The sequence below is a fragment of the Arthrobacter sp. M71 S08 genome, assembly GCF_059089725.1.
This window is the reverse complement of sequence record NZ_JBNHEY010000003.1, coordinates 396,033-452,728: the sequence shown is the minus strand read 5'-3', so window position 1 is coordinate 452,728 and position 56,696 is coordinate 396,033. Positions and strand designations below refer to the sequence as shown.

The 56,696-nt window shown below is 62.9% G+C and carries 52 protein-coding genes (1 of these 52 only partly in view); 26 read left to right on the top strand and 26 right to left on the bottom strand.

Translation table 11 applies throughout. The annotated features are described in order from the left end of the window. On the top strand, positions 1–526 hold the 3' portion of the coding sequence (locus AC5RTB_RS09505; RefSeq protein WP_494060817.1) for a heme-degrading domain-containing protein. It extends 29 nt beyond the left edge of the window; the window shows 526 of its 555 coding nt (coding positions 30–555); its start codon lies beyond the left edge, outside the window; the stop codon is at positions 524–526. Positions 527–553: 27 nt separating this feature from the next. Here the strand turns inward: AC5RTB_RS09505 and AC5RTB_RS09500 are convergent, their stop codons facing one another. Further along, entirely contained in the window at positions 554–976 is a 423-nt protein-coding gene (locus tag AC5RTB_RS09500) for an arsenate reductase ArsC (protein ID WP_494060816.1), read from the bottom strand. Between the two features lie 17 nt (positions 977–993). After that, positions 994–2,085: an ACR3 family arsenite efflux transporter gene (gene arsB, locus AC5RTB_RS09495; protein ID WP_494060857.1), complete on the bottom strand. Its 1,092-nt coding sequence runs from the start codon at positions 2,083–2,085 to the stop codon at positions 994–996. A gap of 94 nt (positions 2,086–2,179) precedes the next feature. On the opposite strand from arsB, the gene AC5RTB_RS09490 reads away from it, so the two are divergent. Then, positions 2,180–2,530 carry an ArsR/SmtB family transcription factor gene (locus AC5RTB_RS09490; protein ID WP_494060815.1) on the top strand — a complete coding sequence of 117 codons (351 nt, stop codon included), beginning with the start codon at positions 2,180–2,182 and terminating at the stop codon, positions 2,528–2,530. A gap of 52 nt (positions 2,531–2,582) precedes the next feature. Here the strand turns inward: AC5RTB_RS09490 and AC5RTB_RS09485 are convergent, their stop codons facing one another. Continuing rightward, positions 2,583–4,100, bottom strand: coding sequence for an L-lactate permease (locus AC5RTB_RS09485; protein WP_494060814.1), 1,518 nt, complete (start codon positions 4,098–4,100; stop codon positions 2,583–2,585). Between the two features lie 11 nt (positions 4,101–4,111). Further along, positions 4,112–5,116 (bottom strand): 2-hydroxyacid dehydrogenase, encoded by a 1,005-nt coding sequence (locus tag AC5RTB_RS09480; protein WP_494060813.1) that lies wholly within the window; start codon positions 5,114–5,116, stop codon positions 4,112–4,114. A gap of 779 nt (positions 5,117–5,895) precedes the next feature. Here AC5RTB_RS09480 and AC5RTB_RS09475 point away from each other — a divergent pair. Beyond that, positions 5,896–7,350, top strand: coding sequence for an MGDG synthase family glycosyltransferase (locus AC5RTB_RS09475; protein WP_494060812.1), 1,455 nt, complete (start codon positions 5,896–5,898; stop codon positions 7,348–7,350). 105 nt (positions 7,351–7,455) lie between these two features. On the opposite strand, the gene AC5RTB_RS09470 is transcribed toward AC5RTB_RS09475, so the two are convergent. Further along, a complete protein-coding gene (locus AC5RTB_RS09470; protein WP_494060811.1) occupies positions 7,456–7,683 on the bottom strand; it encodes a universal stress protein in 228 nt (75 codons plus the stop codon). Then, complete coding sequence (locus AC5RTB_RS09465) at positions 7,622–8,116, bottom strand: universal stress protein (RefSeq protein ID WP_494060810.1); 495 nt, start codon at positions 8,114–8,116, stop codon at positions 7,622–7,624. Before AC5RTB_RS09465 ends, AC5RTB_RS09470 begins: the two co-directional genes overlap by 62 nt. A gap of 995 nt (positions 8,117–9,111) precedes the next feature. Here AC5RTB_RS09465 and AC5RTB_RS09460 point away from each other — a divergent pair. The 3 genes from AC5RTB_RS09460 to AC5RTB_RS09450 all read left to right on the top strand — a co-directional run bounded on the left by AC5RTB_RS09460 (position 9,112) and on the right by AC5RTB_RS09450 (position 11,671). Continuing rightward, positions 9,112–9,414 carry a hypothetical protein gene (locus tag AC5RTB_RS09460; protein ID WP_494060809.1) on the top strand — a complete coding sequence of 101 codons (303 nt, stop codon included), beginning with the start codon at positions 9,112–9,114 and terminating at the stop codon, positions 9,412–9,414. Positions 9,415–10,632: 1,218 nt separating this feature from the next. Next, positions 10,633–11,124: a universal stress protein gene (locus AC5RTB_RS09455; RefSeq protein ID WP_494060808.1), complete on the top strand. Its 492-nt coding sequence runs from the start codon at positions 10,633–10,635 to the stop codon at positions 11,122–11,124. A gap of 79 nt (positions 11,125–11,203) precedes the next feature. Then, positions 11,204–11,671, top strand: coding sequence for a universal stress protein (locus tag AC5RTB_RS09450; protein ID WP_494060807.1), 468 nt, complete (start codon positions 11,204–11,206; stop codon positions 11,669–11,671). Positions 11,672–11,846: 175 nt separating this feature from the next. On the opposite strand, the gene AC5RTB_RS09445 is transcribed toward AC5RTB_RS09450, so the two are convergent. Beyond that, positions 11,847–13,535, bottom strand: coding sequence for a sensor histidine kinase (locus tag AC5RTB_RS09445; RefSeq protein WP_494060806.1), 1,689 nt, complete (start codon positions 13,533–13,535; stop codon positions 11,847–11,849). Between the two features lie 839 nt (positions 13,536–14,374). Between AC5RTB_RS09445 and AC5RTB_RS09440 the strand changes: the two genes are divergently transcribed. Then, the gene (locus AC5RTB_RS09440) at positions 14,375–14,830 is read left to right on the top strand and encodes a flavodoxin family protein (RefSeq protein ID WP_494060805.1); all 456 of its coding nucleotides are present in this window, start codon (positions 14,375–14,377) and stop codon (positions 14,828–14,830) included. A gap of 683 nt (positions 14,831–15,513) precedes the next feature. Here AC5RTB_RS09440 and AC5RTB_RS09435 read toward each other — a convergent pair. After that, on the bottom strand, positions 15,514–16,389 hold the full coding sequence (locus tag AC5RTB_RS09435; RefSeq protein WP_494060804.1) for a universal stress protein: 876 nt from the start codon (positions 16,387–16,389) through the stop codon (positions 15,514–15,516). Next, positions 16,389–17,456 carry an NAD(P)-dependent alcohol dehydrogenase gene (locus tag AC5RTB_RS09430; protein ID WP_494060856.1) on the bottom strand — a complete coding sequence of 356 codons (1,068 nt, stop codon included), beginning with the start codon at positions 17,454–17,456 and terminating at the stop codon, positions 16,389–16,391. The genes AC5RTB_RS09435 and AC5RTB_RS09430 overlap by 1 nt, the downstream gene beginning before the upstream one ends. A gap of 629 nt (positions 17,457–18,085) precedes the next feature. Between AC5RTB_RS09430 and AC5RTB_RS09425 the strand changes: the two genes are divergently transcribed. The 4 genes from AC5RTB_RS09425 (at position 18,086) to AC5RTB_RS09410 (ending at position 21,408) form a co-directional block, all read left to right on the top strand. Then, on the top strand, positions 18,086–18,274 hold the full coding sequence (locus AC5RTB_RS09425) for a PspC domain-containing protein (RefSeq protein WP_494060803.1): 189 nt from the start codon (positions 18,086–18,088) through the stop codon (positions 18,272–18,274). 233 nt (positions 18,275–18,507) lie between these two features. Then, positions 18,508–19,128, top strand: a complete 621-nt coding sequence (locus AC5RTB_RS09420; RefSeq protein ID WP_494060802.1) for a response regulator — start codon at positions 18,508–18,510, stop codon at positions 19,126–19,128. Positions 19,129–19,416: 288 nt separating this feature from the next. Then, on the top strand, positions 19,417–19,893 hold the full coding sequence (locus AC5RTB_RS09415) for a flavodoxin family protein (protein ID WP_494060801.1): 477 nt from the start codon (positions 19,417–19,419) through the stop codon (positions 19,891–19,893). A 3-nt stretch (positions 19,894–19,896) separates the two neighbouring features. After that, positions 19,897–21,408, top strand: coding sequence for a DUF4389 domain-containing protein (locus tag AC5RTB_RS09410; protein WP_494060800.1), 1,512 nt, complete (start codon positions 19,897–19,899; stop codon positions 21,406–21,408). Between the two features lie 475 nt (positions 21,409–21,883). Here AC5RTB_RS09410 and AC5RTB_RS09405 read toward each other — a convergent pair whose 3' ends face one another. Genes AC5RTB_RS09405 through AC5RTB_RS09390 form a run of 4 tightly spaced genes read right to left on the bottom strand, consistent with a single transcriptional unit; the run spans position 21,884 to position 27,101 of the window. Further along, the gene (locus tag AC5RTB_RS09405) at positions 21,884–22,846 is read right to left on the bottom strand and encodes a 1-phosphofructokinase family hexose kinase (protein WP_494060799.1); all 963 of its coding nucleotides are present in this window, start codon (positions 22,844–22,846) and stop codon (positions 21,884–21,886) included. Positions 22,847–22,906: 60 nt separating this feature from the next. After that, on the bottom strand, positions 22,907–24,607 hold the full coding sequence (locus tag AC5RTB_RS09400) for an amidase (protein ID WP_494060798.1): 1,701 nt from the start codon (positions 24,605–24,607) through the stop codon (positions 22,907–22,909). Next, on the bottom strand, positions 24,607–25,698 hold the full coding sequence (locus AC5RTB_RS09395; protein WP_494060797.1) for an agmatine deiminase family protein: 1,092 nt from the start codon (positions 25,696–25,698) through the stop codon (positions 24,607–24,609). Before AC5RTB_RS09395 ends, AC5RTB_RS09400 begins: the two co-directional genes overlap by 1 nt. An 11-nt stretch (positions 25,699–25,709) precedes the next feature. Next, positions 25,710–27,101, bottom strand: coding sequence for a flavin monoamine oxidase family protein (locus tag AC5RTB_RS09390; protein ID WP_494060796.1), 1,392 nt, complete (start codon positions 27,099–27,101; stop codon positions 25,710–25,712). 130 nt (positions 27,102–27,231) lie between these two features. Here AC5RTB_RS09390 and AC5RTB_RS09385 point away from each other — a divergent pair, with 130 nt between their 5' ends. The 8 genes from AC5RTB_RS09385 (at position 27,232) to AC5RTB_RS09350 (ending at position 36,288) form a co-directional block, all read left to right on the top strand. After that, positions 27,232–27,933, top strand: a complete 702-nt coding sequence (locus AC5RTB_RS09385) for a TetR/AcrR family transcriptional regulator C-terminal domain-containing protein (protein WP_494060795.1) — start codon at positions 27,232–27,234, stop codon at positions 27,931–27,933. 19 nt (positions 27,934–27,952) lie between these two features. Continuing rightward, positions 27,953–28,570 (top strand): TetR/AcrR family transcriptional regulator C-terminal domain-containing protein, encoded by a 618-nt coding sequence (locus AC5RTB_RS09380; RefSeq protein ID WP_494060794.1) that lies wholly within the window; start codon positions 27,953–27,955, stop codon positions 28,568–28,570. 106 nt (positions 28,571–28,676) lie between these two features. Beyond that, positions 28,677–29,912 carry an MFS transporter gene (locus AC5RTB_RS09375; RefSeq protein WP_494060793.1) on the top strand — a complete coding sequence of 412 codons (1,236 nt, stop codon included), beginning with the start codon at positions 28,677–28,679 and terminating at the stop codon, positions 29,910–29,912. 16 nt (positions 29,913–29,928) lie between these two features. Continuing rightward, complete coding sequence (locus AC5RTB_RS09370) at positions 29,929–31,584, top strand: amidohydrolase (RefSeq protein ID WP_494060792.1); 1,656 nt, start codon at positions 29,929–29,931, stop codon at positions 31,582–31,584. 110 nt (positions 31,585–31,694) lie between these two features. Continuing rightward, positions 31,695–33,155, top strand: a complete 1,461-nt coding sequence (locus AC5RTB_RS09365) for an APC family permease (protein ID WP_494060791.1) — start codon at positions 31,695–31,697, stop codon at positions 33,153–33,155. Between the two features lie 79 nt (positions 33,156–33,234). Beyond that, positions 33,235–34,812 (top strand): hypothetical protein, encoded by a 1,578-nt coding sequence (locus AC5RTB_RS09360; RefSeq protein ID WP_494060790.1) that lies wholly within the window; start codon positions 33,235–33,237, stop codon positions 34,810–34,812. A 189-nt stretch (positions 34,813–35,001) separates the two neighbouring features. After that, the gene (locus AC5RTB_RS09355; RefSeq protein ID WP_494060789.1) at positions 35,002–35,370 is read left to right on the top strand and encodes an Hpt domain-containing protein; all 369 of its coding nucleotides are present in this window, start codon (positions 35,002–35,004) and stop codon (positions 35,368–35,370) included. Positions 35,371–35,403: 33 nt separating this feature from the next. Further along, positions 35,404–36,288 carry an EamA family transporter gene (locus tag AC5RTB_RS09350; RefSeq protein WP_494060788.1) on the top strand — a complete coding sequence of 295 codons (885 nt, stop codon included), beginning with the start codon at positions 35,404–35,406 and terminating at the stop codon, positions 36,286–36,288. Between the two features lie 7 nt (positions 36,289–36,295). Here AC5RTB_RS09350 and AC5RTB_RS09345 read toward each other — a convergent pair whose 3' ends face one another. Then, complete coding sequence (locus AC5RTB_RS09345) at positions 36,296–37,462, bottom strand: ROK family transcriptional regulator (RefSeq protein ID WP_494060787.1); 1,167 nt, start codon at positions 37,460–37,462, stop codon at positions 36,296–36,298. Between the two features lie 145 nt (positions 37,463–37,607). On the opposite strand from AC5RTB_RS09345, the gene xylA reads away from it, so the two are divergent. Then, positions 37,608–38,798, top strand: coding sequence for a xylose isomerase (gene xylA, locus AC5RTB_RS09340; RefSeq protein WP_494060786.1), 1,191 nt, complete (start codon positions 37,608–37,610; stop codon positions 38,796–38,798). A gap of 39 nt (positions 38,799–38,837) precedes the next feature. Beyond that, a complete protein-coding gene (xylB, locus tag AC5RTB_RS09335; RefSeq protein WP_494060855.1) occupies positions 38,838–40,253 on the top strand; it encodes a xylulokinase in 1,416 nt (471 codons plus the stop codon). On the opposite strand, the gene AC5RTB_RS09330 is transcribed toward xylB, so the two are convergent. From AC5RTB_RS09330 to AC5RTB_RS09315, 4 genes are read right to left on the bottom strand one after another with little or no spacing between them, the layout of a single operon-like run. Continuing rightward, positions 40,234–41,505: a TRAP transporter large permease gene (locus AC5RTB_RS09330; RefSeq protein ID WP_494060785.1), complete on the bottom strand. Its 1,272-nt coding sequence runs from the start codon at positions 41,503–41,505 to the stop codon at positions 40,234–40,236. The two genes, xylB and AC5RTB_RS09330, sit on opposite strands and share 20 nt — an antisense overlap. Further along, a complete protein-coding gene (locus AC5RTB_RS09325; protein WP_494060784.1) occupies positions 41,498–42,085 on the bottom strand; it encodes a TRAP transporter small permease in 588 nt (195 codons plus the stop codon). The genes AC5RTB_RS09330 and AC5RTB_RS09325 overlap by 8 nt, the downstream gene beginning before the upstream one ends. After that, positions 42,085–43,143 (bottom strand): TRAP transporter substrate-binding protein, encoded by a 1,059-nt coding sequence (locus tag AC5RTB_RS09320; RefSeq protein WP_494060783.1) that lies wholly within the window; start codon positions 43,141–43,143, stop codon positions 42,085–42,087. The genes AC5RTB_RS09325 and AC5RTB_RS09320 overlap by 1 nt, the downstream gene beginning before the upstream one ends. Before the next feature lie 41 nt (positions 43,144–43,184). Beyond that, positions 43,185–43,958, bottom strand: a complete 774-nt coding sequence (locus AC5RTB_RS09315; protein WP_494060782.1) for an SDR family NAD(P)-dependent oxidoreductase — start codon at positions 43,956–43,958, stop codon at positions 43,185–43,187. 291 nt (positions 43,959–44,249) lie between these two features. Between AC5RTB_RS09315 and AC5RTB_RS09310 the strand changes: the two genes are divergently transcribed. Continuing rightward, the gene (locus AC5RTB_RS09310; protein ID WP_494060781.1) at positions 44,250–44,933 is read left to right on the top strand and encodes a GntR family transcriptional regulator; all 684 of its coding nucleotides are present in this window, start codon (positions 44,250–44,252) and stop codon (positions 44,931–44,933) included. Between the two features lie 88 nt (positions 44,934–45,021). Here the strand turns inward: AC5RTB_RS09310 and AC5RTB_RS09305 are convergent, their stop codons facing one another. The 3 genes from AC5RTB_RS09305 to AC5RTB_RS09295 all read right to left on the bottom strand — a co-directional run bounded on the left by AC5RTB_RS09305 (position 45,022) and on the right by AC5RTB_RS09295 (position 48,198). Further along, entirely contained in the window at positions 45,022–45,516 is a 495-nt protein-coding gene (locus AC5RTB_RS09305; RefSeq protein ID WP_494060780.1) for a ribose-5-phosphate isomerase, read from the bottom strand. Next, entirely contained in the window at positions 45,513–47,222 is a 1,710-nt protein-coding gene (locus AC5RTB_RS09300) for a dihydroxyacetone kinase family protein (RefSeq protein ID WP_494060779.1), read from the bottom strand. The genes AC5RTB_RS09305 and AC5RTB_RS09300 overlap by 4 nt, the downstream gene beginning before the upstream one ends. A gap of 115 nt (positions 47,223–47,337) precedes the next feature. Next, complete coding sequence (locus AC5RTB_RS09295; protein ID WP_494060778.1) at positions 47,338–48,198, bottom strand: sugar phosphate isomerase/epimerase family protein; 861 nt, start codon at positions 48,196–48,198, stop codon at positions 47,338–47,340. Positions 48,199–48,304: 106 nt separating this feature from the next. On the opposite strand from AC5RTB_RS09295, the gene AC5RTB_RS09290 reads away from it, so the two are divergent. Both AC5RTB_RS09290 and AC5RTB_RS09285 read left to right on the top strand, forming a co-directional pair. Continuing rightward, positions 48,305–48,796 (top strand): GntR family transcriptional regulator, encoded by a 492-nt coding sequence (locus AC5RTB_RS09290; protein WP_494060777.1) that lies wholly within the window; start codon positions 48,305–48,307, stop codon positions 48,794–48,796. 88 nt (positions 48,797–48,884) lie between these two features. Then, complete coding sequence (locus AC5RTB_RS09285) at positions 48,885–49,907, top strand: LLM class flavin-dependent oxidoreductase (RefSeq protein WP_494060776.1); 1,023 nt, start codon at positions 48,885–48,887, stop codon at positions 49,905–49,907. A gap of 26 nt (positions 49,908–49,933) precedes the next feature. Here AC5RTB_RS09285 and AC5RTB_RS09280 read toward each other — a convergent pair whose 3' ends face one another. Then, positions 49,934–50,245, bottom strand: a complete 312-nt coding sequence (locus AC5RTB_RS09280; RefSeq protein ID WP_494060775.1) for a putative quinol monooxygenase — start codon at positions 50,243–50,245, stop codon at positions 49,934–49,936. A 123-nt stretch (positions 50,246–50,368) separates the two neighbouring features. Here AC5RTB_RS09280 and AC5RTB_RS09275 point away from each other — a divergent pair, with 123 nt between their 5' ends. Both AC5RTB_RS09275 and AC5RTB_RS09270 read left to right on the top strand, forming a co-directional pair. Then, complete coding sequence (locus AC5RTB_RS09275; protein WP_494060774.1) at positions 50,369–51,070, top strand: DNA alkylation repair protein; 702 nt, start codon at positions 50,369–50,371, stop codon at positions 51,068–51,070. 8 nt (positions 51,071–51,078) lie between these two features. Beyond that, positions 51,079–51,507, top strand: coding sequence for a VOC family protein (locus AC5RTB_RS09270; protein WP_494060773.1), 429 nt, complete (start codon positions 51,079–51,081; stop codon positions 51,505–51,507). Between the two features lie 319 nt (positions 51,508–51,826). Here the strand turns inward: AC5RTB_RS09270 and AC5RTB_RS09265 are convergent, their stop codons facing one another. The 4 genes from AC5RTB_RS09265 to AC5RTB_RS09250 are packed head-to-tail and all read right to left on the bottom strand — an operon-like array spanning position 51,827 to position 56,687. After that, complete coding sequence (locus tag AC5RTB_RS09265) at positions 51,827–53,497, bottom strand: glycoside hydrolase family 13 protein (RefSeq protein ID WP_494060772.1); 1,671 nt, start codon at positions 53,495–53,497, stop codon at positions 51,827–51,829. Between the two features lie 37 nt (positions 53,498–53,534). Then, on the bottom strand, positions 53,535–54,419 hold the full coding sequence (locus AC5RTB_RS09260; protein ID WP_494060771.1) for a carbohydrate ABC transporter permease: 885 nt from the start codon (positions 54,417–54,419) through the stop codon (positions 53,535–53,537). Further along, entirely contained in the window at positions 54,419–55,354 is a 936-nt protein-coding gene (locus AC5RTB_RS09255; protein WP_494060770.1) for a carbohydrate ABC transporter permease, read from the bottom strand. Before AC5RTB_RS09255 ends, AC5RTB_RS09260 begins: the two co-directional genes overlap by 1 nt. 13 nt (positions 55,355–55,367) lie before the next feature. Then, positions 55,368–56,687, bottom strand: a complete 1,320-nt coding sequence (locus tag AC5RTB_RS09250; RefSeq protein ID WP_494060769.1) for an ABC transporter substrate-binding protein — start codon at positions 56,685–56,687, stop codon at positions 55,368–55,370. Positions 56,688–56,696 lie beyond the last annotated feature (9 nt).

Below are 56,696 nucleotides of genomic sequence, written 5' to 3'. Positions count from 1 at the left end.
GTTTGACCCGGATGCTTCCGGCGAACAGTCCCAGTCCGCCCTCGAGTCGTTCATCGGGCGCATCGAGGACGAAGTCGACAAACTTCAGCTGACGCGGTTCAGCCAGGAAGATGCCCTCGCGCTTGGACTGCTGCTCGTCGAACTTGCGACGGAACGGGAACTGCCGGTCGCCGTCGACATCCGCCGGGGAACGCACGTGCTGTTCCATGTGTCCCTGCCGGGCGCCACGCCGGATAACGACATCTGGGTGGAGAAGAAGTCCCGGACGGCTGAACGTTACGGCGTGCCGTCCCTCCTGGTTGGCCTGCGTGGACGCCTCGGAGGCGGCCGGATGGAGGACAACGCCTGGTTCGACGAGTCGGCCTACGCTGCACACGGGGGCGCCTTCCCGGTCTATGTGCGGGGAACGGGTCCTGTCGCAGTCGTCACGGTTTCCGGTCTTCCACAGGTAGCGGACCACGAGCTGGTGGTTGAGGCACTCACAAAGTTCAACCGGCGCAAGAAGAAGGCCGTTCCGGCGGCGTAGTCGCCGCCTCTGGTCCTGTGCGTGCCCCTAATTGGCCGCAGGCGTCAGGGAGGCGATAAGCCCTTCGATGCGCCCCCTGATCTCGTCACGGATCGGTCGGACCGACTCCACACCCTTACCCGCGGGGTCCTCGAGGACCCAATCCTCGTAGCGCTTTCCGGGGAAGTAGGGGCACTCGTCGCCGCAGCCCATGGTGATCACCACATCTGATTCCTGCACGGCCTCGGTGGTGAGGACTTTGGGTATTTCGTTGCTCATATCGATCCCGACCTCGGCCATGGCCTCGACGGCGGAAGGATTGATCTTCTCAGCCGGCTGGGACCCTGCCGAGCGCACCTCGATGGCGCCCTTCGAGAGGGTGGTGAGGAACGCTGCGGCCATCTGCGATCGGCCTGCGTTGTGGACGCAGACGAACAGGACGGAAGGCTTCTTGCTGGTTTCAGTAGTCATGGGAGCTCCTGCGGAAATCACGCGGTCAGAGTCGAAGGGGTGAAGAAGCGTTTCTGTGCCCAGAGGGCAACATAAACGAGTGCCACAAGGACCGGCACCTCGATCAGCGGTCCGACGACGCCGGCGAGCGCCTGCCCGGATGTGACACCGAAGGTGCCGATCGCCACCGCAATGGCAAGCTCGAAGTTGTTTCCGGCGGCGGTGAAGGCCAGCGTCGTCGTTCTCGCGTAACCGAGACCTAGCCACTTGCCGGTCAGCATACCGGCGGTGAAAACCACCAGGAAATAGACGAGCAGCGGCAGTGCGATGCGGGCGACGTCAAGGGGGCGGGCGGTGATGGTTTCGCCCTGGAGGGCGAAGAGCAGCGCGATCGTGAACAGCAGTCCATACAGTGCCCAGGGGCCGAGTTTGGGCAGGAGCGTGTTCTCATACCATTCCCTGCCCTTTGCCTTTTCGCCGATCGTCCGGGTCAGGAAACCTGCCAACAGTGGTATGCCCAGGAAGATCAGGACGGAGACCGTGATGGCCCAGAACGAGAAATCGGCGCTGGTTGTCGACAAACCGAGCCAGGACGGCAGGATCTGCAGGTAGAACCAGCCGAGTGCACCGAAGGCAAATACCTGGAACACGGAGTTGATGAAGACCAGCACTGCGGCTGCCTCGCGGTCGCCGCAGGCCAGGTCGTTCCAGATCATCACCATGGCAATGCAGCGGGCCAGTCCCACAATGATGAGACCGGTACGGTACTCAGGCAGGTCCGGCAGGAAGATCCACGCCAGAGCAAACATGAAAGCAGGAGCCAGGAGCCAGTTCAGTGCCAGCGACGCCGCCATGAGCTTGCGGTCGGCGATTACGCGGTGCGTTTGGTCGTAGCGGACCTTGGCCAGCACCGGATACATCATCACCAGAAGCCCGACCGCGATTGGCAGGGAGACCTCGCCGACCTTCACTGCCTCCAGTGCGGTATTGAGCCCTGGTATCAACGCACCGAGAAGGAGTCCCAGAACCATCGCGGCGATGATCCATACCGGGAGGAACCGGTCGAGGGTGGAGAGCTTGCCGACGACGGCGGCTTGCTCGCCTTCTGAGGGCAAGGGGGCAGTCTGGATGCTCACGCGGCTCCTGCGACATAGATTGATGGGAATCGATATAAATCCCACCAGCTATATCGATCGTTGTCAATCCACGGTGCATAATGGGTTCATGAACACTGCGCGAACCCTCGAGCCGACCCTGGACGTCTCCTGCTGTCTCCCGTCGGATCAGCCGGCGCTCAGTGTTGAGGATGCCCAGCAGCGAGCCGCCATGTTCAAGGCCCTCGCGGACCCCAACCGGCTCCGGTTGCTTTCCATTGTGAAGGCAGGTGAGTCAGGTGAGGCCTGTGTGTGCGACCTGACTGAGCCCCTGGACCTTGGCCAGCCGACCGTCTCCCACCACCTGAAAATCCTCGTGGAGGCCGGTCTGCTGCACCGTGAGAAGCGCGGCACCTGGGCCTACTACTCGCTTGTTCCCGGTGCGCTCGACAAGGTCGCGGGGCTCGTCACCACGCTCTGATCTCCGGGGATCAGCATCGGACGCGAGGAACATCTGTATATTTCCGGGTTGATCAGAGTGTGAAGGCAAACGCCAGAAGTCCCCCGAGTGCGACGTAGAGCGCAGCTACCGGGAACGTGGCGCGGAGCACCTTGCCCTCCTGCCCGGTGAGCCCTACCGTCGCAACCGCCGCGACAACGTTGTGCGGGCAGACGATATTGCCAACAGCGGCGCCGAACCCCTGCGCCCCAAGCAGGGGCAGCGCCGGGAGCCCGGCAGCCTGGGCGGTGGTGGCCTGCAGCTCGGTGAAGAGCACGTTGGAGGCAGTGGCGGAGCCGGTGACGAATGTCCCGAACGCTCCAACCGCAGGCGACACCAGCGGCCACGCCGCGCCGATTCCCGCAGCGGCGAAGGCGAGTTCGTTGGTCATCCCGGCATGGGACATGGTGCGCGCTATTGTGACCATGGCAATCAGCGCCACCATAACCGGCCCGAGCTGCCTGGTTGCGGTGAGGAATGAATCGCGGACCTCATGCCGTGAGGCCCCTTGCCCCACCGCCCCAGCCACAAACGCCACCGTCAGCAACATGGCCGGGTGGAACAGTGGCCGGACACTGCCGGAAAATCCTGTGCCTATTTCCCATTCCACCGTCACGTTTTCCAAAACCTCACGCAGCGGCGGAATGAGACGGGTGGCAAGAACCAGTGCCACCAGGACCAGGTAGGGGGTGGCCGCGCGCAACAGCGCCAGGCGCTCGTCCGGTCCCCCGGAGTTTACGCTGGATCCGCCGGCTTCCTGCCGCCGTCGTCGGACAAGCACGACGGCAAAAACGGCGACGCCCGCGAGGGCGCCACCGAGGGTGGGCAGTTCCGGTCCGAGGAATGTGGCTATCAGTGCGTAAGGCACAAAATACGAAACCGCTGCCAGGATGCCCCAGGTCCAGAGCCTGCGATCGCCTTTCACAGCGCGCTCGATGGTCAGCACCACCGCTGCCGTCAGAACCCCTCCCAGAATGAGGTGGTAAGGGGCTGTGGCCCTCGCAAGATCCGCCCCCGTAAACCCGACAAGAGCGGTCTGGGCCAACACCGGTGTGCCGATGGCACCGAAGGACACACCCGCGGCGTGGCCCACCAGGGCGGCAGCTACCGCAGCAATAGGCGGCATGCCTGCTGCCACCAGGAAAGGCGCAGCCAACGCCACCGGGGTGCCGAACCCGGCGGCACCTTCAAGGAACAGGGCAAAGAACCAGGCCACGACCAAGGCGCCCAGCCGTGGGTCCGGGTGAAGGCGGGTCAGGCCCACGCGCAACCGCTCGGCGGCCCCGGTCCGTTGCTGGAGATAGTGAATTCCCAAGGCCGGGCCGATGATGCCTGCCACTGTGAGTGCTATGAACGCGGCTTCGGCGACGACGCCGGCCGTTCCGGAGATGACGGTGAATTGAGCCGCCGGGCCGCCGAAGCCGAACGCCCAAACGGCGAGTACGAGGGTAATTCCCGCCGTCACCATCCCAGCCCGAGCCGCTGACCAGCCGGCGATGGTCATGAGCACCAACACCAGCAGTACCGGTGTGAGTGCTAGAAGGGTAAGCATGTCAGCCCTGGCTACCGCGCAACATCATCAGCGGTTACCTGGTTCACGGGTGTGCCTTGCTCCGCTGCCGTGAGATTGGTGATCGTCGTTGACGCGATGTTGGTCATTGCCTCATGAGTGAAGAACGCCTGATGGCCGGTAACCAATACGTTGGGGAAGGTGAGCAACCGCGAGAAGACGTCATCACGCAAGACCTGGTCGGAGAGGTCTTCGAAGAACAGGTCAGCTTCCTCCTCATAGACGTCCAGGCCCAGATAACCCAGCTTCCCCTGCTTGAGCGCGTTGATGACAGCGGCGGTATCGATCAGCATGCCCCGGCTTGTATTGATCAGCATGACGCCGTCGCGCATGGTGTCCAGCCGGGCGGAGTCTATGAAGTGGTAGGACTCCGGCGTCAGAGGCAGGTGCAGTGACACAATGTCGCTCTGCGCGAACAATTCATCAAGGGAGACATACTCCACGCCCATTGCCCGGCACTCCTCATTCGGGAAGGGATCGCTCGCGACCACCCGGCAACCGAAGCCCAGCATGATCCGCGCGAAGCAACTCCCGATCCGACCGGTCCCAACGATCCCCACTGTCTTGCCGAAGAGATCGAACCCCATCAGTCCTGCCAGCGCGAAGTTGCCTTCCCTGACCCGGTTGTAGGCCCGGTGGGTTCTGCGGTTGAGCGCCAGCACCAGGGCCGCGCAGTGCTCAGCCACCGCGTGCGGCGAGTAGCCGGGAACCCGGGTCACTGCGATACCGAGCCGTACTGCCGCCTGCAGATCCACGTGGTTGTACCCTGCCGAACGCAAGGCCGCCTGGCGGACGCCGAGGGCCGCAAGGCCCTCGAGCACGCCGGCGCTGAGATCGTCATTGACGAAAGCGCAGACCGCTTCGGCGCCCGCCGCGAGCGGAACCGTCTCCGGGGACAAACGGGGTTCGAGGAACGAGAGATGGTGCTGGTGGGCGAGATTTGCCGCTGTCAGAAACTGCTCGTCATACGGCTTTGTACTGTAAACGGCCACCCGCATGTTCTGCCTCCCCCTTCAGTCAGGATGCCCTTCACTCTAGAGTCGGGCCACCATGCGGTCCAGCGTCAGCCGGGCCGGGAGGCAAATGAGGAGTCGTGGTGTCTAAGACGTCGACGCAGACAACTCAGTCTCCAGACGTTCCACGTCAGCCCGGTGACACAACTCCGTCGGGTCGCTCTTCCTACCGAGGAGTGCACAATCGAGAAGGGCACGGCCGATGCGGCTTTCAGTGAAGCGCCAGGGACGGTTGGCGAGGTTGGAGTCGCCGAACGGGACCTGGAACAGCGCTAACAGACCGGATCGTCGACACCCTGCGCGAGCCCGGTCCGAGGTTCGCGCGTACCGCCAGGTGCATTTCGACGTCGGCGGTGATGACTTCTATATCGACCCACTAACCGACGCAAGTGAACAAACACCTCTGGCGTCGCAGATTGGCTGCTCGGGGTGTGCCCCAGAGCCCAACCCCACAAGATGAAGTATGCCCAATATCCAAGCAGGTGCATGCATGTTTATATTGCTGGATGGAAAGCGACCTGAAACCTGACTTTTATGGCTTGGGCAGACACTCTTTCGCGGTCACCCACTGCCAGGCGGAAATACAAGCTTTCGATTTGCCGACTGTCAAAATGAAACCACGCAGGCCGGAGCGAGGCTTCGTGCTTCACTGGCTCCTGCAAGAGATGTCTTCCTTCCCCTTGCGAATCGGCGCCATAAGAACGCTCTCGGGAGCACGGATAAGCCTTCGCCCTCAGTGTGATGCAACCCGCTAGCCGCTCTTCATGCGCAGGACGTCGGCACAAGGCATCGACATCGATGGAGGGGAGCGCCTACTGATCCTGTCCGCAGGGGTGGGATCGGGGCACAACAGCGCCGCGGCGGCGGTACAGCAGGCGTGCGCCGCGCGCGCCGACATCGCCGAGGTGCAGGTGCTGGATGTGCTGAAGGTCAGTAGCGTTCTTTACCGCGCATTGCTAGCGAAGGGTTACTTCGTCCTAGTCAAGGACTTGCCCTGGTTGGTCGATTGGGGTTACGACATAAGCGACCCGCCGTTCCGGCGCCGCGTACCAATCGACCCCTGGACACGGGCGAACGCCGTTCCGGTTATCGATGCGATCAAGCAATTCCGGCCGACCGCGATCGTGTGCACACACTTCCTGCCGGCCCAGCTGTTGGCATCGCTACTCCTTCGCGGCGTGACTGACGCCAGAACCGCTGTCGTGACGACGGATTACGACTTTCAGGGCCTGTGGCTTCCGGGTGCGTTCCACGCGCTCTTCGTGGCCAGGGAGGAGGGGAGGGTGGAGCTATTGGCGCACGGCCTTCCTCTTGACCGCGTCGCAGCCACGGGCATCCCGATCGCCAAACAGTTCAATGGCGCGCCGGTGCGCGATGCTAACCGGCCCCCGATGCTTTTGATCTCGGCAGGCGCGACCGGCAGTGATGATGCGGTCTCGGTGGTGCGGCAGACAATGCATATGCGCTCACCGTTCACGGCCACGGTCGTGTGCGGACGCAACGATGCGCTGCGGCATCGTATCGAGCAGCTAGTGGCGCCCGCCGGTGACCGCTACCGCGTGCTCGGCTTCACGTCGGAGATGCCTCAGCTGCTGCGCCGCGCGGACCTGTTTGTGGGTAAGCCGGGAGGACTGTCGTCGTCGGAGTGCATGGCTGCAGGGCTGCCTATGGTGCTAGTGAACCCCATCCCGGGGCAGGAGGTTCGCAACGGCGACTACCTGATGGAGCAGGGGGCGGCTGTCCGCTGCAACACCACTTCGACGATCGCCTGGAAGATCGACGAAGTGCTGCGCGAGCCGGGTCGCCTATGCCGGATGCGCGCGGCTGCACAGAGAACCGGCCGCCCTGATGCCGCGGCGCACGTGCTGACCGGGCTACTGGACGGCCCATCACGTCCGCTGGTCGTTACACGCGCGGCGCAAAAGACAATTCTTGCCGCGAGCGAGCAGCGCGTCGTCGCGACCGACCTGACGGGACACTCCTCCCTGGTCCGCCTGATTGATTCGGCTGCGGGTAGCACGGTAGCGCTGCTGCAAGCCCAGGAGCTGGGGGACCTGCAGAAGCGGTACTCGACCACGAACGGGGGTCTGGTGCTGCGGCGCGGCAATGCGCCCGTGTCGCTCCGGTGGGAGGCACGGCGGTTGCTACGCGCCATACTCCGGGGTGAGGAAGCCCTCCCTGTCCGCGTCGAGGGGCTCTCGGCACCCTTTCCCGCGTGACCGGCGAGGAACGACCCGCATATGAGCACCGCTGGAGGGGATCCGGACCCATGCCCGACCAAGCATGCCGACGCCGCCCGCTATCCTTGATGCCTGTGACCGGCTCTAATTTCTCGGTGGAGTAGGGCAGACCCAGCAGTGGACAACGATAAGCGGCAGTCTTGCTGCTGCCGCATAGTGGGCAGCCCAGAAGACGGCTGCCTTAGAGCCGTCCGAGCCGTCGACACCGACGAGGACAGGTTTACGCCGTTCGTTGGCTGCGTGTTGGAGGTCATGCTGATGCGCCTGTTGGCTGCGCGGCAGAAGCCTCGTCGTCAGGCAATTGCAGTGCACTGTGGGCGATTACAACCGGGCTCGTTGAGCGCTCGGCAACGGCGGAACTCACGGATCCGAGCAACAACCCCACGAAACCGCCGTGCCCGCGCGAGCCGACAACGACCATTGACACGTGCCGGCTTTCCTCGATGAGAACTTGGGCTGGCGACCCGTGCAGGACGCGACGTTCTATCGGGCACGGGGGATCGTCCCGGAAAGCTGTGAATAATGCTTGATCGAGAGCCAACCTTGCCTGTTCGACAGGGTTCCAGTCGACGGGGGTGAAGAAGCCGAGTGCGGCGGGGTGTTGCCATGCGGTCACTGCCCTGATGACGTCACCGGCGAGTGGGGTGAGCTGGGCCGCCAATTTGAGTGCGTCAATGGAGGGCTCAGAGCCGTCGACACCGACGACGATAACACGCGACTTATGGGTTGGGTGGGTCGTGTTCATGATGGCGTCCTACTCCTAGGCATCCGATGCATTCGTATATGTCCTAGCGTCCTCGGCGTTTGAGTTACAGAACAGGGCCGAAAGGCCCAGTTGAACTATGGGCCTTCCGACCGTGCCGCACGCAGGCTAAGTCGGATGGTGATGGTTCTCCCCCTCCGCGGAAGCACTCGGACAAGGCGAGTGGCCCGCCGAACTGAAACTACAGTCCAACGCTTGGCTACACGTAGAAAATGCTCGTCACCGGCACGGCCAACTCGTCGACATCACACTAAACGGCCGACACCTTCTGGAAGAGGGCAAATAACTCGAAGAGAGGCTCTAGCTAGCCGGCGCCTCCCGTGAAACCGCCTTCAGAGACCCCACCCAAACCTTCGACCAGATCGACTCACCACCCCGGTACTGGCAAGCGAAGAAACACCTGCAAGGCAATGGTCCTCGCCGGCGTCCGCACATCGTGAATAGCGGGAGCAGGAGGCGTGCGACCATGGCCCCGATGATCCCGAGGCGTAGGCGACTGATGGGACGGCTTGCCGCCGTTAGGACGCTGAGTGCAACAAGGGAAAGAGTGAGCACGGACGCTGTGCGGGTTGCTTCGATGCTGAAGTCTCCCACTGTTCGGGAGTGCAGCTGAACAACGAAGACCGCCGCTGCGATGATGATCCCAGCCGGGACCGCGGAAAGTGCTTTCACCGCAACGCCCTGCCGAAAGTACGTCAGGGTCCGCGTAGCGTCCGGACGCACTTTCTTGCAAAAAGTGAGCAGTGTGATGACAACAAGATCGGCCGGAGGTTGCCCGTCAGCGACATCGGTGCCAGCGCTCGGGTGGGCGCGAGTGTGCCAGAACCAGAGTTCGCAGACCTCTGGATGCAAGCCGGCGGCCACGGACTAGTGCCGGTCTACTCGGGTGTACGAGGATGGTCAGGCGTGGCAACACACACGCTTGATGGATGATCACTCGACGTATTGAAACTCTTGATTGGTCTTTGGAGGTCGGAATGTACCGAAAACGCAATCGGCGACGCAGTACCAACCGCAGAAAGTGGAATGACCTTGCCCCGCGGCAAAAGGCCGCACTGCTGACCTTGATTTCCGTCCAGCTCTCCCTGGCATGCACCGCCTGGGCGGACCTCGCCGCTCGGCCGGCCGAGCAGGTTAACGGACGCAAGAACCTATGGGCGCTGGTAATCGGAGTGAACTTCCTCGGACCGGTGCTTTACTTTCGTCGTGGTATCCGGCGCGAGCGTTCGGTAACATGCGGAGCGTTAGCGGACACCTCTCGCATTGAAGAGGAAAGCTAGGAGTGCCTGCGGCGATGGATCGGTAACCCGCTCGGCAGCGCTGAAGGAAAGTCGATCGACACGACGACTCAGCTACGGCATGCGAGTCGCTGGTATTCAGCTGTTTCACCACTAGGCCCCTTGTGAGGCCTTTGGCTCTCTATGCCGGTTGAAGCAGTCGCCGTCCTCTCCGCCGAGACAGCATCTGGGCTGGTAACGGATCGGACGGGTCTGCTATGGGGCGGCTTCTTGTGCCTGGCGTATCAAGGTGGCTAGGTTCCCGCGGTTCGCTTGGTGCTCAGGTATACGCGCGACGACCCCACCAAGACGGATTTCGTAGACCCTCTCGTCGGGTCCAACGAGATCAAATTTTGGTACTGCAGTCAGAGCGGCGATCCATTGGTCACAATTGGTGTCGGGGATGTCCGTCGACCACCGGCGGGTCAAGCCCGCGAAACCGCCGCTCTGAATGACTGTCAGATGCACGGGCAGTCCGTTCGTGCGGGGCTCTCCATTATCAGGTACACCTGAACCAACCCGGCGGGCGCCACGTTGCCGAAACAGTATGCTGCCGGCTCCGTCCACACCTTGTGCAGCAGTAGCTCGTACGAGCCAGCTTCGCGTGGCCGTTGGGCAGGACTACCTGCTCCGAGTATTCGAAATTCACCAGGTCATCGTCCCTACCGCAGCTCAGGCACATAGGAATGACTCCACCGGAGGGTTTGCCTTTAGTTGAGCGGTTGCGCAGCGTTGCAAAGTCCAACCGGGTCGCCAAGGCATTAGAAGCGGCGTCTTGCTCGAACACGAGTGTCTCCTGATTCCCTCGTGAGTGTACGAAAGCCTGTGCCCGCGCTCCAGCGTGGGATCCGAATCGGGGAAAGGGATATTCATTTCCGCGTCAACGGATGTCCGCAGATGACCATCCGCGCGGCCGGAAGTTATGTCCTCCCCTCCTTCACCCAAGGTACGCACCGCTGCATGGACAAGTTAGGGCCGAAAGACCCTGACACCGGATGAACGCACGACCCGTGGGCGGAAGACATGGCAATTGTCCGCCTCCTCCCGAGCAACGTTGAGGTAGGGAAGAACACCCCACTCAACACTGGCGACGCCTGCAAGCTCTACTCCTTCAGCGAGGGACCTTCGGGGTCAGGTCTTTGGGCCCTATTCTCACGGACGCGATACGGGCAACCATTGACACGTAACACGTCGCCGAACACCCAGAACCAGGACACCCTCATGGACACAACCGCTACAACCCGGAAGCCTCGAGCAATAGTCGTAGGGGTGGACGGCTCTGACGAGTCCATAGCCGCACTTGAGTTGGCGGCGCACCTCGTGCCTCTCGGTGGTGACTTCATACGGGCCGTGACGGCCTGGCAGTACCCCATCGGATTCGGCACGTACGCGCCCCTCGACTGGAATCCCGATGTGTTGGCCGAGACCGCCCTCGAAAGCGCGTTGGAGGCCGCCTTCCACGACGAGTATCCATGCACCGTCGAGCGCCGCGTTCTCAAAGGCCCCGCAGCCCAGGTTCTCATCGAGGAAAGCAAGCACGCATCGATGATTGTCGTCGGATCCCGCGGGCATGGCGGGTTCGCTGGCCTGTTGCTCGGATCCGTCAGCTCCGCTGTGGCGGAGCGTTCACTGTGTCCTGCAGTCATCGCCCATGGCGCGCTTCAGTTGGCCGATCAGCCGTCCACGACTCAGACCGAAGCTGGAGCTGTCTAGGAGCTTCCACGAAGCATCAACTTCCTCATCCGCAACATCATGCGTTGCGGAGCCCCCGACCCTTAGAAGGAGAATAGCAATGAGCCAGGATTCAGCCGCACGCATTGTTGTCGGTGTAGACGGTTCAGAACAATCGATCGAGGCATTGCAGTACGCCAGGAAGTTGGCTTCTGTCTTCGAATCCCCTATCCACGCAGTTAGCGCATGGGAATATCCTGCTCAGTATGCCGGGTACGTGCCCCTTGGAAGCGACAATTTCGCCGAGACAACGCGGGAGCGACTGGACGAAGCACTGAGCGCGGCGTATGGATCTGATGTGCCCAGCGACGTCGAAAGCACGGTCGTTTTCGCGCACCCGGCAAAGGCACTGATCGAGGCATCCCGGGGCGCGGCCTTGCTCGTCGTTGGAAGACGGGGCCATGGAACGTTCCGCGGCCTCCTGCTCGGTTCAGTCAGCGGGGCCTGCGTAGCGCATGCTCATTGCCCAGTCCTTGTCATTCCGAAATCAGCCCGGCCCACGGATGCTGCATCCGATGAGCACCGGTAAACGCTCTGCCCGAGATACAAGAACGGCATGGAGCCAAGGGCGGGCCCCTGAATCTGACCGATGTGCAGACCGGGGCTCCCCACCCAGCTGCCACTGAGCGTTCAATTCAGAGGAAACGGTCTAATAGGGCCCGAACTAAGCGGCCAGCTGTTGCAGGACTGTCCCGGGCTGCCGCTCATCCGATAGGGGCCGTCCAGCGGACCTGGGTTCCAACGCCCGGGGTGCTGTCCACCGAGCAATTCCCTCCAAGCACAGCAGCCCGATGGCGCATATTAGCTAAGCCACTGGCGCGTGTGGGCGTCGTGAACCCCCGCCCGTTGTCCGCGATGATCAGTACGACTCGTTCCTCCTGGGCCGAAACATTCACCTGGATCTCATCAGCACCGGAATGGCGGAGGGCGTTGCTCAAGCCCTCATTCAGGACGGGGAGCAAGTGATCGGCCACCTCCTCGGTAACTGCCTCATCTACGGGACCGAGGAAAACAACGGTCGGGGTGAGGCCAGCGTTGCTGGATCGGTCCTGGACAGTCTGCAGGATCCGTGCTGTGAGGAGTCCTCTTTCCTCCTCCCCTGTCCGCAAAGAGTAGATAGTATTCCTGAGCTCGCGGATCGTGTCATCAAGTTCAGAAGTGACCGCAGCAATCCGTTGATGGGCAACCGGGTCCGTCGCATACCGCCGAAGGCTCTGGATGCTCAAACCAGCGGCGAAAAGGCGCTGAATTACGAGGTCATGCAGGTCGCGTGCGATCCGGTCCCGGTCATTGAAAAGGAGGTACTCTTCTCTGGCCCTGGTGGCGCGGACCAGATCCAACGCCAGACCGATCCTGCTTCCAAACAACGCGCTTGTATCCAAGTCCGAATGGGAGTAATCGGACGATCCGGATAGACGGGCGAGCATAAGTACCCCATTATCCGTACCCTTATGGCCAAGCGGAACTACGAGGGCCGGACCCATCCCTTCCGTCATCGTTAGATCGAACAGGTGCTCTGACTTCAGGTTGAGGCATAAGGACTCCCCCGACTCGATGACCGTCTTCACGACTTCGGAGAAAGGCAGTTCCTGACCGACCACAAGGTTCTGCATTCCGATCGAAGCACGGCAGCGAAGGAGACCTCCCGAAGCAGGAGAGGCGATGACAACTCCGGATGAGTCCGACACTTCCATAGCTGCCTCGGCCACCATATCCAGTGCTTCTAGGCTCCGTGGATGCTGAGCAGTGATCAGCACGTTGCTGATTTCCATCCCCGCTTCCAACCAGCGTTGACGCCGGTGACTGTCTTCAAACAGCCGGGCATTCTGAATCGCAACCCCGGCTGCAGCGGCCAGCGCAACTGCGAGATCCTCATCCTCGGCAGTGAATTCCTTGCCGTCGGTTTTCTCGGTGAGATACAGGTTCCCGAACACCGCGTCTCGGACTCGCACGGGCACCCCAAGAAACGATGTCATCGGTGGATGATTAGGGGGAAACCCTGCGGCCATCGGGTGTTGGCCCAAGTCGTTCAGGCGCAGAGGTGTTGGCTCCCTGATCAGATGGCCCAGTACACCGTGTCCGGTTGGCAGATCACCGATGAGGCGGACCCCGTCTTCGTCGATGCCCACCGTAATGAAGTGGCTTAGCTTCTGATCATCTCCGATTACTCCTAGCGCCCCATATTGGGCGCCGACCAGTTCACAGGCAGATTGAACGACACGGTCCAACACCGTTTCCAGGCTCAGGTCCTCGGCGAGTGACATGACGGCCAACAGGAGACCATTCATCTGGTTCTGTGTATGCAGCAGGTCATCGGCACGTCCAACAAACTCCCGCAACAGGTCATCTATGCGCCGATTCAGCGGCGGAGTCCAAGCAGCCCCATCACTCATGAGAGCCTCCCTGCTCAACCATGTAAGGTCCGCGCGCACGGCCGCAACCACCGTGCAACTTGGTAGTGATGATAGACGCCTAGCACCTGTTCGAGCACCTAAAACCAAGATTTCATACCGCTGTCGTACGCAACGACAGGCCGGCAGGCTCCGAAAAAACCATGGCCTCTCTTCCTCACGCCACACCGTTATTTCCCGGAGAGATATCGAACCTGGGGCACAAGGCACCGGTGTGCGCATTCTCCCTTACTCGGGACTTTCGTCCCTTACATCGGACCGTGGAATGGCACATCCTATACAGGGCGAAGACCTCGAGAGGTTGGCGCCTTCTCCCCCACCCAAGTGCTCGACGGAGTGTGGAGGGGTATAAAGATAGTCAGGATGCAGCTCCGGTTAGTAATCCTGATCCTTCGAGGAACCCACAGGTGCGGAGATGATAGTGAATCAAACAAACTGCGTACAGCAGAAGACCACCCTTCGCATTGATGCAGATCTTCACTGGGCACGAATTATCGTTCTGGGATTGGTGACTCCAGAAAGACTCAAAGCCCTCTCAGTAATCACTACGCGAGCCGTTACGCTCCTTCCGGTGAAGGAAGTCATCGTCGACCTCTCCCGTGCTAACGCGACAGCAGCAACCATGGAGGCCTGTGAGCCCAACCGTTTTCTGGGCCTGACCGAGAACGGCGGGAAGAGGTTTTTCCCCTGTGTATTGCGCGTCCTGCGTCCCTTGCCAGTCACAACATTGCAGTACCAGGGGTGAAACCTGCCATTCTCACAACCGTTGCTGCGAAACGTTGTCGACTTACCGCAATGGCCTACAGAATCGAGTTGAATTGATGAAAGCACATATCCTCTACGACTCCGCATTCGCCAATACACGCCAGATCGCGGAAAAAATCGCCGACGCGATGAGGGGGGCACTCCACGCCAACGCCGTGTCCGTCGACGACTTCGACCCTGAATCCTTGAAAGCCGGAGATCTTCTTGTGGCTGGCAGCCCGATCAACGCCTGGCATCCCACCGACAAGATCACAAAACTCCTTGGAACCCTCAAGAAGCGCCGGCTCGACGGCATTCATGCGGCAGCCTTCGACACCCGGGTTAAAGTGCTAATCCACGGAGACGCTGCGAAGAAGATGACCTCGCTGCTCAGAGGGGCAGGCGCGAACATCATATCGAAACCAATGCCCTTCTACGTCGAAGGGATTGAAGGCCCCCTCCACAGCGGAGAACCTGAGAAAGCTGCAACATGGGCCCAGTCACTACTCAGGGCCATTGAGGAGGCGGACTAGGGAGCAGCAGACGAGGGCCATGAGCCTACACAATAAACGTGCGATCACACGCGCGTTCCTAAATCTAAGTGCAGGCAGCAACCTCACACCCAGGAATACGCCTGAAAATCTCGTTCTGGCTAGTCCGTGGTTGGCCCGCTTCAGCCCAGCGTCATCCTTCGTTTCGTCGAATCTCACCTTCCGAAGAGAAGCTACGAGTAGACAGTCCAGAGAGAGGACAAGCAGTTGAATTCTGATGCATCCAATACTGAGCGACGAGATCCATCCCACGGCTCAATATGAATCCACGCGGGCCTCAACATAGAGGCTCCGCGATCGGCCGTCTGGCCCTGGCTGGTACAGGTAGGAGGCGGGCGGGCAGGTTTCACAGTAACGACCTTCTCGATAACCTCGGCCGCTCAAGTGCGGTGTCGATCATGCCCGAACTTCAAGACCTGGAAATTGGCCAATGGATTCCGAAGACCAGGGCCGAGGCCCTGCACAAAACCGGAGATCGCTCACGCTAACTGCCGGACCGTCTTGCTCCAGCGTCACCGCGGGCCCAGTCAGCAGAGGCTGCTTACCGGGATCCGCGCACCACGCTGCCCGGTGCTACTGCTGCCAGTGATCCTGCCGGAACAGAAGCTGCTGCGCCCATCCGACTGAGAACGCGATTGGATGATTTTTCCCGCAGCTAGCAGGGCCTAGCTGACTACCGGATCAAGAGCACGCCGAGTGACGATCAGGATTGGGCAAGGCGGGTTCAATAGCAGGGTGTGCGTCACGGATCTTAGGAACATGCTGTCTCTGGCGCCCTTTCCGTGGCGGCCGATTACCAAGAGGCTTGCATCGGCGGCACGAAGTGTAAGCGCAGCAGTTGGGTGGTGGTCTTCGTCGATTACCGACTTGATGCTGAGGTCGGGATAGCGGCGTCGGACATCGGTCAGCATTCTCGAAGCGCTCTCCGTCGCGCTGTGGGAGTGTCCTGGTCCTGACGCAGTGACAACCAGAAGCTCACTCTTCAGCGCCTGTGCTTCGTCGGCGGCGCTAATCAGGGCAACGTTCGACATGTCGGATCCGTCTACGCCGACAACCACTCTCTTATGGTCGTTGGCGGTCGCTCCTTCCGCAGCGTTCAGCGGCACAACAACGACGGGCGCGACAGAGATTAGGGCGACCTGTATGCACACCGACCCCCTGAACTCCCCGCTGTCAGGGTCCCTCCGGTCTGCCCCGAGGACAAGGAGTGAGGATGTATCGGCCAGCCCTAGCAAGCCTTCAACAATGTCCCCGCAGTACAGGTAGGAGCGCACTCGGATGTTCGGAAAGCTGAGGGCGAGCGAGGTCGCTGCACGTTCCAACACTTCACGGGCCGCGATGACAATGGCACCGTATGAGATATTTGGTGGCATGAGTCCCGCATCCGGGATGGCATGGACCAGGGTTAGAGGTTGGCCGGAGGTGGTTGCCCGGGTGGCGGCCCAGAGCACGGCGGAACTATTGGTCGCGGCATCGGCCAAAGCAACCAGAATCGAATCTTCCTGGCGACGGTCTCCGATGTAGGTCGAAGTGGGCCTCATTATTGCTGCTGATCGGTCGTTAGGGCCGGCACTATTACTGCTCGGCCTCGAATAGTGCCCTGATGAAGCCTCTCATAAGCCTCAGGAGCCCTATCAAGGCTGAAAGTTTCCACTTCGACGGTGATTTTGCCTGAGCGTGCCAGTTCGAGCACTTCCATCAGCTCCGGGCGCGAACCCCAATAGGGCGCTCTCGCCGACGATTCCCAAGGCGTCGAAAAGAACCCGACATTTACCGTTCCAGGGCCTACCCCGACAATCACAATCTCGCCACCAACCGCTATCAAGCGTACGGCTAGGTCCGTCGTGGATTGAATGCCAACGAAATCGAACACTGCTGCAGCTCCAATGCCACCGGTAAGGGTTCGAACGTGCCCTATCAGGTCGTCAGTGTCACCACTGCTGACAAACGCGTGATCAGCACCGACGGCGCGTGCTAGTTCGACTTTGTCTTCACTGGTGTCGATGGCAACCACCACGCTGGCTGTGATCGCCCGCAGGATCTGAATGGCAACATGTCCCAGCCCGCCTGCCCCTATGACGACAGCCACTGAGCCGGGAACCAAACATGGCAGGCTGTTCTTGATCGCGTGATAAGGAGTTAGCCCTGCGTCGGTGAGCGGGACGCTCGTCACCGGATCCAGGCCGCCAAGCGGAACCAGGTGCCGGGCGTCGTCCACCAAAAGATACTCGGCCATGGCCCCCGGAGCACCAAGTCCAGGCGGACGAATGCCTCGGGAGGCAGCGTTACTGCAATAGTTCTCCTCGCCGCGTGCGCACGCATGACAGCGACCGCAACCCCATGGGCCGTATACCAGAACAGATTCTCCAACGCTCAACCCCTTGACGCCTTCGCCTAGAGCAGCAACTGTTCCTGCCCCTTCGTGGCCCAGCGTCAGCGGCAACCCATATATGTACTGGTCTTCAGGTAGTCCCATGATGAATTCGTCCGAGTGGCAAACGCCCGCTGCGGTCACCCGTAACAGCACTTCCCCCGGCCCGGGATCGGGTGTGGGAATATCTACGACCTCTGGGGCGGAACCTATGGACCGGTACTGTAGAGCCTTCATCTGCGTCCCTTCGGAAAGTGGCGGGTGGTCCTCCCTTAGAGGAAGGGAGGTGATATCCGGGGCACAACGGATATTGCTGTGACGGTCTTCCAAGAAGATCAAATGATGGGCCGCCGGATAAGGGCCTTTCGGCCCTGTTTCAGCAGTTGAAGCGGCCGGGTACCTGCGGTGGTTGACCGCCCAGTTAGTGGAATTGCGCTCCGGTGATCGTGGCGTGAAAGAACTCCCCTTCGCTCTGCCTTGGTGTGTTCCACCACCACCCCGCGCGCAGGACCGACGGCAGCATAACGCCGGAGATTCCTGGCGTACCCCACCGCATCATCTGGACTTCAGCCAAAGCGCCGTCGGCTGCGACCCGCAGGTGAACGTCCTGATCTCCGCGTTGATGGCTGTTCTCATCGTGACCGTGTCCACGGCCGCTAAAGGTGACCAGGCAGCGGACTGGAAGCCATATGCAGGTTCAGCAGGACCACCGGGGCGGAGATGATGACTCCGGCAAGGAGTAAGCGACCGCCACCCTGTCGGTGGACCCCTTCCCCGAATGGTACATCCGCGCACCCGGCTGGATGGGTGCTCTTTAGGGTCTTTGTGCCCAAGCGGATCGGCGGACGACCGCTAGAGAATTGCGTATGGAACAATTTTTCAACATCATCCGCACCACCGGGCTTCACCGCAGTTCGAACCGCCGGGTTGCTGGTGTGTGCGGCGGTTTAGCGGCGAAGCTGGGGGTAAGCCCTACCGCTGTCAGGGTGGTCACTTCAGCTTTGGGTCTGTTTCCCGGCCTTGCCCCAACCTTCTACGTTTGGGCATGGCTGTAGCTTCCCGATGAGTCAGGAAAAATTGTTCTCCAGTCATGGGTTCAGGGCTGAATCACCTCCATCTGCTTACCATCACTCACCCTGTTTCAGGCGCGGGCTTTCCTGGTGGGTAAGAATGGTCATCATCTCTTCCCTCAGCAAGGTGCTGGGTGGAATTCACGTTTACGGGAGCAGTTATGAGTCGCCAGTCATCGGACGCGAACAATGGAGCGTCCGGTCAAGCACCGATTCGGGTGTTCATCCTCGATGACCACGAGCTGGTCCGGCAAGGACTGAAGGATCTGTTGGAGGGCGAGGGATTTGAAATCGTTGGCGAAAGTGGGTCAGCGGCTGAAGCGACCCGCCGGATACCTGCGCTCCGACCAGACATTGCCATCTTGGATGGTCGGCTGCCCGACGGCACGGGCATTGAGGTGTGCCGTGATGTCCGCTCTCTCAACCCCGCGCTTCGCTGCCTGATCTTGACCAGCTATGACGACGAACTGGCCCTTCGCGGAGCCGTGCTGGCCGGTGCCGCCGGATATGTCCTGAAACAGATCCGTAGCGATGACCTGCTCCATGGTATCCGGCGCGCCGCCGCTGGGGAGTCACTTTTTGCCTCCGGCGTTGAGCAAAGGATCCTCGACGGCTTAAGCGAAGCGAGAACTGATCCCCGGCTTGACGCGCTCAGCCCTCAAGAGAGAAAGGTGCTCGACCTGATCGGTCAGGGTATGACGAACCGGCAGATCGGCGAAGAGCTATTCCTGGCTGAGAAGACCGTGAAAAACTACGTCTCTTCCATTCTCGCGAAGCTCGGCTTCGATAGGCGGACTCAAGCTGCGGTCTATGTCACGAAAAGCGCGGACGCCTCCTGAACCTGCCGGATTAGCAGGCCGGAGGTCTCGACCGGAACTTATTCGGGACCTTCGTCCCTATCAGCGTCCCGTGCCCTGCCGCATTCTTATGGCAGAACTCCACAAAGGTCCACGAACGTGGGAGGACCGACACGACCACACCGGTGCGCCCAAGTTCCTGACACAGGGCAAGCGCGGATCAGAACCCTTCGTCACCCACCACCCGCCTGGGGCCGGGACACATACGTAAACCCAGAAAATTGGCCGTCATCGTTGCATGACCGCCCGCACAGAATCGACGAATATGTCATGAGAGCGACCGTCCTCTACGACTCCGCGTACGGCAACACCCGTCAGATCGCGGAAGCAGTCACCTCCGAGTTGAAGTCACTGCATGCCAAGGCGGTGTCCGTCAGCGCCTTCAACCCCGAATCGTTGGTGGGTGGGGATCTCCTCATTGTCGGCAGTCCCATCAACGGCTGGCAGCCCACCCGTAGGATCAACAAACTCCTCAAGAGCTTTGAAGGCAACGGGCTGGAGGGTATCAAAGCGGCAGCGTTCTACACCCGGGTGAAGCTCTTCATCCACGGGGATGCGGCCAAGAAGATCACCTCGCTACTCAAGAGAGAAGGCGCGGTTATCGTCTCCAAACCGACGCCCTTCTACGTGCAGCGCAGCGAAGGCCCCCTACGCAGCGGAGAAACACAACGAGCTGCTATGTGGGCCCAGACGCTCTTGAAATCCATCGCACCTAACGGTCCGGAGCCGGCAAGGAAAGGACACTGAGCCATGAGCCCCGGACGGATTATTCTGCTCGTCGTCGGCACTATTCTTGCCCTAGTGGGTCTGGGTCTGCTTGCCGGCGCAGCAGGAACAGGCTGGGCCAATGCCCAGCAACGTGATGGTGGTTATGTCACCACGCCGACCGAACGCTATCAGAGCCCGTTCTATGCTTTGACGTCTTCAGGGCTGAACGTGATGGCGGATCGTTCGGTGCCTGACATCGTCACAGACGGGGACGGGCGACTGCTTGTTCAGGGGTCCGCAGCCTCAGGAGAAGAGCTGTTCATCGGCATCGGCCCCCAGAACGATGTCACCCAGTATCTGGAAGGGGTACCGCGCTCGGAGTTGAGGAAGGTCGAGTTCACGCCCTTCGACGTTGACTACCGCGAGATCCCGGGCAGCGCGACTCCCCAGCCACCTGGCGAGCAGGCGTTCTGGGCTGCTTCTACCCAGGGAAGCGGGATACAGCGACTCGAATGGGATGTCGAACCCGGGAACTGGGAACTGGTCATCATGAACGCTGACGGATCCGCGCTGGTGGCAGCCGACCTCCAAACTGGGTTCCGGTCGGGCCTGCTCTGGCCGATCTTCCTGACCTTATTGATCAGCGGGGTGGTGCTGGTTGCCGTGGGAACGGCGATGATCATCGCCGCAGCCGTCGGGCTAGGCCGGCGTGGAAGCCCACCGGGGCAGCCAGTCCCCTCCTCGGCTCAGGCGCATCCCGTGGTCGCTCCTTCTCATGCGGGACACCCCGGCGCACCCGGCCAACCGCCCTATCCTGCGCGCCTCACCGGCCATCTGGATCCAGAACTGTCCCGTGTGCTATGGATCGTTAAATGGCTACTGGCCATCCCCCACGTCGTCATCCTGATATTCCTATGGTTCGCACTGGTCGTCACGACCATCGTGGCTGCCTTCGCCATCCTCTTCACCGGCCGATACCCACGATCCCTGTTCAGCTTCAATGTTGGGGTTCTGCGCTGGAATTGGAGGGTCGGCTTCTACGCCTTCAACGCCCTTGGCACGGACAAGTACCCGCCATTCAGTCTGGAACGCGCCAATTACCCTGCGGACTTCGATGTTGATTACCCGGAGAAGCTCTCGCGCCCATTGGTCCTCATCAAGTCATGGCTGCTCGCGCTTCCCCACCTGCTCGTTATCGCCGCCCTGACCGGCAGCGGCCGGGTCTGGGACACCGACGGCGGCGAGGGCGGGTATGTCCAGACAGGGGGAATCTCCCTCCTCGGGCTTCTTGTCCTGGTCGCGGGCATCATCCTCCTCTTCAGCGGCCAGTATCGACAGGAACTTTTCAACCTGATCATGGGGTTGAACCGATGGATCTACCGGACCCTCACCTACGTGCTGTTGCTCCGGGATGAATACCCACCGTTCCGGCTGGACCAGGGGCCCGACGAATACCCCCAGCAGCCCGGGCCCGTTCCGCCCACTGCCGGCCCCACGGCAACGGAGCAACCCTTCTCCGAGCCCGCAACACCTGACCCATCTCGAACCACCTAGGAACGTTATACCCTCGGGAACTGTCCACCGCGAATCAACGAGGAACCAGAAAAGGCACGATTTGTGGAAGGACGATGTTCCTGGCCCGGGTTCGAACAGCGCGAGCCAACCCTCCCAAACATTGCGGAAGCGACCCTCGTCCGCGACCTTGGGCGAGGAACCGGAATCGGACTCCGCCGCCGCAGGAGCAGACGTCCTCTACGTCCACGTCGGCATCTTCGACTCCGCTTCCGATACAGGATCCAGTCTTCTACTCAGGCTCCTGTCCTTCGAGTTCGGCGGTACTCCAGCTACTACGAAGCGTCCGCACATAACTTGCTGCCGTCAAAAACCGCTCGTCATACGGCTTCTTGCTGTAACCGGCCACCCGCATGTTCTGCCTCCCCCTTCAGTCAGGATGCCCTTCACTCTAGAGTCGGGCCACCATGCGGTCCAGCGTCAGCCGGGCCGGGAGGCAAATGAGGAGTCGTGGTGTCTAAGACGTCGACGCAGACAACTCAGTCTCCAGACGTTCCACGTCAGCCCGGTGACACAACTCCGTCGCCGGCGTCATCACCGCGGCGCTCCCGGCGGCGACGGCTGCCCTGAAAGCGTCCTCAGCAGATCGGTCCTGCGCGAGCCGAAGCACAAATGCCGCGAGGAAACTGTCACCCGCGCCGACGGTGCTGGCTACAGGAACCGCGGGAACCCCCAGCCGGATGACGCAGGACTTTGAAGCGAGCACGGCGCCCGCCCCACCGAGCGTCAGGGCGACGTACTCCGCAGACCCATCAGCAACCAACGCCTCCGCCGCCTCGACCTGGCTCGCTTCACTGTCCAATGCTGCTCCGACATGCGCTCCCAGCTCGCGCTTGCTGGGTTTGACCAGGAAGACTCCCTCGGCGAGCGCCTCGCTGAGTGCGGGTCCGGACGTATCCACAATGCAGCGCGCGCCGCCCTCCCTTGCCAGGCGGACCACCCGGGCATAAAAGTCCTCGGGAACCCCCGGCGGAAGGCTGCCGCTGGCCACCACGTATCCTCCCGCCGGGACGGACTGGGCTACCAGGTCCAGGCAGGCGTGCCATTCGGAGTCGCTGAGCTCAGGACCTTCCAGTACAAACCGGTACTGCTTTCCGGTAGACGTCTCATCGACAGTGAAGTTTTGGCGGGTACTGCCCTGCACCGGCACCACAAGACTGGGGACACGTTCGGCTTCGATGAGCCGACGGTAGGCCTCACCGACCGGACCGCCCGCGGTATACACGGCAAGGCTGCGCCCGCCCAGCCGCTGGACAACCCTTGATACGTTAACTCCCCCGCCGCCGGGGTCCACGCGGCTCGCGCCGCACCGCAGCTTGTGAAAGCCGACTACCTGCTCCGTTGAGGTGCTGATATCAAGTGCCGGGTTCACCGTCAAAGTGAGGATCTGTTTGGTTCCAATGGGCTGCGAGGCTTCCATGCGCCCCAGCTTAGGGGACTCGACGGCAGCGGAGCGGGCTGTGGCACCGGCTGGCAGCAGCTACAGCGCCGGCGTCCGCGGCGGAGCCACCCGCCGGAACCCCGTCGCTTCGAACGCAGCAGCGAGGCGCAACAACTCATTGTCTGAATAGGCCTTGCCTGCGAACGTCAGGCCCACGGGCATGCCGGTGTCGGACATGACACCCATCGGTACGGTGACCGTCGGGATGCCGAGATGGCGCGGCACGAGGTTGCCGTTGGACACCCATACCCCGTTGCGCCAGGCGAGGTCCGCGGAGGCGACGTTCGTGTCACTGTCAGCAGGGCCGACGTCGGCCGCTGCCGGGAAGATGACGGCGTCCAGTCCGTTCTCGTCCATCCATTCGTGCAGATCCAGGCGACGGGTCTTCTCCAGGCCTCGAAGACCCTCCTCGAGGTGCGGGATGTCCGTCATCACGCCGGCTCCGTGCTCACGCATGAATCCGGGGTATTCGGCGATGTCGTCGTCGAACCCGGTATACCGGTCCGGCAACGCCCCGGCGGGCGCCGGGAAGATGGTGGCGCCGTCAACGTCGGCGAGGGAGGCCAGATGCGGGTCATTGTTTGCCTGCAGGAAGTCTTCCCATGCCCAGGCGGCCAGGTCCACGATCTCGTGCTTGAGGTACGCCGGGCTCACGAGGCCGCGGGTGCTGACCGTCGGTGCTCCCGGGCGGTCGCCCTCGTAGTTGGACACGACGGGGAAGTCCACCTCCACCACCTCGGCGCCCGCGTTCTCCAGGTCCCGCCGGGCTGCTTCCCAGAGCGCGATAACCGATGGGCGGGTCTCGATCCGCTGGCCCGTGGGACCGCCGATTCCAGGCGGGTCCGCAGTGCCGGCGTCGGGATCCTGGTTGATGTACATGCGCGGCACGCCGAAGCGCTTCCCCTTCAACGCGGCAGCGCCGGCTGCCAATGACCGGTACGACGACGGACGTACCTCCGACGCAGGCGGGATGGGAATCCACGGCTGGACGCGCCAGAAGTCACCGCGGGCCTCGGCGTCGTCCGCGACGATGATGTCGAGGACTTCCAGCAGGTCAGCCATCCTGCGGGTATGGGGAACGACGACGTCCATGGTCGGCACCAGCGGCCAGTTCCCGCGGACGGAGATCACCCCGCGCGAGGGCGTGTAGGCGCACAGCCCGTTGTTCGACGCCGGAGCACGCCCCGAAGACCACGTCTCCTCGGCCAGGCCGAAGGCAGCGAAGCTGGCCGCGGTCGCCGTTCCGGATCCGTTGGAGGAGCCGGAGGCGAACGCAGCGGGAAGGTAGTCAGCGTTGTAGGGGCTTTCCGCCCGCCCGTAGACGCCGCGCTGCATACCGCCGTTGGCCATGGGCGGCATGTTGGTGAGTCCGAGCAGGATGGCGCCAGCGCCGCGGAGCCGCTCGATAGTGAAAGCGTCCTGCTGCGCGATGAGCCCCTGGAAAGCCGGTGACCCCGCAGCAACGGTGAGGCCCTTGACCTGGTAGCTGTCCTTCGCCGTGTACGGGATACCGTCCAGCGGGCCCAGGGTTTCGCCACGGGACCTGCGAGCGTCCGAGGCACGGGCTTCCTCCAGCGCGTCGGGATTCATCACAATCACGGAGTTGAGCCGGATCCCCGCGTGGTCGTAGACCGCGATGCGGTTCAGGTAGGCCTCGACAAGCTCCTCACTGGTTGCCTGACCCGTCTCAAGCGCTTCGCGGAGGTCCGCAATGCCTGCTTCGACGACGTCGAAACCCATTACCGCTCCCCCTCACCGCTGTGGACGGAAGGCTCAGTGCGAGGCGCAGGCTGCTGCTGCGTGATGCAGTGGATGCCGCCGCCGAAGGAGAAGATGTCGCGGGCGTCGACCAGTTCGATGGTGCGTCCCGGGTAGGCGCGGCCAAGAATGTCCGCCGCGACGGCGTCGTTCGCGTCATTGAACGCACAGAGGATCACTGCGTCATTGGCTACATAGTGGTTGATGTAGGAGTAGTCGACGAAACCATCGTCATCGGTAATAACAGTGGGCGCCGGGACGTCGAGGATCTCCAGGGGCCGGCCGTCGGCGCCGACCGCTTTTTCGAGTTCCATCCGCAGGAAGCGGGTCACTTCATAGTCGGGGTGCCCCGGGTCGTCCTGACGGTGCAGAAGCACAGCGCCCGACGGCGTGAACGCGGCAACAATGTCCACGTGGCCGCGGGTGCCGAACTCCTCGTAGTCGCGGCTGAGGCCGCGCGGAAGCCAGACGGCGTGCCGGGTACCCAGCCGGGCGTGCAGTTCGGCCTCGACGGACTCCCTGGTTGCGCCCGGATTTCGTCCGGGATCGAGCTGGACAGTCTCGGTGAGCAAGACCGTTCCGCGGCCATCGATATGGAACCCGCCGCCCTCATTCACGAGCGGGCTGTCATCGACCGGAATGCCGGCGTGCGCGGCGACGGCCCTGCCGACGTGCTGGTCCTTCTCCCAGGCCGCCCAGTGCTGGGCGCCCCAGCCATTGAAGACCCAATTGACGGCGCCGACGGACCCGTCCGCCCGATGAATGAATGTGGGCCCCGAGTCGCGGAGCCAGGCGTCGTCGAGCTCGGTTTCCCGAACGGTGACGCCTTCACCGATCATGGCACGTGCGTGTTCGACGTCCGCAGGATCGGCGAGCACCGTTACCGGCTCGTAGCGGGCGATCGTCCGGGCGACGCGGCACCAAGCCTCCCGCGCCCAGCCGAGGCTCTCGCTGCCGGGTGCTCCGAACGTGTCATTGGCCGGCGGGAATGCCATCCAGGTGCGGTCATGTCGCTCCCATTCGGTGGGCATCATGGCGGTCGTTGTCGTGGTGGTCACGGTGGTTGTTTTCATTGTGCTTGCCTCTAGCCGATGAGAGCGCGCTGCTTGGAAAGCGCCGTCGCAATGTTTCGCGCGGTGAACCGGCCCATGCGGATGGCGCCGTCCACATGCTGGTAGCCCTCGGCCGCGAGGTCGGAGCTCGACCAGTGGATGGGCCCGACCGGCGTCAGCTGGTGCCTGCCGTAGCGGTACAGACCGCCGAGATCGTAGCTTGCGGCGTACGCGCCACGCGTCCACTCCTCCGACGCCCAGTCGGACTCGTAGTACACCTCCGGTTCCAGCGCCTGCGGCCCAAGGAAACCGGCGATCGATTCGAGGATGCGGCTGCGTCGCTCCTTGGGTTCAAGCTCGAACATCGCGTCGGCCTTCTCATCGGAGATGAAGGCGACGAGGGTGCCGCGGCTGTCCTGATGGTTGGTGTTGTCGTACACCTCCTGGACGATCGACCCGGCGCTGAACCCTGTGCCGGACAGTCCGTCTTTCCGCCAGAACGGCGTGGAGTAGACGGCGTGCACCTTGATGACGAGGCCGAGCGACTGGTGCTGGTGCATCTGGTGCTGCCTGCGCGGCAGCGGCGGCTCGTAAGAGACCCGCGAGTACAGGTTCGGCGGGACGGCCATGATGGCGTAATGGGCGTTGACGGTGACGTCCTCCGAGACGGCCGTCACACGCGTGGTTCCGTCCCTGCCCTCAGACCAGCGCAGGGTGCGCACGGGACTGTTGAGTACGACGTCGTCCCCCAGCTCCGCTGCCATGCGCTCCGATACCGACTGCATTCCGCCGACCACGCGCTTGTCGAGGATGAAATCCTCATCCACGAGGTGCGAGAAAGACCCTGCGGAGGCGGCCATGAGCACAGCCTGCAGAGTGGAGAAGGCGTGAGCGGGCTTGGTCAGCATGCCGCCGGCGATGAACAGGCCGATGTTGTTGCAGGCTTCCTCGTCATCGGACTGTTCCCGCAGCCAATGGTGGAAGGAAATGGTGTCCAGCTCGCGCGCCTGCGGGTGCTCCCACGGCGCTTTGGGATCCATCAGCGCCGCGAGGCGGTCCAGTTCCTCGATGAGCCGGGCCATTTCCGCGCTGGTCCGGCGTCCGACGGGAAACATCTCGCCGGTGTAGCGGACGAGCTTCCCATCGGTCCCGATGTAGACCGACTCGCCCTCCCGGTAGCGGGAGTAGGTCTGCAGCCCCAGTTCATCAAGAAGCACGATCAGCGCCTCCTGGTCCGGAGACACCCACTGTCCGCCGACCTCGAGCACAGCGCCGTCGATAACGTCGGTGTGAGTGCGGCCGCCCACGCGGTCCCTGGCCTCCAGAACGGTAACGGTGTGGCCGGCCTTGCACAGCTCCCTCGCTGCCATCAGTCCTGACGGTCCGGCCCCAACGACGACGACGTCGCTTTCGATGATCCTCATGGTGTCCTCTCTACGCGGTGAACGCCGCGGCATAAAATGAATCATATTCATTTATTTCCGATTACTGTAGAGGACAGGGCAAAGTTTGAAAAGCCGGGCTCATGAAACCGGCACTGAGAAGGGACAGGACATGGCACTGGAGAACCAGGCGGCAGGCAGGCATGAGCCCCGGCGCGCCGGCCGTCCGGCGAATAAGGTCCTGACACGCGAGAGCATTACCTCTGCAACGCTCACGCTCCTTGAGACCGTGGGCTACGAGGGATTCACCATCGCAGCGCTGGCACGCCACCTGAAGGTGGCGCCGTCGGCCCTGTACAACCACGTTGAATCCAAGCGGGACGTCCTGATCTGGGTCCAGGACCACCTCATGGGGCTCGTTGACACCAGCGGCTTCCAGAGCCAGCCCTGGGATGATGCGCTTCGGAGCTGGGCCTGGTCCTACCGGGAGGCGTTCGCAGCTCACGCACCGCTGGTGCCGGTCATCGCGGTCATGCCGGTCGGCGGCGCATACGAGACGCTGCGCATGTACGAGGAAGTCACACGCGCACTGCTGCACGCCGGATGGCCGCGGGAGCGCGTCATCTCGACAATCGTCGCCGTCGAGTCCTTCATCTACGGCTCGGCCATGGACGTGTCAGCGCCGACCAACATCTTCGACCCCGGCGCTCTCGCTGACGACTTTCCGCTCTTCACCTCCGCCGTGACAAGCAGTTCTTCCGCCGGCACAGAGCGCAGCGGCGCTGATGACGCGTTCGACGTCGGTCTGGAGGCGCTTCTTGTCGGCCTCCGAGCGCAGCTGGAGCGGCTGCGCTCCCCCGCTTCAGCTGAGTGAATATCGAGAAAGAGAACCCATGCCCCGCCCCCGCTCCGAACTGTTGTCAGTCGAACTGATTGTCAGCGCGGCCCTGAAGTTGGTTGACGAAACGGGTGACTTCAGCTTTCCCAAAATCGCACGGGAACTGGGCGTCAGTCAGTCCTCGCTCTACAACCGGATCGAAAGCCGCGAGCACATCATTGAGCTCCTCCGCGCGCACCTGTTCCAAGCGATACCATCACAACCAGTAGCGCATGAACCCTGGCAGGACGCTGCCCGAACCCTCATCCGGTCATACCGGGACCGCTTTGCCCAGCATCCGAAGCTGGTACCTCTCCTCGTGACGCAAACGGTGCGTGCACCCGAAGTCATGGGCATGTACGAAGACCTCGCCCTCACGCTCGAGCGATCAGGGCTGGCAGCGGAAAGCATTGGACCGGCAATCGCGATGATCGACTACTTCGCCCTGGGTGCAGCGCTGGACGCCACCGCCCCGGATGAGGTGTGGCACCTGTCGCCGGAGCAGTTTCCCGCCCTGGCGCGGGCCACAGGGGCCACGGCATCAGCTTCGGAGCGCGTGGACCGCGCGTTCGAATTCGGGATGGAGACCCTTGTTGCAGGAATTGAAATACGGGCGAAACAAGAAATTTCCTGAAAGCCTTTCAAAAACTCTTGCAGAAGACAGGAAGTGGCCTCCATACTAAACGAACGCCGTTCGTTAGTGACGGCTTTCACATCCTTCCAACGAAACGGGGTTCCACGTGAACCAGGACCACCTTCCCGAGGAAACGCGGGTTCCACTGACGGCGCCGCGGGCCATCTCGACCTTCGGCGTGACCGTCGTCGGCTTCATGACAGCCAACCTCATCCCCGTGATGATTGTGGCTCTCGCCGACCTCGGTTACAGCGCCACCGGAGCCGGCAGCCTCATGACCGTCTGCCTCCTGCTGTCCGCACTGTCCTGCCTCGCGACATCGCGATGGACCGCCCTTAACGGCCGCTACGTCGTCGCACGCGCGGGCCTGCTCCTCACCGCAATCGGCTACGGTACTGCGGCCGTCGTGCCCGACGCCCTCGTTGCCGGGATCGGCATCATCCTGGCCGGAATCGGCAGCGGAGGCGCCGTGGCAGCGGGCGGCGCCGCCCTCGCTGCTCTGCGCAACCCTGACCGCGCTTCCGGAATCAGCGGCTTCACCAACCGCGCAATTGTGGCGGTGGTCCTGTTCATCATCCCCGCGGTCGGTATTGCGATGGGAAGCGCGTTCGGGATTCTCGCGGGGCTTGCACTGGTAGCACTCGTAACGACGGGCTGGCTTCCCGACCGCCCTGCCCAGGCTGCTCCGAGCCCTGTCTCGCCTGCCGCTCGTCCGGAAAAGCCCTCGCGCACCGTCACGATCGCGGGGTTCGGGTTGCTGGCCTGCTTCGCTGTCTGGGCACTGGGCGAGGACTCCCTTTGGGCCGTCGCCGCAGTGATGGGTGAAGATCAGGCCGGGCTCGATGAAACGGGTATGGGGCTGGTGCTCAGCCTGTCCACACTGGGTGGCCTCGCCGCTGCCGCCATGGTCAGCATCGGCGGCAACAGAATCGGTCGGACAATCCCACTGGTGGCAGCCCTCCTCGCCGGAGCCGGGCTCAAGATCGCGTCCGGGTTCGTGACCGACCCGCAGCTGTACCTGGTCGTTATCATCGCCTGGAACACCATCTACATCGTCGCTTTCCTGTACGTAGTAGCTATCGCCGCAGCCCTCGACGCGAGCGGCCGCTGGTCGGGACCGATCCTCGGCGTATATCTGGTGGGTTCTTCCTTCGCGCCGCTCTTCGGTACCGGGGTCTCAGCGTCGCTCGGCTACTCAGCGCTGGGCATCATCCTCGGCGGTATCACCCTCGTCCTCCTTGTTCCCCTGGCCCTGATTTCCCGGCTGTCACTCAGGACGGAACGAGGTCTTGCCGCGGGCTCGGCCCCGGAGACCGACTTTCCCAAAGCCGCCATTGTCTAACCCAGAACGGACTACTGTGCCTACCACCCGCACTATCTACACCAATGCCTCGATCCTGACTCCGAAGGGGGTTGTCGACGGCTGCTCATTTGCGGTTCACGGCAACCTGATCGAAGAAGTTCGACCGGATACCGCTACTCCAGCAACTGCGGATACCGAGAAGATTGACCTTGAGGGCCGCTTCGTAATGCCGGGTTTCATCGATGCCCACACGCATCTGCTCATGCTTGGGCAGTCACTTCAGAAGGTGCAGCTGCGCCCAGCAAAGAACCTGGAAGAGATTCAGGAGGCATTGCGCGCTGCGCGGGCACAGAATCCCTCAGCACCACGGATCCTGGGCACCAGCTGGCTCTACAGCGCGCTCGACGGGCAGGAGCCAACGCGGCAACTACTCGATGCCGCTGTTCCGGACATCCCCGTGTATCTCGACGCGAACGATCTGCATTCGGTATGGGTCAATTCCGCTGCCCTCGTTGAACTAGGAATCACAGCGGACACACCCGACCCGATCGGTGGAATCATCGCCCGCGATCCGGACACCGGGGAAGCCACGGGAATGCTCCAGGAGACGGCCGCCCAACAGATTGTCTGGCCTGCGCTGGCGAAGCAGGCGACGGATGCCGACCGGGATTCATGGCTGGACAGCGCCATCAGTCACTATCTCGCCAGTGGCGTCACAAGCGCCGTCGATATGGCTGTGGGTGATGACGACCTACAAGCCTTCCTTCGTGCGCAGTCCCGGTACGGCACCCTCCCCCTCCGTATCAAGGGGCACTGGTTCATCCACCGCCGCACGACCGTCGAGGAGAACCTGGAGCAGGTCGATCACGCTGCTGAACTTGCCCGGAAGATCAATTCACCGACTCTGAAGATCACAGGGATCAAGCTGATGATCGACGGGGTGATCGACAGCTGCACCGCGTCGATGAAGGAGCCCTACGCCGATGGCACCAACGCTGACCCAGTGTGGGACCGGGAAGCCCTCATACCCGTGGTCGCTGCAGCCGATGCCGCCGGGTTGCAAATCGCGATCCACGCCATCGGGGATGAAGCGTCGAACATCGCGCTCGACGCGCTTGAGGAGGCTTACCGCCTCAATGGTCCACGCGAGCGCCGCCATCGCATCGAACACCTTGAAACGGTCACCGAGGCCAACGTGATGCGTCTAGCGAAGCTGGGACTCGTTGCCTCGATGCAACCGGTCCACGCCGACCCCGCCGTGCAGGAGAACTGGCGGGCGGTTTTGGATGACCACCGGATCGAACGGGGATTCCCCTGGACGGAATTCACCACAGCTGGCGCAACCCTGGCGCTGAGCACCGATGCACCCACCGCCCCGTATAATCCGCTGCCGAACATGTACGTCGCGACGACGCGCAAATCGGCACTGGACAGCTCCCTGCCCGCGAACTTCCCGAACTACGCGCTACGCCTCGAGGATGCGCTGCAGCATGCCACCCGCGACGCGGCCTACTCCTGCCGCGCGGAGTTACAGGAGGGCAGCATGGCTTCGGGTTTCAGCGCGGACTTCGTAGTGCTGAACGCCAATCCGTTCCATCAGGACCTTGAAGGGCTGCTCGAAAACGGTCCCATGACCGTTGTGGTGGACGGTGTAGTGCAATACCAGGCTGCACCGGCCGCCGAAGAAACCGTCGCAGCCAGTCGTTACTAGCTCTCTCAAGACCATCTCTCAAGACCCGGGTGCCGCTCCCAGAGGAAACATTGGCACCCGGGTCTTGTCATTCGCTGAGGCAGGCTTTACTGTGATGCAGGTAATAATGAATGGCATTCATTATAGGACTTTCACCGCAGGCGGCAGACGTCGGCATCATCGAAGGAGTGTGGCTGGCGATGAAGCAGCCCTCGCAACTCAATCGGCCCCATTCGAACGCACCTAGCGCCGAACAGCGAAGTCTACGCAGAGTCCTTGGTGTACCCGGGCTTGTCATTTTCGGACTGGCCTACATGGTTCCCCTCACAATCTTCACCACTTATGGGCTTGTGACCACCATGACCGAAGGGCACCTTCCGGCCGCCTATGTCGTCACCCTTGCAGCCATGATTTTTACCGCCTTGAGTTATGCCTTTTTGGTGCGGGTGATCCCGTCCGCCGGCTCCGCCTACAGCTTCACGCAGCGCATCTTCGGCAGTCATGTCGGTTTTGTGACGGGTTGGACGCTGATGCTCGACTACCTGCTCCTGCCGCTGATCAACTACCTATTGATCGGGCTGTATCTCAACGCGCAGTTCCCCGCCATACCGATGTGGGTCTTCACACTGATTGCGATCGCTCTGGTGACCGTGTTGAACGTCATCGGAATATCCGTGGTGAAGAAAGCAAACCTGGTCCTCGTCAGTATGCAGGCGGTCTTCGTCCTCGTCTTCGTGGTCCTCACCCTCAGCAATATCTCGGTGGGTCAGTCGCTACTGGCGCCCTTCTTCTCCTCAGACATGCAACTGGGATTGATCCTGAGCGGGGCCGCCATCCTGTGCCTCTCCTTCCTGGGATTTGACGCCGTGTCCACCATGTCCGAGGAAGCGAAGGATCCCCGGCGCACCGTTCCACGCGCCGTACTCCTGACCACGCTCATCGGCGGCTCGTTGTTCATTCTCGTCGCGTGGGTCGCGCATCTGGCGTTCCCCGACTGGCAGGACTTCTCAGATCCTGATGCGGCTGCTGTGCAGATCATGAACAGTCTCGGCGGGAACCTGATGGCTGCATTCTTCCTCGCCGCGTATATAGCGGGCTGCATCGGATCCGCCTTGGCGTCCCAGGCCAGCGTGTCCCGCATCCTGTACGCAATGGGGCGCGATTCGGTGATCCCCCAGTCCGTTTTCGGTGTAGTCCACCGCAGGTTCGGCACCCCGGTCGGTGCCATCGTCGTCGTATCTCTGGTGTCTTTGCTTGCACTGGTTCTTGACCTGGCGACCGTCGCGTCGGTTATCAGTTTCGGCGCCCTCTTCGCCTTCTCGCTGGTGAATCTCGGTGCGGTCAAATACTTCATCCTTGACCAGGGTCGGACGAAAGGACGGGACCTGCTTCAATACGGGCTTATTCCGGCCACCGGCTTCCTGCTGACCATTTGGCTATGGTTCAGTCTTTCGCCATCCGCATTCACGGTCGGGCTGGCCTGGCTGTTGATCGGTGTCGGTTACCTCGTGGTTCTAACGCGAGGATTCCGCCGCCCGCCGCCGCAGGTTGATCTGGACGAAAAGACTTTGCAGGGAACCCCGGCCGCCTGATACGTCCCGACGGCCGCAGCGGACGCCCGCACACAGGGAAATCGGCAGGCGGGAGGCATCCCAGCTTTACGATGTTGGGATGCCTCCCGCGACGGACACGGTCCGCACCCGCCAAGTGAACCTCATCCCTGAGTTCGTTCTGCGCTTTCTCGTACCGTGCCTCATGCTGCTGCTGATCATCGGGAGCATTGCCACAGCGCCTACCGGAATGCCGACCTGGCGCGAATCCCTCGACTGGAATGAAGTCATCGGCAGCCTGATCATCCCGCTCGTCTTTGTAGGGCTCGTTCTTCCGCTCATTGCGCCCCGGCCCGGGCTCCTGGTCGCGGCGTCGGCGTCCTGGCTTATGCTCCTCGACCCTGACGACAGCATGCGCATTCCGTGGCTGGCGGGGGCAGTTGCGCTCTCTACGCTCGCACTGGCCGACGCCGTCCTCCAGACCCAACTGCAATCGGCACTGGCGCGGCGGCTCACGCCTCCGGACTCCTCAGACGCTGAGTTCCTCCGTGATCGTGCACCCTCTGCCAGACCGGGATCGGGCCGACCGCCCGCTCTTCTGGCCATTGGCGGGATTGTGCTCCTGGGTGCGTTCCTGATCGAGTACTGGGCTGCCCTCGGCAGGCCGCTTTCCGACGTCGCTCGTGATGAGTATTTCGACCCCACCCTGACGCTCGGCGGCGGAACGGTAGCCCTGGTCATTGCGCTGGTGCAGTGGTTACGGCTCCGCACGGCACACAGCCCTCTCGAGGGCGGAGTGCTGCACGCTGCCGTGCATTGGGGGCCGCTCGAGCGCTCCCTGTTCGTTCCGATCGACTCCGACCGTCACGCCGTACTGCGACTGAACGATGAAATTCTCCACCCGACGTCCCATGAAATTGAGCCCAACGACGGTGACTGGGATGACGATTCGGAAGACGCCTGGGATGCCCAGTGGGAGGACGATGACTGGGATGACAGCGAGGAACCCGACGACTGGTTCCCCGAACGTATGACGACGGCCGAAGTCCAGGCCAAACTCGAGGCGGACGCACCGGGCCCTCGGCTCGGCTGGTCGGCGCCCTCCGCCGTCGAACCTGTGCGCGTCTACGGGTTGGCGAGCGGGCTGAATCAACTGGTTGTTCGCCTGGAGCAGTCATCGCATGCCCTACCCGCAAGCGCTCATTCCGGCGTCCATTGGGAGGACGTTTTCGAACGGGTTCCGCGCAAAGTGATGTGGATCGTGATCCTGTTGTGGCCGGTGCTCTGGCTGGGACTGGACCTTTCCTCGCATGAACTGCTGCGTTGGAACCTGTCCGCAGTGCTTCCCATTCTCACCTGGCTTGTTTTCGCTTCCCAGGAGGAAGACTGGCGGCTTGTTGAGGGAGGCCTGCTGCTGTGCCCGGGGTTCGTGAGTCAGCAGTTCATCCCGGCCGATGATGTGCGCGGAACCTTCGAGTTCCGCGGAGAAACCGGCGTGCACACCGGTACCGATCCGGGGCTGTTCCTGCTTCCTGCCTATGTGGCTGACTGGCGTGCGGTGCAGGAGCACGTCGCGGCAAACCGTGGTCGTCGTGGTCCCCTGCTGCGCATCCGAGGGCATGTCCTTGCCCGACCTGTCTTCGCCGCGCTGTGCGCGGTCGCCGTCGCGGGTGGTTCGTTGACTCTTGGCTTCTCCTGATCGGGCACTTTCTTCCTTCAACCCCTGCCGGCCTCTACGCGTGAGTGTTCCCGTCCCGTTCGAGTAGTCGCTGCAGGCATAAGCGGGTAGCGACTACTGGTGTTTTCCGTCCTCTCCATCCCTAGGTTGAGCATGTACAACCGGTGACTGGTGCCGCGCAGTTGCCAGTGCCACTCCTAGGAGACCTATATGACAGCGAAAAAGCGCCTACCGCTGGTGGACCAGAAAGTGCTGCACGAACTCGAGGAAGAGTTCGAGGATCCCCGTCCTGCCCGCTCTTTCGTGCGGGACTTCATCGCCTTCTGGGACGAGAGGTATCTGCGCGTTGCGGACGCGGTAAGGCACGGTGATCCGGACGCGACACTCGACGCCTTGCTCAGTGTCAGGATTGCCTCCACCATGATCGGCGCCTCACGATTAGCCAGACTCGCGGCAGAACTGGAGGTGAGCCTGAAACGCGGGAACACAGAGGCAGTTGCCGAAGCGCTTCCCGAACTGAGACTGTGCGGAGCAGCAACTATCAAGGAGCTGACCACAAACTACATAAAAACGGATTGAAGGCAGCGGCCGTGAGCCGGACAGAATGTAGGTATGCGCACCTCGTCCGTTCCCGCTCCCGTGCTGATGATCACGGCTGTGTTGTCCGTCCAGTTCGGGGCGGCGCTTGCCGCAACCCAGTTCGACGCCGTGGGTCCCACCGGCGCGACGCTGCTTCGGCTGGTCTTCGGGGCGCTTATCCTGCTGATCGTTGTACGCCCGAAAATCGGCGGGTGGAAGCGGGAGCAGTGGGCAGCCGCAGCGATATTGGGCGTGGCGCTGGCCGGGATGAACAGCCTGATCTACCTCGCCATCGGTGTCATCCCGATCGGTGTGGCCGTGACTCTCGAGTTCACCGGCCCGCTCCTACTCGCCCTGGTACAGACGCGGCGCTTCGCGGACGCAGCGTGGGCACTGCTGGCGTTTGCCGGCGTCGTTCTTTTGGGTCTCGACGACGGCGGCGCCCTTCCGCTTGCCGGCATCCTTTTCGCGCTCGGAGCGGGTGCGTTCTGGGTTCTCTACATCCTCTTCAGCGCGCGCGTGGGGCGGTTGGTTCCCGGCGTCGAAGGTCTGGCTGTGTCGATGGCGATCGGCGCGGTGATCGTCCTGCCGTTTGGTGCAGCGGCGGCGACGGGTGGAGCTCTGGCATCGCCCATGGTGGTGCCGGTCTTCGTTGGTGTGGCGCTGCTGTCCAGTGCTCTCCCCTATGCCCTCGAAATGCTCGCCCTGCGGCGGTTGTCCACCCGTGTGTTCGGCGTTCTCTCCGCATTGGGCCCGGCGATGGCAGCCCTCGCCGGACTGCTGGTGCTCGGCCAGGCGCTTGGTCCGCGGGAAGTCACCGCTCTTCTTCTGGTCACGGCCGCATCGGTGGGAGTGACGGTCGGTGTACGACGACGGCGCTCACCTGACCCGAAGGTCCCGGCTCCGCCGGCACCGTAACGTTGTATTACCGGGCGGCACTTCGCGGTTCAGCCAGGAGTCCGGCAAAAACCGCCTCCGCCGCCCCCACGAGCAGAAGTTCCGCGCCAAGTGCGGCGCGCTCCAGGCGGACTTCGGCTCCAAGCCCGCTGATAGCCCCCGCGGCCACTGCAGCGCTCAGCCGCTCCTTGTCCGCCGCGAGCAGCACACCGAGGAACCCACCGAGCACGATCACCTCAGGGTTGAAGACGTTCACGAGATTGCTGAGCGCTATTGCAAGCAGGTCTGACTGCCTCCGGATCTCACGCAACGTCGGGAAGGACGGGCCGGACGCAAGCGCGTTCTCCAGCTCCTCCGCGTCCGCGTGGTCCAGGCCTGCGACCTTCAGCAGCCGCTCCAGGCTGACCTCCGTCTCAAGGCATCCGCGGCGCCCGCAGTGGCACGGTTCTCCATCCGGCCGGATCACCATGTGCCCGAACTCGCCGGCGTACCCGGAAGCTCCGCCGAGCGGCTGGCCACCGACGATCGCCCCTCCACCGATACCCGAGGCGCTGCCGTTCAGGTAGAGCGCGTCGCGGTACCCGGCGGCCGCACCGAAGATGCTCTCGGCCAGCGTGCCGAGCGTCGCGTCATTGGCCGCCACAGCCGGCATGCCGAGCGCGTCGCGGAACGGCCCGACGACGTCGATATCCTTCCAGCCGAGGTGCGGGGCCAGCCGAACTTCACCCTCGTCAGCGTTGACCAGGCCAGGGATCGCCAGGCCCACGCCGAGTACGAGCTCACTTCCCGCCAGTTCCACCGAGAGCCCCTCCACGACGGCGCGCGTGATGTTTACTGCCTCGTCCAGGGACGGAACAGATGAGGTGTTGTAACGGATCCGGCGATGGACCGTGCCGCCCAGACCGACGACGCCGACCGTCACCGCATCAACGTCGGGATTGACCGCGAGCGCCACCACGCGTTCGCTCGCGTGCACCATCGGACTGGGGCGGCCCACCCGCGCCGCGGCGGCGTCCGTCTCGTAGACCAGGCCGAGCGCTGAGAGTTCGCCGACGAGTGCGCCGATGGTGGAGCGGGTGAGGTTACAGCGCTGGACGAGTGCAGCCCGGGTCAGCGGACCGTGGCGATGGGCTGTTGTGAGCACTGCCGACAGGTTGCGCCGCCGCAGGTCTTCGGTGCCGCCCCGCTCGCTCATTCCTGCTCCCTGCCCTTATTTGTCCTGAAGCCAAACTTAGCACCTGGCAAGGGAAGAATACCGATTCAACCCATTGACGGCGGCTGGGATTCTCGATATGTTCTAGTCACGAACTTATCCCTTCAAGCTCAGTGCGGAGTACAACATGACCCCTCAACCCACCCCCGCGGATCGCTTTACCTTTGGTCTTTGGACCGTCGGCTGGACCGGCAATGACCCGTTCGGCACCGATACCCGCGCCCCTCTGGACCCGGTCGAAGCCGTACACCGGCTCGCGGAACTCGGCGCGTACGGCATCACCTTCCATGACAATGACCTAGTGCCGTTCGGCTCCACGGACCAGCAGCGGGAAAACATCCACGCGAGCTTCCGCGCCGCTCTGGATGAGACCGGCCTGAAGGTTCCCATGGTCACCACGAACCTCTTCAGCCACCCGGTGTTCAAGGACGGCGGTTTCACCAGCAATGACCGTTCCATCCGGCGGTTCGCGTTGCGGAAGGTACTGGCCAACATCGACCTCGCCGCCGATCTCGGCGCCGAAACGTTCGTGATGTGGGGTGGCCGCGAAGGTGCCGAGTATGACGGCTCCAAGGACCTCGCAGCAGCCTTCGACCGCATGAAGGAAGGTGTGGACACCGCCGCCGGCTACATCAAGGAAAAGGGATACAACCTTCGCCTGGCCCTCGAGCCGAAGCCCAACGAGCCTCGCGGCGACATCCTCCTGCCCACCGTCGGCCACGCACTTGCATTCATCGCCCAGCTGGAACACGGCGACATCGTGGGCCTCAACCCCGAGACGGGCCACGAGCAGATGGCCGGTCTGAACTTCACGCACGGCATCGCGCAGGCCTTGTGGGCGGGCAAGCTCTTCCACATCGACCTCAACGGGCAGAAGTCCATCAAGTACGACCAGGATCTCGTGTTCGGCCACGGCGACCTGACCAGTGCCTTCTTCACGGTCGACCTCCTCGAGAACGGCTTCCCCAATGGCGGTCCGCGTTACGAGGGCCCCCGGCACTTCGACTACAAGCCGTCCCGCACCGACGGTTACGACGGCGTCTGGGAGTCCGCTCGGGCCAACATTTCCATGTACCTCATGCTCAAGGAACGCGCACTCGCCTTCCGTGCTGATCCGGAGGTGCAGGAAGCGCTGAAGACGTCCGGCGTCGTCGAACTCGGCGAAGCGACCCTCGCCGCGGGCGAAACCACCGCGGACCTTCTCGCGGACCGCACCGCGTTCGAGGACTTCGACGCAGACAAGGCCTCCGAGCGGTCCTTCGCCTTCGTCCGCCTCAACCAGCTGGCCATGGAGCACCTCCTCGGCGCCCGCGCGTAAGAGCCTCCACCCCACGGAAATGCAGTGAAGGGACGAATCATGGCGCTGGTCGCCGGAGTGGACAGCTCCACGCAGTCGTGCAAAGTGGTCATCCGGGATGCGGAAACCGGTGAACTGGTTCGCCGGGGCGCGGCCCAGCACCCGCCGGGCACGGAAGTTCATCCGGAGGCATGGTGGACCGCCTTGCAGGAGGCGATCGCGGCGGCGGGTGGGTTTGACGACGTCGCCGCGATCTCCGTTTCCGGCCAGCAGCACGGCATGGTGTGCCTGGACAGCAACGGCGACGTGGTGCGCCCGGCGCTGCTCTGGAATGACACGCGCTCGGCACCGGCTGCGTCGGCGCTGGTCGACGAGAAGGGCGCCGAGTGGTGGGCCAGGACCACCGGCACCGTTCCGGTGGCGTCCCTGACTGCGACGAAGCTGCGGTGGCTCGCGGAGAACGAGCCGGAGAACGCCTCGAGGACCGCCGCCGTTTGCCTGCCGCATGACTGGCTCAGCTGGCGCCTGGCCGGCTACGGTCCCGGCTCGGGCGCCGACGGGCTGAAGGAGTTGGCAACAGACCGCTCGGACGCTTCGGGCACCGGTTACTGGTCCCCTACTGAGGGGTATCTGGCCGAAGTCCTCGAAAGCACGCTCGGGCACGTACCGGTTCTCCCCGAGGTCCTCGGACCTCTCGACTTCCGGAAAACGCCCGAAGGCCTCATCACCGGTGCCGGCTGTGGGGACAACGCCGGAGCCGGACTGGGCGTCGGTGCGGCGGAGGGCGACGTCGTCGTCTCGGTTGGCACGTCCGGCACCGTGTTTGCGGTGTCCGACCGGCCGACGTCGGACCCCTCCGGGCTCGTGGCCGGTTTCGCCGACGCGACCGGCAACTACCTGCCCCTGGTCTGTACGCTCAATGCAACCCTCGTGCTCGACGCAACCGCGCGCCTGCTGGGCGTCGATCATGAGGAGTTCGCGAACCTCGCGCTGCAGGCTCCCGCCGGCGCGGGCGGACTCACACTCGTCCCCTATTTCTCCGGTGAGCGGACTCCGAATCTCCCGAACGCGACGGGTTCGCTCCACGGACTGACGCTGCAGAACTACACACCGTCGAACCTGGCGCGGGCCGCCGTCGAGGGCATTGCCTGCTCCCTCGCGGACGGACTCAAAGCGCTGGCCGACGCGGGAGTATTGGCGCGGCGCATCATTCTGGTTGGGGGCGGCGCACGTTCAGCTGCACTGCGGCAGTCGGTTGCCGCCGTATTCGGACTACCCGTTTCAGTGCCGAGTCCGGGCGAATACGTGGCCGACGGCGCAGCCCGCCAGGCGGCAGGGGCCGTTCGCGGCGCCCTGCCCACCTGGCAGACAAACGACGTCGAACTGGTCGAAAGTGAGCCCGCCCCGGAGGTGCTGGAGCACTACCGGGAGCGGACTCATCGAAATGTACTTCCCTCTAGCGTCCGAAGCTCGTGAGCGCCGGAATATAGGTGACAGCCAGGAGAACGGCGATAGACGCTGCATAGAACGGAAGCAGGGCCTTTACCGTCTGTTCAATCGGTACCTTTGCAATGGACGTCGAGATGTACAGCGTGGTGCCCACCGGTGGAGTGAACAGGCCAATACCGAGGTTGAGGATCATGATCAGCCCGAGCTGGATGGGGTCCAGCCCAATCCCTTCGGCAATCGGCATCAGCACCGGAGTCAGCAGCAGGATAGCCGGTGACATGTCGAGGAACGCGCCCACAACCAGAAGGATCAGGTTGATCAGAAGCAGGATGAGGAACGGTGAGCCGATGCTCGAGAGCAGGGACTCAGTGATCTGCTGCGGCGCCTGCTGAACCGTGAGGAACCAGCTCAGCGCTTCGGACATCATGATCAGCAACATCACCACGCCGGTCGCCGCTGCCGCGTTGACCAGCGAACTGATGAATCCGCGGAACGTAATGTCCCGGTAGATCAGGCGGATCAGGATCGCGTAGAGCGCAGACAGCACGGCCACCTCGGTCACCGTTGCAATACCACCCAGCAGGACGACGCGAATCATGATGATGGGCATCAACACCGCGGGAAGCGCGAGCAGCAGATCCTTCATCAGGTTCCGCGCCGTCAACTTCACCTTGATCCTCGGGAATCCATGCCGGAGAGCCACCGCCCAGCAGGTGACGAAGAAGACCGTTGCAAGGATCAAACCCGGGATGAGCCCGGACAGGAAGATCGCGGCAACAGATACGCCGGAGGTCGCTGCGAACAGGATCATCGGAATCGACGGCGGAAGAATGACGCCGATAACGGATGACGAGGCGTTCACGGCAGCGTTGAACGGACCGGGATAGCCAACCTTCTTGCTCCACGGAATGAGCACGGAGCCAAGACCGGAAGCGTCTGCTACGGCGGATCCGGAAACGCCGGAGAACACCACGGAGGTTGCAACGCTTGCCTGACCCACGCCACCGCGGAACCTGCCGACCAGCTTGGTGGCCAGTCCGATGACTGTCTGCCCCAGCTTGCCGCTCGATAGGAGATCCGCAGTCAGGATAAAGAACGGTATGGCAAGGAACAGGAAGTTCGACGCCGGCGCGAAGGACTGTTGCGCGACAATCTGCAACGGGTAGGTCCCCACCAGCGCCAGGCCCGTCATCGTGGACATGAACAGTGCAAAGGAGACCGGCACGCTGATGAGAAGCAGTACCAGGAAGACGAGGACTGCAATTCCGACCTCAAACACCGAGGGCCTCCCTGTGAACGTAGGTGCCACGAATCGCCGTCCATAGACGTGCTGCGGATTGGATGACGAGGCTGGCCGTCATAAAGAGGTACGCTCCATAGCTCATCATCAGCGGAAGCCCTAGAATCGGAGACTTCTGGAAGGTGTACGGCCTGATCATCAATGTGGCGATGTAGAACAGGTACGCGAGCGCTAGTGTGCAGAGCGTCCACACAAGGACGTCGATGTAACGCTGCACCTTGGGGCTCGCCTTTTTGGTGAAGTAATCCACCGCTAGGTGCCCGCTGCGTCCCATCGCTGCTACAACACCTCCGGCAACGAGCCAGGGGAATGCGAAGGTCGGTATCTCCGTCGCAAAGTCGAGGCTCGAATTGAAGACGAATCGTAGGATTACCGCAACGACCAGCAGCGCGCCGATCACCAGGAAACCGACGACCGACACTGCGCCACCGACATAGGTAGCCCAGAGGTTTACCTTGTCGGTGACGAGCGCCAGGGGACTGGGCTGGTCGAGCGCCTGCGGATTGTTCGGGTCAAACTCCGGTTCCGGGCTCGGAACCAACCCAGTCGTGGTTGTCATTATTCAGCGGCGAATTCTGCTCGGTTCGCGTCGGCCTCCGACGTGAACTGCTCAACAAGTTCCGGGTACTCCTCGGACCACTTTTCGTAAACCGACGACGTGGCCTCGCGGAAGGGCTCCAGCTCAGGAGTGGTGATGGCAATCTCGCCTTCCAGCTCCGCGTAGAGTTCCTCGCTGCGCTCAAGCATCAGCTCACGCTGCATGTCGCGCGCTTCATCCGCCGCGGTCTGCACCGCTTCCTGCTGCTCGGGGGACAGGGATTCCCACGTGCTCATGCTGATGATGAATGGGGTCACTTCGTACTTGTGGCCGGTGCGGGCAAGATGTTCCTGCACTTCGTAAAGCTTCGAGGAAGCAATGTTCGTGATCGGGTTCTCCTGGCCATCAACAGCGCCCTGCTGCAGTGCGAGGTACAGCTCGCTGAAGGCCAGAGGTGTCGGGTTGGCCTTGAGTGCATTGAAGATGTCGATGGTCATCGGATCCTCAGGCGTACGGATCTTTAGGCCGGCGACGTCTTCCGGAGTCTCGATGGCCACCTTGCTGTTGGTGATGTCACGAATTCCGTTGTCCCACCACGCGAGCACCTTGAAACCGGCGCTTTCGGCAGCTGTTGCGATCTCGTCTCCGATGGGACCGTCGACCACAGCGTAGGCGTGCTCGGACGATTCAAAGAGGAAGGGCAGACCGAAGAGCGCCATTTCGGGCACGCTGCCCGAGACTGCGCCCTGGGAGTTCGCGGTCAGATCCAGAGTGCCCGAGGACAACGAAACCATCATCTCGCTGTCGCTGCCGAGCTGCTCGGATCCCTGCACCTGCACGGTCAGCTGGTCGTCGGTGAGTTCCGCAACTTCCTCGCTGAAGAACGTCGCAGCCTCCGAGCGCGGGTTTGTCGGGTCAGCACCGTGGCCGAGGAGCAGCTGGCGCGATTCTCCTGAGCCACCCGCCTCGCCGCCACCGCCACCGCCGCCACCGCAGCCTGTCACCGCGAGTCCGACGACGGCTGCAAGGGCGAGTGCCTTGAGCGCGTTACGACCGGTGTATGTCTTGTTCGTTGTCATGGGAAGACCTCCTTGTTTTCCTGAAGTGGGTGTGGAGCGTGTTAATGGATGTGGCTGCCGCCGTTGATGTCGATGGTGGAACCGGTGATGTAGCCGGCGTCCTCTGAGGACAGGAATGCGATCACACCGGCGATGTCGTCCGTCGAGCCCTGGCGGCCCAGCGGAACATCGCGGACGATTGCTGCCTCGAGCTCAGGCGTGGTGCCGACACGGATGTCCGTATCCACGGCTCCGGGGGTGACAGCGTTGACCGTCACCCCCTGGGGGCCGAGTTCACGGGCCAGCGACTTGGTGAACCCGAGGATCGCAGCCTTGGCTGAGGAGTAAGGCACGCGGCCGAATACGCCGCCGCCGCGCTGGGCGGATACGGAAGACATGTTCACGATCCGGCCCCACTGCTGCTCCAGCATGCCCGGCAGGAATGCCTTGGTCACGAGGTAGGTGCCGGTTGCGTTCACGGCCATGACCTTGTTCCACAGGTCGAGTGTGGTCTCCAGGAAGGGCACCGGTGAGGTGATTCCTGCGATGTTGGCCAGGGCGCCGACAGCCGGAAGCCTGCCTGCAGAGACCTCAGCAGCAACGGCGGCGTGCGCTTCGAGAACTGACTGCTCGTTGGTCACATCAACCACGTGGCCGAAGGCAGGAACTCCAAAGTCAGCGGCTATTTCGGCGGCGACCTTCGAGGAGGCTTCACCGTCAAGATCCAGAATGACTACGGCCCAGCCGTCGCGGGCATAGCGGGCGGCTGTCGCCTTACCGATTCCTCGTGGTGAGGCTGCGCCGGTGACGACGGCGGTGCGTTGAGGGTTGGTCATGCTTTCTCTCCTGGGAATCGGGGAATAGGTATCAATTTGGGGAAACGGCGGTGTTCATTCAGGCCACCTGTTCCGACGTGCTGACTGTTAACAGTCAACGTCTTAAGTGAAGCTTGTCACACTTTTTCGATCACGTAAAGTGCCCCAGTAGCCCATTGACAACATTCCTGGGGTGTCGGACAGTGGACTTAGTTAACAGTCAACATTCTCCGGACTAGTAGCGCTGGAACTCTCGGGCGGCGCGGTACAGTTCCGTAGACAAATCAATTGGCAACACTCGGAGACCGATCAGTGGCAGCTTCATCAATGGCATTATCCGGACTCGCGCGGACCAACCTGCGCGAGCAAGCGGTGAAGGCGCTGCGCATCGCAGTCACCACCGGCGAGCTTCCCCCGGGCAGGCACCTGGTCGAAACCGAGCTGTCCGAAACCCTCGGCATCAGCCGCGGCACCCTGCGTGAAGCGCTCCGTCAGCTTCAGCAGGAAGGCCTTGTCACCGCAGATGACAGGGGCCGGTTGCGCGTCCGCAATTTGGACGCTGGTGAGATCGGCGAGATTTTTGAGGTCCGTGCTGCGCTGGAGGCCCTGGCCGCCGAGCGCCTGGCGGTGAGTGACAGCCGGAATGCCGCCGTCGAGAAGCTGACCGCTGCCGTCAACCATATGAAACAGGCTCGGAAGGACGGTCTCGACGCGAGCATCGAAGCGGATCTCGACTTTCACCGTACGCTCGTGGAGCTTGCAGGGAACAGCACCCTGATTCACCAGTGGGGATCCCTGGAGGGTTCCATTCGAATGTCGATAATGTTCTCCGGTCTTGAACGCGCAGTGGGCAATATGACACCGAACCGCCACCAGGACATTGTGGACGCCATCGAGTCCGGCGATACAGGCATCGCCCGTCGCGTCACGATCGAACACATGAACATCGCGCTGCACAATCTTCTCGGCACCTCCCCCGTGGAGTCCGGCCAGTAACTTAGGCAGCACTGAACCCAGGGCTACGTCGTCGTCAGAGGGAATGCGCCTGTTCCACCGACGCATTCCCTCTCAACGTGACTGCCGGTCAGTCGCAGGAAACCGGCTCCTCGAAGGTGCCGTTCTTGCGTTCGAACTCGGTGATGGCGGCGACCTTGCCTGCGGAAGCAGACTGTTCATCGAAACGGTAGCCGAGCCATTCCTTCACCAGCCGCTTGGCGAGTTCCAGACCGATCACGCGCTCGCCGACGCACAGGACCTGTGCGTTGTTCGACAGCACTGAGCGTTCCACCGAGAAGGAGTCGTGCGCGGTGACGGCGCGGATGCCGGGCACCTTGTTGGCGCTGATAGCGACGCCAAGTCCCGTACCGCAGACCAGCAGGGCACGGTCGGCGCGACCTGCCGCGATCTCGCCGGCGGCCTTGAAGGCAACGCGGGGGTAGGCGGTGTCCTCATCTGCCTGTACGCCGACGTCGAGCACGGAGGCAACGAGGTCACTGTCTTCGAGCACCTGCTTGAGGGCTTCCTTGTAGCGCAGTCCGGCGTCGTCGCAGCCGATAACCAGTCGCAGTGGTGCGTTCATTTGGTTTCTCCCGTCAGTACACGCGCGATCAGCGCGAATGATGTGGCCCCCGGATCCGGGGTGCCGACGCTTCGTTCCGCAAGCGGCCTCGCCCGGCCGAGTCTTGGACGCAGTTCAGCGGTGCTGCGGGCGGCGGAATCGGCAGCCTCAGCTGCGGCGGCCACTGCCTCCGATGCAGGACGGCCGCCGTCCACCGCTTCACGGAAGGTGGCGACGAACGGGACGACGGCGTCGACCATCGTCTTGTCACCCGGCTCCGCCTTCCCGAGTGCCGCCAACCGCTGCCGGAACGCTTCGACCGCTTCGGCGAGGCGCTGCGCCGATGGGTTTTCCTCGTCGCCTATGACCCGACCGAAGGCCCCCAGGGCGCTGCCCCAGAGCACGCCGGAGGTTCCACCGGCCTCGCTCGTCCAGGCGTCGCCGCCCGCCTGCAGCACCGTGCCGACGCCCGCGCCGGCCTCGGCTGCGCGCTGTGCGGCGGCAAGCGCCGCATCGATACCGCGGACCATGCCGCGGCCATGGTCGCCATCGCCGGCGATAGCGTCGATCCGGCCGAGTTCGGTTTCGGCATCATGGAGGGCTTTCCGGACGGACTCCATGAGCTCGAGAGTCTGCGCTGCGGCCGCCCGCGAGGCATCGGAGCCTGAGGAGTAAGCAACGGCGCTCTCTGCAGCGGCGTCGTCGTCGGCGTCCCATTCTGCGGCGGCAAGGTTCGTTCCCTTGCGGTAGGCGGGAGTGTCTGCCGGCGCAGTCCAGTACTTTTCGAGTTCCTCGTCGAGCCAGACAAGGGTGAGGGAGACGCCGGCCATGTCCAGGCTGGTCACGAGCTCGCCGACTTCAGGGTCAACCAGTTCCAGGCCCTGGTCCCGCAGCAGCGGCGCCACGGATCCCCATAGCACAAACAGCTCCTCGTACTTGGTGCTGCCGAGTCCGTTCAGGATGACACCCACGCGCCCGTTGTGGTCCGCGGGAGCCTCGGCCAGGAGGCGGTCGACCATCAGCCGCGCAAGGTCCTCGGCGGACGGGATGGACTCGTTGTGCAGACCCGGTTCGCCATGGATGCCCAGGCCCAGGCCCATCTCTCCCTTGTCTATGGTGAAGAGCGGAGCGGCTCCGCCGGGGAAGGTGCAGCCGGAGAAGGCGGTGCCGATGGTGCGCGTGCGGTCATTCGCCTTGCGCCCGACGCGCTCGACCTCATCAATATCCAGCCCGGCTTCCGCCGCCGCGGAGAGCGCCTTGAAAACCACGAAGTCGCCGGCGATCCCCCGGCGCTTGGTGATCTCGCTCGCGGGCGCGCTGGCAATATCGTCGGTAACCAGCAGGTTCCGGGCGTCGATGCCCTCCTCCTGGAGCTGTTCCGTTGCGAGTCCGAAGTTCATGACATCACCGGCATAATTCCCATAGGTGAAGATCACGCCCTTACCGCTGTGCGCGGCCTTGGCCACGGAATAGGCGAAGTGCGACGACGGCGAGGTGAAGATATTGCCGACAACTGCGGCATCAGCGAAACCGGGTCCCACAACTCCGGCGAACGCCGGATAGTGGCCGCTGCCGCCGCCGACAATGACTGCAACCTTGGGTTCGGGGGGCTTCTGCCGGCGGGTCACTCCCCCGGCAACTCCCCGGACGTACCGGGGGTAGAGATCCACGAACCCGCGCATGGCATCGCCCACGAACTCAGCGGGATCGTTGAATATGTGTGTCATGTCGAGTGCCTTCCAGCGAGCGAAGAACGGATAAGTTGGGAGGTGGAAAGAGCCGAAACCCGTTCATGGCCGCGCGCTGAGGCGGCGGCGGCGACGGCGGTGCACCGAACCCGGGTCATTGAGCTGCTGCTCTTTGTCGTGAAGCGGTGCTGATGATGTCGGAGATGTACCTGCCGGCTTTGGCGGCGGCGGCTGGCCGCTCCTCGTGGGAGACGTCCCGGGTCTCAAGTTCGAGCGCGAAATTGCCCGCGTAGCCGGCGTTCAGCAGGGCTGCGATACCGCCGTCGAAGTCGGCGGCGCCGTTCCCGATGGACAGGTGGATGTTCCCCGGCACAGCGTCACGAAGATGTACGTGCCGGACGATCGGGGCAAAGCGGTCCACATAGTCCACGGGATCATTGCCGGCGGCGACGATGTGGCTGAAGTCCATGACCACCCCGACGCCGCTGTCCGTCAGCAACTCATGGAGCCTGGAGGCGATGTCGATGTTCCAGCTGAGTCGGAAGAAGTGGAGGGATTCGGTCCACAATTCCACGCCATAGGACTGTGCGAGGCAGGATGCAGCAGTAAGCTCCTGCGCAACGAGCGCGAGGTCTTCCTCCAGGCTTGCCACCGGTGTGTGGTCCTGCGCACCACAGGGAAGTACCAGGGCACGTGCGCCGACGCCGGCTGTCAGCGACAAGAGTCGGTTCAGATGCTCCTGACGGGCGGCCCGCGCGTCGGCGTCGAGTTGCGCATTGAGGTCGCCTACGTCGCCGTTGACCGACCGCACAGCGATGCTGGACTGTTCCACCTGGCCGATGACCTCTGTCACTGCGTCGGCGGTGAGCTCAAAGGGAACATGGTTGCAGACACCGGGCAGTGCTCCGAGGTCGATCTGTTCAAATCCGATCCCGCGGATAGTCGACAGGGATTCCGGAAGGTCCTGGTGGCGGAAGCTGATACTGGAGCATCCCAGTCGGGGATGGAACGTCATCGTCACCTCTTGGGTAGTTCACCGTTCAACTGTTAACAGTCAACCACACAGAAGTGAGGTCTGTCACGTGAAGCGTAGCGGTTGACGGAAAAATCGTCGCGGGAACTTGCTGGTTGGCAACCGCGGCCGGCTGAAGGTGCGGCATCTGGCGGTCAGGGAGATCTTCGAGATATTTCAGGTCCGGTCGGCACTGGAGTCCCTGGCAGCTGAAATCATCAGCGCCAACAGGCAGCGCGGACCCATAGTGGAGGAACTGCGCCGGAAGGTCTCAGCCATGGCTGCGGCGCACCGGCAAGGCCTGGACGCAAGCATCGAGACCGACTTGGACTTCCATCGCACGCTGGTACATAGCGCCGGCAATAGCGCACTTACACACCAGTGGGATTCACTCGAGGGGTCCATTCGTATGTGCATCATGTACAGCGGCGTTGAACGTGCCGCCAGAAACATGACGCCGGAACGCCACCATGACATCGTCGACGCACTTGAAACCGGTGACGCTGAACAGGCGCGTCGGGTCATCCGGGAGCACATGGAAATCGCCGCCGAAACACTTACGCGCACCGATGCGGAGGAACCTTCCGGACGCCTCCACTGACGCTCCCGGGTCGAACCCCAACCCTTCCCGACGGCGTCCCCGCCATCACCAAAGGAATGCCCCGCCGTCGGGCATGGTTGTCGCGCGTATGAAGCGAATCGGATTCCTCTCCTTCGGCCACTGGTCACCGCTTGAAGGCTCACGCACCCGTTCGGCACGCGACTCCGTCATTCAGGCGATCGAGCTCGCCGAAGCAGCCGAGGAAATCGGCATTGACGGTGCGTTCTTCCGGGTCCATCACTTCGCCCGCCAGCAGGCAGCCCCGTTCCCGCTGCTCTCGGCCATTGCGGCCCGGACCTCGCGCATCGAGATCGGCACAGGCGTGGTGGACATGCGTTACGAAAACCCGCTGTACATGGCGGAAGAAGCAGCGGAAACCGACCTCATCAGCGGTGGCCGACTGCAGCTGGGGATCAGCCGCGGATCCCCAGAGCCGGCCCTCGACGGCGCGGCGAACTTCGGGTATGTCCCTGCGGACGGCGAGGAACCGGCAGACATGGCACGCAGGCACGCTGAGGTATTCCGCTACGCGATCAGCGGCGCCGGGGTTGCACAGGCCGACCCTCGCCAGGGGTCCGGCCTGCTACCCATCCAGCCGCACTCCCCCGGACTGAGCGAACGCATCTGGTGGGGAGCCGGCACACGGAAAACCGCGGTCTGGGCCGCCGAGCAGGGCATGAACCTCATGAGCTCGACCTTGCTGACGGAAGACACCGGCGTTCCCTTCGACCAGCTGCAGGCCGAACAGATCCAACTGTTCCGCGAAGCCTGGGACACGCCCGGACATGGCTTTTCCCCTCGGGTTTCAGTCAGCCGCAGCGTCATCCCAATCGTTGACGACGAGGACCGGCAGTACTTCGCCCTCAGCGCGCTGCGCGAGACGCGCGACCAGGTGGGCGTGCTCGACGGCGCCATGTCCCGATTCGGGAAAAGCTACATTGGCGAGCCAGACAAGATCGTGGCAGAACTGGCCAACGACGACGCCGTTCGCGCCGCCGACACCCTGATGCTCACCGTCCCCAACCAGCTTGGCGTGGACTACAACGCCAAACTGTTGCGGAACGTCGCTGAACACGTTGCACCGGCGATCGGGTGGGAGCGGAAGCGGTGAGTACGGGGGCCTGCGCGGCCGGCCGTCTAAAGCGCGCCCTGCTCCGCGGTTCCGGCCGGGATGGCGGTCAGCCGTGCCACTTCGACGGGTTTCTGCAGCAGACCCTGGAGCGACTCACCCAAGCGTGCAACAGCATCACCGGCACCGTGCGCGTCCAAAAACTCCACGCTTTCCCATTTCTCGATCATCACGATGTCCCCGTTCGGGGCTTGGTGGATGGCATAGAGCAGACACCCCGGTTCCTCGTGCACTTCAGCGATCGCAGGACGAAGTGCCTCCACCACCTGATCAAATGCTCCCTCGTTGGGGGTGAAAACTGCGGTAACCACAATCGACATGGGGTCTCACTCTCGTAGTCGGTAGAAGCTTCTTCGCCATACTAGACAAGAAGGGACGGGTGTTTTGGCGAGCTCTCCAATAGGGGCTGCTGAATCCCGGGGCTACCTGAGGAAGGCGATGTCATGAGCGAGTCTCTTTCAGCGGCAGAGTTCGAGATCCGTCTCCGGGAGCTCGCCACCGAGGAGCAACGAACCAAATACCAGCGCTTCTTCCCCGGCGACAGTTCGCTGATCGGGGTGCGGATGGGTGACGTTTTCGCGCTGGCGAAGCAGAATCTCACGATGAGCATTCCCGAAATCGAGCGGCTGCTCGAGAGCGAAACTCACGAGGTGCGTGTCGGCGCGTGCTCGATCATGGGCAAGGCGGCGACAGCGAAGAAGGTTCCTCCTGAGCGGCACGGTGAGTTGTACGCCCTTTGTCTGCGGCGCCATGACCGAATCAACACCTGGGACCTTGTGGACCTCGTCGCATATCAGGTTGTCGGATCCTGGCTGTTGAACAGGTCGCGGAGGCCCCTGGACGATCTGGCGGTGTCGGCGTTCTGGCCCCGGAGAAGGAACGCAATCGTCGCGACTGCGGCGTTCCTCAAGCGCGGGGAGGTCGCAGATACTTTGCGTATCGCTGCAATTCTCACGCACGACGAAGAAGAGTTCGTCCAGAAGGGTGTCGGGTGGATGCTGCGCTATGTCGGCGACAGCGACCAGCCGGCGCTGCTCGCGTTTCTTGACGAGCACGGACCCCAGATGGCTCGCTCAGCCGTGCGGGCTGCCACTGAGAAACTGGCCAAGCCCATCCGCGACCGCTACGTCGGAAGAACAGGTTAGGAACCCCCATGAACCAGCAGCTTCATTTCATTACCGTCGCTACTGCCGACCTCAATGCTGCCCGAGCCTTCTACCAGGACGGTCTGGGCTGGGAAGCGAAGCTCGATGTGCCGGGCGAGATCCTCTTCTACCAGGTGGCGCCCGGCCTGCTCCTAGGCCTGTTCGATGCCGACAAGTTCGCCGAGGATCTCGGCGGCGGTCCCGTGCCGAACGTATCCGGCGTGACCCTCTCCCACAACGTTGACAGCGCTGACGCCGTCCGAAGCACCGTCACCGCCATGACCGCAGCCGGCGGAGTGACGGTGAAACAGCCGCAGCATGGCCAGTTCGGCGGCATCTTCCACGCGCATGTACAGGACCCGAATGGCATCGTCTGGGAGGTCGCCCACAATCCGGACTGGCGCATCAACGACGACGGCGGCGTGGAACTCGGCTAGCCACCGCCCCTATAGTGGCCGCAGGAGCAACGCCGACATCCCTTTCTGCTTTGATCCGGTCTGCCCGTTGCTTTCTTCGGCCCGTGATCATCAGGCTCCCCTCCCGTGAGGAGGCCGGTGAGCTGTAGGACCGCGTGGTGGGACTGGCACGTTTCCCCGGTTTCGCCAAACCGAAGCGCAGCCTCCGCGAGCAGCCGCAGAGCTGCGCAGTTTCGGGATCGCCGACTCCGAGACGGGTGTGGAGGAGGACCGGCACGGTGGGAGCCGGCGGCAGAAGAAGTAGCGCCGGCTCCCACCGTGCATCAGCAACGGTCAGTCGTCAGTCAGCCAACAGCCAGACCGTCGTATCGGGGGCGACCGAAGACGCTGCGGAATCACCGTCGTCGGACGCGCTGGAGAGGACCACGCGGCCGGCGGGAAGCGGCACGGGTGACGCACCGAAGTTCGTGACCGAGACCAGGCCACCGGGACGCCGGAACGCAACGACGTCGTCCCCAAGATCCAGCCACTCCAGCCCTTCCGCCGATTGCAGTTCGCCGCGCAGAGCCAGCGCACGCCGGTAGAACTGCAGCGTCGAGCCGGGTGCGCTGTCCTGAACCTCAACGGCGTAGTCGGCGAACCAGTCAGGCTGGGGCAGATGGGAACCACCGTTCCCGAAGCCGAACGACTCGCCCGAGCGTGTCCATGGCAGCGGCACCCGACACCCGTCGCGGCCGATCTCCACTCCTGCGTTGCGGAAGAAGGAGGGATCCTGGCGCTCGGAATCCGGTATGTCGGCAACCTCGGGCAGCCCGAGCTCCTCACCCTGATACAGGTAAGCACTTCCGGGAAGCGCAAAGGCGAGCAGGCTGACGGCCCGGGCGCGCCGTTGGCCAAGATCGCGGTCTTCGACCGGAGCGGTCCCTCCACTGAGCAGCCAGTCCTTGCCCTCTCCCCCATCAGGCAGTCCGTACCGCGTGGCGTGGCGGACGACGTCGTGATTGGAAAAGACCCAGGTGGTCGATGCGCCGGACTGCGCCGCCAGCGACAGGTTGTCCCGGATGATGGTCCGGAACTCCGACGGGTTCCAGGACGCCTTGAGCAGATCAAAGTTGAACGCTTGCCCCAGAGATTCCGCGCTGGCGTAACGGACGCGCCGGTCGGCCGGAACCCACGCTTCGGCGACGGCGGTGAGCGGCGGGCTGTAGCTGTTGAAGAGTGCGCGCCACTCGGCGTAGATCTCATGCACCTCGTCGCGGTCGAACAGCGGGTGGTCGCCCACCGGGAACGCGCCCTCCTCTTTCAGCTGGGCGAAGGGCGGCAGAGGATCGGGCAGGTGCTTGGCCAGCGCGTGGGCGACGTCAATGCGGAACCCGTCCACGCCGCGGTCACCCCAGAACTTCAGGGTGTGCAGGAAATCCTCGCGGACCTCCCGGTTGGCCCAGTTCCAGTCCGGCTGCTCCTTCGCGAAAAGGTGAAGGTACCACTGGCCGTCGGGCACACGGGTCCACGCCGGGCCGCCGAAGATCGACTCCCAGTCGGCGGGAGGTTCTTCGCCGTTATCGCCGCGGCCGTCCCGGAAGATGTACCGCTCGCGCTCCGGCGATCCGGGACCTGCGGCCAGGGCTGCCTGGAACCACTCGTGGCGGTCCGAGCTGTGGTTCGGCACGATGTCGACGATCAGCTTGATCCCGGCACCGTGCAGTGCGGCGACCATGCGGTCGAACTGCTCGAGGGTGCCGATCTTCGGGTCAACGTTGCGGTAGTCGTCGACGTCGTACCCGCCGTCGGCAAGTGCGGACGGGTAGAACGGACTCAGCCATACGGCGTCGACACCCAGGCCGGCCAGGTAGTCGATCCGCGAAATGATGCCCTCAAGGTCACCTATCCCGTCGCCGTTGCCGTCGGCAAAGCTCCGCGGATAGATCTGGTAGACGGCCGCCTGGCGCCACCAGTCGGCGTCGGCGGTGAGGAACACGGGAGCCTGGTCGAGGCTCGTAGGGGCTGACATCGGGTGATTGCCTCTCATTTGGGGTTGTAAACAGGGGTCAGGCTTTTACGGATCCGCGCATGACGCCGGAAAGGACCCAGCGCTGGGCGATGATGTAGACGATGAGTGTCGGGGCAAGGGCCATCAGGTAGGACGAGAACGCCAGGTTGTAGTTGGTGTTGAACTCCCCCTGGAAGAGGCTCTGGACTACCGGCAGCGTCTGCATTGTCGGATCCGCGATGAGCATCTGCGGCAGGAGGAAGTCGTTCCACGAGGCGAGGAACGCGAAGATCCCCACGGTGGCGTTCATCGGCGCAAGCAGCGGGAAGATGATCCGCCAGAACACCTGCCACGTGGTGGCGCCGTCCATGCGTGCTGACTCTTCAAGCTCCAACGGGATGGACCGGATGAACGCGATGTACAGGAGCGAGTTGAACGAGATGCCGCCCACGATGTGCACGATCGCGACACCCAGCGGGTTGTCGAGCCCGAGGATCGCCGTCTGCTTCACCAGCGGGAGGATGACCACGGGGAATGGGATGAACAGACCGGCCAGGATGTAGATGTAGGTGGCCTTGAACAAGCGATGCTGCCAATTGCGCACAATCGCGTAGGCCACGAGCGAGCCGGAGATGAGCGCACCGGCGACGCTGAGGACGGTGATGAACGCCGTCGAGAGCAGCGCGTCGCCGAATCCGACGGTGACCCAGGCGTCGACGAAGTTCTGCAGCCGGATCGGTGCGGGCAGTTCGAGGCCTGTTCCCACACCCGTCTGCTCCGGCGTCTTGAGTGCCATGACGACGGTGAAATAGAGCGGAAGGAGGATGGTCAGGGAAGCCACCAGCATAATGGCGGTGGCCGACCAATTGACCTTGTAGGGCTCGCGCGGTTCTGATCGGCGTGACCGGCGGGCGGGCTTGAGGGTTGCTGCGGTAGTTGCCATTACAGGGAAACCTCCTTGCGCTGCAGGAGGCGCAACTGGATGAGCGAGATAACGACGGTGATAATGAAGAAAACGACGGCGTTGGCCATCTGGTAGGCATAGTCGCCGCCGGTGAAGCCGCCGACAATGCGCATGGCCACGGACTGCGTGGCCGTTCCGGGACCGCCGCCGGTCAGGGCGACAATGATTTCGTATGCGCCGAGGTAGCCCTTGAACCCGAGGATGATGTTGATGACGACGTAGCCGATGATCAGCGGGAACGTGATGCTGCGGAAGGAACGCCAACTACCGGCGCCGTCCAGGCCCGCAGCCTCGTAGACATCACCTGGGATGGCCTGAAGACCGGCAAGGTAGATGATCGTGGCGCCTGGGATGGACTGCCACGCTGTCACTCCGACGATCGCCAACCAGGCGAGCTCCTCGTTGACGAGGATGCTTGAAGTAGCCCCGGTCAGGCCCCAGGACTCAGCAAGCCGCGGCACGGTGTTGGACAGCAGGTAGTTGAAGACGTACGCGACGATCAGGCCGGACAGCACCATCGGGATGAAGAAGACCGTACGGATGCCTGTGCGCCACTTGAGTTTGGCGTTCAGTCCGACGGCGATGGCAAGAGCGAGCACATTGACGACGATGACGGTGGTGATCGCCAACAGGAACGTGAAACCGTAGCTTTGCAGGATCGCGGGATCATCGAGCATCGCCGTGTAGTTGCTCAGTCCGATGAAGTTCCAGGATCCGTAGCCGGCGTAGTTGGTGATGCTGAAGAAGATGCCGATGGCCGCGGGCAGCACGATGAAGAACGTAAACAGTGCGACGGCGGGAATGAGCATTAGCAGGTAGGTGCGGTCCACGCCGGCTTTCGGTTCGGGAGTGCGGCCTCCCTTGGCGGCGGTGGCGACCGGCGATGCGGCCCTGAGCGCAGGGGTGGTGGTCATATCGGGGCTCCTTCTACTCGACCCCGCGCGCTGCGTTGCGCTCCGCAACGCGTCGCCATTCGGCGTCGAGCGTTGCGTAGAGGGCATCGGCAGAGCCGCCAAGGACGTAAGCCTGCAGGTAATTGGGAACGGGAATGGAGGGGGGAGGATATGTCGACGCTCCCTGGTAGTAGCGTCCTTCGGCGACGTATTCGTTCAGGCCGGCAATGCGGTCGTCTTCCTGGGCGGGAGCGTTCTCCAGGGTGGAAAAGGCTCCGTTGTCTGCGTTGTACGCATTGATGTTTTCCGGCTCGAACAGCCACTCGATGAACTGCCGGGCCTCCTCAGGGTGCTCCGCCCCCACGGGGATGGAGAACGCGAGGTCCACGTTCACGCGCACGCGGGTGTCTTCCGGGTTGTTGGTCAGGGGCATGGGGAAAGTGCCCACCTCCACCTCGGGATTGGCCGTCTGTATTTCCGACAGCGCCCACGGACCCTGCAGGTACATGGCTGCCTCTCCATTGGCGAAGGCCACATTGCCGTCCGGGTACCCGCGGGATTCGGCACCCTCCTGGGTGTGCTCCATGATGAAGTCCATGGGTTCAGCCGTGACATCGAAGGTGTTGCTGAAGGTCTTTTCGCTCTTCGAACTGAAGTCGCTTCCTTCGGCCTGGAGAGCCTCGAAGAACCCGGAGACATCCAGCAGCCCGCCGGCGGTGTAGTCGAACATGCCCTGTGCGACGGTCCATCCCTCCTTGTAGGTGCCGTAGAAGGCAGGGATACCGGCGGCGTCGAACTTCTCGCAGACCGCCTTGAGTTCGTCCCAGGTGGTGGGAACCTCCACACCGACCTGCTCGAAGATGTCCTTGTTGTAGATGACGCCGGCCGCGGTGAGGGAGAACGGAAGGGCCGGAGTGCCGCCGTCGGATGGCTCGCCCCATTCGGTGACCAGTTCCTGCGCCGCCGGGTCTATCACTGCGGCGGCGTCGAGGTCTGAGAGATCCTCGAAGACGTCCTTGCGGGCGAAGTCTCCGGAAGCGTAGTTCCAGCCGCGGGTGGTGACGTCCGGCGGGGAATCGCGCACCAGGGCGGGAACAAAACCGCCTTCGTTGTTGTCCTGGACGACGTTGATATTCGGGTGTTCTGCCTCGAATCTGGCAATCAGTTCATCGAAGTAGCCGATCACCTCCCGTTTGTTCTGGATGAACTGGAGGGTGACCTGCTCCTCCCCCGGTGTTGCGCCGCAGCCGGCAAGCGCGGTCCCGAGGGCGATGGAGAGTCCGGTCAATCCGGCGAGTGCCCGGCGTCGTCGTACGCGTGCCGTGCCGGTACGGACGGAAGGTGCCCAGCCCATGCAAGCTCC

Excerpts from the sequence above, each read along its gene's own strand:
- AC5RTB_RS09295 (WP_494060778.1), bottom strand. The coding sequence starts at position 48,198 with ATGACGTTCCATCCCCGACTGGGATGCTCCAGTATCAGCTTCCGCCAC.
- AC5RTB_RS09450 (WP_494060807.1), top strand. The coding sequence starts at position 11,204 with ATGAGCCAGGATTCAGCCGCACGCATTGTTGTCGGTGTAGACGGTTCA.
- AC5RTB_RS09350 (WP_494060788.1), top strand. The coding sequence starts at position 35,404 with ATGCGCACCTCGTCCGTTCCCGCTCCCGTGCTGATGATCACGGCTGTG.
- AC5RTB_RS09435 (WP_494060804.1), bottom strand. The coding sequence starts at position 16,389 with ATGAGGCCCACTTCGACCTACATCGGAGACCGTCGCCAGGAAGATTCG.
- AC5RTB_RS09355 (WP_494060789.1), top strand. The coding sequence starts at position 35,002 with ATGACAGCGAAAAAGCGCCTACCGCTGGTGGACCAGAAAGTGCTGCAC.
- AC5RTB_RS09320 (WP_494060783.1), bottom strand. The coding sequence starts at position 43,143 with ATGACAACGAACAAGACATACACCGGTCGTAACGCGCTCAAGGCACTC.
- AC5RTB_RS09360 (WP_494060790.1), top strand. The coding sequence starts at position 33,235 with ATGCCTCCCGCGACGGACACGGTCCGCACCCGCCAAGTGAACCTCATC.
- AC5RTB_RS09440 (WP_494060805.1), top strand. The coding sequence starts at position 14,375 with ATGAAAGCACATATCCTCTACGACTCCGCATTCGCCAATACACGCCAG.
- AC5RTB_RS09260 (WP_494060771.1), bottom strand. The coding sequence starts at position 54,419 with ATGGCAACTACCGCAGCAACCCTCAAGCCCGCCCGCCGGTCACGCCGA.
- AC5RTB_RS09465 (WP_494060810.1), bottom strand. The coding sequence starts at position 8,116 with ATGAACACGACCCACCCAACCCATAAGTCGCGTGTTATCGTCGTCGGT.
- AC5RTB_RS09280 (WP_494060775.1), bottom strand. The coding sequence starts at position 50,245 with ATGTCGATTGTGGTTACCGCAGTTTTCACCCCCAACGAGGGAGCATTT.
- AC5RTB_RS09265 (WP_494060772.1), bottom strand. The coding sequence starts at position 53,497 with ATGTCAGCCCCTACGAGCCTCGACCAGGCTCCCGTGTTCCTCACCGCC.
- xylA (WP_494060786.1), top strand. The coding sequence starts at position 37,608 with ATGACCCCTCAACCCACCCCCGCGGATCGCTTTACCTTTGGTCTTTGG.
- AC5RTB_RS09315 (WP_494060782.1), bottom strand. The coding sequence starts at position 43,958 with ATGACCAACCCTCAACGCACCGCCGTCGTCACCGGCGCAGCCTCACCA.
- AC5RTB_RS09405 (WP_494060799.1), bottom strand. The coding sequence starts at position 22,846 with ATGGAAGCCTCGCAGCCCATTGGAACCAAACAGATCCTCACTTTGACG.
- AC5RTB_RS09400 (WP_494060798.1), bottom strand. The coding sequence starts at position 24,607 with ATGGGTTTCGACGTCGTCGAAGCAGGCATTGCGGACCTCCGCGAAGCG.
- AC5RTB_RS09480 (WP_494060813.1), bottom strand. The coding sequence starts at position 5,116 with ATGCGGGTGGCCGTTTACAGTACAAAGCCGTATGACGAGCAGTTTCTG.
- xylB (WP_494060855.1), top strand. The coding sequence starts at position 38,838 with ATGGCGCTGGTCGCCGGAGTGGACAGCTCCACGCAGTCGTGCAAAGTG.
- AC5RTB_RS09365 (WP_494060791.1), top strand. The coding sequence starts at position 31,695 with ATGGCATTCATTATAGGACTTTCACCGCAGGCGGCAGACGTCGGCATC.
- AC5RTB_RS09395 (WP_494060797.1), bottom strand. The coding sequence starts at position 25,698 with ATGAAAACAACCACCGTGACCACCACGACAACGACCGCCATGATGCCC.
- AC5RTB_RS09325 (WP_494060784.1), bottom strand. The coding sequence starts at position 42,085 with ATGACAACCACGACTGGGTTGGTTCCGAGCCCGGAACCGGAGTTTGAC.
- AC5RTB_RS09300 (WP_494060779.1), bottom strand. The coding sequence starts at position 47,222 with ATGACACACATATTCAACGATCCCGCTGAGTTCGTGGGCGATGCCATG.
- AC5RTB_RS09255 (WP_494060770.1), bottom strand. The coding sequence starts at position 55,354 with ATGACCACCACCCCTGCGCTCAGGGCCGCATCGCCGGTCGCCACCGCC.
- AC5RTB_RS09500 (WP_494060816.1), bottom strand. The coding sequence starts at position 976 with ATGACTACTGAAACCAGCAAGAAGCCTTCCGTCCTGTTCGTCTGCGTC.
- AC5RTB_RS09270 (WP_494060773.1), top strand. The coding sequence starts at position 51,079 with ATGAACCAGCAGCTTCATTTCATTACCGTCGCTACTGCCGACCTCAAT.
- AC5RTB_RS09390 (WP_494060796.1), bottom strand. The coding sequence starts at position 27,101 with ATGAGGATCATCGAAAGCGACGTCGTCGTCGTTGGGGCCGGACCGTCA.
- AC5RTB_RS09285 (WP_494060776.1), top strand. The coding sequence starts at position 48,885 with ATGAAGCGAATCGGATTCCTCTCCTTCGGCCACTGGTCACCGCTTGAA.
- AC5RTB_RS09380 (WP_494060794.1), top strand. The coding sequence starts at position 27,953 with ATGCCCCGCCCCCGCTCCGAACTGTTGTCAGTCGAACTGATTGTCAGC.
- AC5RTB_RS09385 (WP_494060795.1), top strand. The coding sequence starts at position 27,232 with ATGGCACTGGAGAACCAGGCGGCAGGCAGGCATGAGCCCCGGCGCGCC.
- AC5RTB_RS09345 (WP_494060787.1), bottom strand. The coding sequence starts at position 37,462 with ATGAGCGAGCGGGGCGGCACCGAAGACCTGCGGCGGCGCAACCTGTCG.
- AC5RTB_RS09490 (WP_494060815.1), top strand. The coding sequence starts at position 2,180 with ATGAACACTGCGCGAACCCTCGAGCCGACCCTGGACGTCTCCTGCTGT.
- AC5RTB_RS09445 (WP_494060806.1), bottom strand. The coding sequence starts at position 13,535 with ATGAGTGATGGGGCTGCTTGGACTCCGCCGCTGAATCGGCGCATAGAT.
- AC5RTB_RS09250 (WP_494060769.1), bottom strand. The coding sequence starts at position 56,687 with ATGGGCTGGGCACCTTCCGTCCGTACCGGCACGGCACGCGTACGACGA.
- AC5RTB_RS09415 (WP_494060801.1), top strand. The coding sequence starts at position 19,417 with ATGAGAGCGACCGTCCTCTACGACTCCGCGTACGGCAACACCCGTCAG.
- AC5RTB_RS09430 (WP_494060856.1), bottom strand. The coding sequence starts at position 17,456 with ATGAAGGCTCTACAGTACCGGTCCATAGGTTCCGCCCCAGAGGTCGTA.
- AC5RTB_RS09455 (WP_494060808.1), top strand. The coding sequence starts at position 10,633 with ATGGACACAACCGCTACAACCCGGAAGCCTCGAGCAATAGTCGTAGGG.
- AC5RTB_RS09475 (WP_494060812.1), top strand. The coding sequence starts at position 5,896 with ATGCGCAGGACGTCGGCACAAGGCATCGACATCGATGGAGGGGAGCGC.
- AC5RTB_RS09460 (WP_494060809.1), top strand. The coding sequence starts at position 9,112 with ATGTACCGAAAACGCAATCGGCGACGCAGTACCAACCGCAGAAAGTGG.
- AC5RTB_RS09425 (WP_494060803.1), top strand. The coding sequence starts at position 18,086 with ATGGAACAATTTTTCAACATCATCCGCACCACCGGGCTTCACCGCAGT.
- AC5RTB_RS09485 (WP_494060814.1), bottom strand. The coding sequence starts at position 4,100 with ATGCTTACCCTTCTAGCACTCACACCGGTACTGCTGGTGTTGGTGCTC.
- AC5RTB_RS09275 (WP_494060774.1), top strand. The coding sequence starts at position 50,369 with ATGAGCGAGTCTCTTTCAGCGGCAGAGTTCGAGATCCGTCTCCGGGAG.
- AC5RTB_RS09305 (WP_494060780.1), bottom strand. The coding sequence starts at position 45,516 with ATGAACGCACCACTGCGACTGGTTATCGGCTGCGACGACGCCGGACTG.
- AC5RTB_RS09410 (WP_494060800.1), top strand. The coding sequence starts at position 19,897 with ATGAGCCCCGGACGGATTATTCTGCTCGTCGTCGGCACTATTCTTGCC.